The sequence below is a fragment of the Heliomicrobium gestii genome (genome assembly GCF_009877435.1).
GTDB lineage: Bacteria > Bacillota > Desulfitobacteriia > Heliobacteriales > Heliobacteriaceae > Heliomicrobium > Heliomicrobium gestii.
The window spans coordinates 1-56,281 of record NZ_WXEX01000003.1; the positions used below are offsets into that span (position 1 = coordinate 1).

Sequence of the window (56,281 nt, forward strand, 5' to 3'; positions counted from 1 at the left end):
ATCTTGCAGCTTTACGTTATACACACTCTGTGTAGTTTTGAGGGAGACGCCCACTGCTTTTTTATTAAGGCAGTGGGCTTTTTGCTTTCCTCTTTTGTTCAATGTTAATCAGCATTAATCTGTGAATGAACGATGGGTGACGAGCTCGGATAATTTGAAAAATCTAACCGTGACACGGTCGTTGTGTAGAAGTTTGTGAATCGTGGTAAACTTGATATAGCCTAGATCGAATTGTATGGTTATCCATTGGTAGGAAATCTAAACAAACGGGGACACTTCAGCGAGACAACGCGAACTCAGCGAATCGTATCCCAAAGCATTGTAAATAAAGAGATAAGGGAGATGTAACGGTCATGAAAGCATATCAGATTAAAATCGAATTGAAAGATTCCAGTCCTTCAATCTGGAGAAGGGTGATCATCCCAGCTGATGTTACATTCAAACGCCTGCACGATACGATTCAATTTGCGATGGATTGGCAAGATTATCATCTCTATGAGTTTGATATTCCGCAAGAACAGTTACGGATTACGAATGACGAAGAAGCCTATGAGCAATTTAAATACTATTCGACAAAATTCAAGTCAAAAGAATTGCCGAAAGCTAAAGATAAAAGAGAGTTTATCTCCAGGGTGTTAGAAAGGACGATCAGAAAACCCCAGTCGGTAAAAATCGATAAGTACTTAGAAACATACAAAGAACTTGAATACGTGTACGATTTTGGGGATTATTGGCGACATAGAGTGACCTTTGAGAATGTCCTGGAGGATTATCCCTATGGCTACCCTCAGATTATTGATGGTGAAGGAGCCTGTCCTCCGGAAGATGTGGGAGGCATAGGCGGCTATGCAAATTTTTTGGAAGCCTGGAGTGATGCTCAGCATCCCGATCATGAAGCGATGAGAAGCTGGGGAGAAGTGCAGCGGTACAGAGAATTTAATATCCATGAGAAAAACGATCTATTTAAGTGTTGTTTAAAACTAAAGAAAACAACGCGAGGTCAGTGATTTGGCAAAACGGTTTTGATGTTACAGCGGCAGAAAATTGCAAAAGTGTGATAGCGATGAGTGCGGACCAACGATAATCGTAGTCGTAGTGGTCGAAGGAAATATTGCCCGAGTCTATGGAGGATTCGTAGGGCATAAAGCGCGTTGCCTGATTAGGATACATAAATGGCTGTAAATGCCTGAATAGGACATCACGTTTCGTGATGTTTTTAACAAATGAGGAAGGATTCTTTCAAAAAGTGTGGAATAATAAAGGTAAAGGCAGGAAAAAGCGGTGAAAAGAGGGGGAGGGGTTTCTGTATGTTTAAGAAGATACTCTTGGCTACGGACGGTTCTGAACATGCCCTGAAAGCGGCCCGCTATGCCTGTCACCTGATGAAGCTTGACCCGCAGATTGAAACGACGATCCTTTATGTCTTTGATCTTTCCCACCAGTTCTTCCTTGGATCCGATGGCGCTGTTTTCTTCGATCCTGACATCCTGAAAGACAAAATGAGTGAGTTGGCCGGTCAGATCTTGGCCACCACGAAGGCTCTCTTCGAAGCCGAGGGGCTGACCTGTCAGACTGAAGCCACCATGGGACACCCTGCCTTCGTTATTGTCGACACTGCCGAACACAACGGCGCAGACCTGATCATCATGGGTTCTCGCGGCATGGGCGAGTTCCGCAGCTTCCTGTCAGGCAGCGTCAGTGACCGCGTATTTCATTTGGCCAAGTGCCCGGTGATGGTCATCAAAGAACACAAAAGCTGACCGGATAGACGCAATCATACATCAGCGTATATCGAATGGAGAAAATAAAAAGAGACCGAAGAAAAGCAGCTATACCTCCAGGTTAAAACGGAGGTTGCGGGCAAGGCGGGCGATTTCACGTCCGCCTTCTCCTTTTCCATGACAACTGTCTTCCAGGCGGCGTAGAAAGTGCTGCAACGGCGCAGTCTGCAAGCCGCTGCGGGCGGCTTGGCGTCCCATGGCAGCCGTCTCCTCGATGACCACGCTCAATGCCCGCCAGAGTTGTTGTTCCGCCAAGACCAGGCCCACCGATTCGAGGCAGGCGCTCAGGTAGGTCCAGAGGCTTTCTGAAAAGGGAAAGGCGGGTGAGTGGCCGTACTCGAAGATGAGACTGGTCAATTCCATATATCGTCGGGTCTGTTCCTCCGTGTCAAAGGTGGTGTTTGGTTCGACCAAGTCGCGCAGGTATTTTTTGAACAGTTCGTTGATCCCGTAGCGGACCCGAAACCAGCGATGGCCGGCCATGGCGTCGAGAAGGCACTCCAATGCCGGTTCCAGGCAGCCAGAGCCAGGCGGATGACATTCTGACGATAGAAGGCTTGCAAGGTTGACTGGGCCACAAGACAGATCGACGTAACTTCTCGCCGTCTCTTTCCGCACGACTGGCTGCGTGTTTTGGGGCGCCCTTTGGCTATTCCCTTGTAGCGCATCTTGGCTCGCCGGGGAGACTTGTTCATGATCCTGGCGGCGCAGCAACTGACAAAAGTCATAAACCCAACGATCCAGATCTCCTGCTTGCGATGGAGTCGATTGTTCTCTCATAGCCTGTAGTATTTGCGTCGCTGTTCAGGATCATCGATACTCCTGTGACAAAAGCTTCATTGGTTTTAGCCTTTCTAACGACGTTGTATCATTTCGCCGGAAACCGGGATCAGCCGGCGCAGTGGAGATGAGTCAATCACCTCCAACAGCCCAGCCAGGGTTGCCCTGTGACAGGATTGCCTGGCTCAAATGATGTCTCTGTCACCGCTTCAGTCACCCCTTCGCCCCGTCACTGGTTGGCTCCCGGATAATAGCGAGACAGTTGGTGTTCCGCCGTGAAGAAGGGCCGGTAGCAGGAGAGGCCCACCGCCATGCTGGCCACCGCCGTAGCGCCTGTCAGGACGAGGTGGATCAAGATCTGGTATTTGACCGCCTCAACGGGGCTCGCCCCGGCGATGATCTGGCCGGTCATCATCCCCGGCAACTGGACGAGGCCCACCGTCTTCATGCTGTCAATGGTGGGGCTCATCCCGGCCTTCACGGCGGCCTTGATCGCTCGTCCCGCCGCCTGCCGGGAGGTGGCCCCCAGAGAAAGAGCGGCCAGAACCTGCGCCTTCTGGCTGGACAGTTCCGCCTGCAATCGGTTGATCGTCAGCCCAGAAGCGACCATGGCGTTGCCAACGATCATCCCGCTCAAGGGGATGATGAACTGCGGTTCCAACGGCACGATGCCCAGGCTGAGCAGCAGGCCCAAGGTGATCGCTTCCGCCAGGGCGAGAGCGCCCAGAAGGTAGAGCCGCGCCGTCGGGCGGGGCAGAGCCGATGCGCGTTTCGAGGCGTTTTGGACAGCCACGGCGATCATCACAGCCAGGATCGAGAGGATGCCCGGCAGGGAGCGCAGGTCAAAGATGAACTGGAGCACATAGCCGATGGCGAAGAGTTGAATGAAGGCGCGGATCGTACCGACAAGCATGTCCTTCTCCAGACCTAATTGTTCCCGGTAGGAGACGACGAGGGCGATGGCGACAAAACTCAAGCTGAGCATCAACGCAAGAGCGCTCATGGTTTTCCCCCTTGTCTGTCTGCGATTGCCAGAAAGTCGCGTACTGCTGTGTTGGCCTTCTCTGAGAAGAAATCGCCTTTTGGCAAGTCGGCGACGACACGTCCCGCAACGAGCAGGAGGATACGATGGCTCACTCGGCGGGCTTGTTCCGGGTCGTGGGTGACCCAGATCACACCTTTTTTACCACGGGCGGCTAAGTTGGTCACCATCTCCTCAATTTCCCGGGTGGTATGGATGTCCAGCGCTGATGTGGGTTCGTCCAAGAGCAGCGCATCGGGGTCAAGGGCGAGGGAACGGGCCAGGGCCAGGCGCTGCTGCTGGCCGCCTGAGAGGGTGTCGACGGGTTGGCGCAAGAGGTTCGCTTCGAGGCGAACATCCGCCATCAGGGAAGCCGGTTCGCAGGGGAGGTTCCAAAGGCGCGCGCCGTAGGTCAAATTTTCCTCGGCCGTTCCGGGAAAGAAAGCGGGTTGCTGGGCGATAAAGGCGACGCGACGCCGCAGTTCCGTGACAGGCCAGCTTTGCAGCGGCCGTCCCCGAAAGCGGATTTGACCGCCGTCAAAGGGGAACAGCCGGTTCAGGACGCGCAGGAGCGTGCTTTTCCCAGAACCGGAGGGTCCGAGCAGCGCCACAATCTCCCCGGCTTGTACTGCGCCGCTGACGCCGTCCAGAAGCCGGCGATCCCCTTGGCCCTCATCGCCGGCTGCCGCGGTGATGGAGGAAATGTGTAATGAAATGTCCGACCAGGACAAAAGCGGACCGGATTGTGTTGGATCGGCGATGGCAACCGCCTCCCGTCTCAGTGATGATCAAAGCAATAACGAAGGCGCCGGGAACACCGGCGCCTGAAAAAGTCTCATCATTCAGTTATGGATTAATAAGAGCGGCGTTGATTTTGGAAGCATTCGCGGCAGTAGACGGGGCGGGAACCGGAGGGACGGAAGGGAACGGTGGTGGTCACACCGCAGGAGGAACAGACAACCTCATGCATTTCCCGCTGTTGTTGCATCGGCGCTTGACCGGACTCGGCCAGACGGCGCTTGCGGGCAGCGCGGCAGTCAGGACAACGGCTGGGATCATTTTGGAAGCCCTTTTCCGCGTAAAACTCTTGTTCCCGCGCGGAGAACAGGAATTCCACGCCACATTCCTTGCAAGTCAGCGTACGATCTTCAAACACAAGAAATCCCGTCCTTTCTTCGGACAAATGATATTCCCTGGTCCGGGTCTTGGCCTAGATCCCCAAAAATCGATACAACCGTTCCCCGGACAGCGCCGAAACAAGGACGGGTTGATGTTTTGCGGCAGGCGGACACGACGAACCGATGGTTGGTTATATTATACGCAAGCCAGAAATAAAAGGCAATTTTTTTGTTTGGATTTCCAATCCTTTGGACATAGACGCCAAATGGCCCTATAATCGAAGTGGATGGCCTTCAATAAGGATGCTTGACATGGGAGCGGCAGAAGTCTGCGGCACTGGTTTTTCGCTATACGAATACATGATTTTCTACGATTACATTACAGTAAAAAGAGGGTTTATGACACAGATGAACTGGGCGCAAGAACTGCTGCAATGGTATGACCGGAACAAGCGCGATCTTCCCTGGCGGCGTACAAAGGACCCCTACGCGATCTGGGTTTCCGAGGTGATGCTGCAACAGACGCGGGTGGAGACGGCGATTCCATACTACCACGCTTTTTTGAAGCGCTTTCCCGATCCGGCGGCGTTGGCAACGGCGCCGGAAGAGGTGGTGCTGAAAGCCTGGGAAGGGCTTGGCTATTATTCGCGGGCGCGCCACCTGCAATTGGCCGTTCGCCTGTTGCTGGAACGTTTTGATGGACGTGTTCCAGCTGATCGGGAGCAGTTTCGTTCTCTTCCCGGCGTGGGACCTTATATCGGCGGCGCTGTCTTGTCCATCGCCTTTGCCCTCCCCATACCGGCGGTCGATGGAAACGTCTGCCGCGTTTTTGCTCGTTTTTTCGGCTGGAGTGATCCGGTGGGCAGCCCAGCCCTGCTCCGGCAGGCGCAACAGGCCTCTCAGGCGCAGTTGGACCGCTTGTCCCGTGAGCGGGTGGCCGACTGGACCCAGGCGCTGATGGAATTGGGCGCTCTCGTCTGCCTGCCCCGCTCGGCCCGCTGCGCCGGCTGTCCCCTGGCGGACTGCTGTGTCGCCTGGCAGGATGGAACCGTCGAGGCGCTGCCGGTGCGCAAAGGGCGCAAGGAAAACCCTGTGATCCGGTGGAAGGCGCTGTTGCTCACCGATGATCAGGGAAGACTGTTCTTGAACCAGCGCCCTCAGGAAGGGCTCCTGGCCGGGATGTGGGAGCTGCCGTCTCTGGAAGGAATGCAAACGTGGGAGGCAGGGTCGATCGAGATCGCTCACGGCGAACCGCGCCAGTTTCGCCATGTCTTCTCTCACCTGACGTGGGTGGTCGATGTGTACCCTGCCCGGTGGAGTGGCGTCGAAGGCTGGATGACGGCTGAAGTTGTGGCGGAACCTGTGATATCGCGAGAGGCCCTAGGTCCGCAGGAACCGGCCGAACATGGGGGAGGGCGTCCATGGATTTGGAGCACCGCTGAGGACCGATCCCGGTTGCCCATGAACAAGTTGACCCTCAAGATCCTGAAACACTATGGGATGATATGAACGGGTGATAACCTCTATTGGGGCTTGCCATCTCTCGGGGTTGCCATAAGCACTTGCAGCGCAATCACTTTCCCGTCCTATTGCGGTCCAAAAGGGAGGAAGACATGCCCAAACGGATGAAGCTGATCTATAACCCGGAAGCCGGCGTGGGTGCTTTCCGGCGGCACCTCGACCGGGCTATCGCTATTTTCCAGCAAGGCGGATGGCAGGTGCTGGCCCACCGGACGCGGGAGGCGCCCGGTGATACGGCTGACGCAGCCGAGGCGGCTCTGGCTGAGGGTTGCTCGGCCGTTGTAGCGGTTGGCGGCGATGGAACCCTTCACCAGGTGATCAACGGCTTGATGCGCCTCTCTGCTCAGGCTGTGACGCCGCCAAACCTCGGCATCATCCCAGCCGGCACGGCGAACGATCTGGCTTCTTTTTTGCGACTCCCTCGCGACGTGGAAGCCTGCTGCCGGATCATTGTCGAGGGCAAGACCCGTCCGATCGATGTGGGCCAGTTGGGGCCGCGCTTTTTCCTCAACGTCGCCAGCGGCGGGTTGATGACCGATGTCTCCCATAAAGTAGCCCAGCCGCTCAAGCACAACATCGGCAAGGTGGCTTATTATCTCAAGGCCTTGGAAAAACTGCCCGAGTTTCGTCCTTTCGCCTTGACCGTCGAGACGCCAGAGGGGGCTCTCGCCTATTCCGGTGAGACGCTGCTCTTTCTGATCATGAACGGCGCTGGCGCCGGCAGTTTTACCACCTTGGCCCCATCGGCGAAGCTCGACGACGGCCTTCTCGACCTGCTCGCCTTTCGCGCCTGTAGCATCAGCGAGTTTGTCGGGCTCTTCGTCCGGGTGCTTCAGGGTGAACACATCCGCTCTCCACTGGTGACCTATCATCAGGCGCCCGCCTTTCGCATCAGCGGTTCGCCCGATCTGGAAACAGACCTGGATGGGGAAGTGGGCCCGTCGCTGCCGTGGGAAATCGGTGTCTGTCACCGAGGCCTAACCGTTTTCTCTCCAAATCTCTAGCCGCAACCCCGTAAGCCTGATGCCGTAAGGAACAGGCTTTTTGTTTGCCCGTTCTCGTTCGGCCTTATTCTCTCAATTATTCTTCCACTTGATAACAAGCCCGCAACCCCAGGAAGAAAAAGGCCAGTCCGTAGACGGTGAGGGAGGCTAAGCTCTCCCAGGGCAGTTGGCCGGTCAATGTGAGAGACCGCAGCCCTTGGGTGGTGTGGGTGAGGGGCAGCAGGTGCAAGAAGGCCGACAGGAGCGGCGGGATGTTCTGCAGCGAGAAAAAGGTCCCGCAAAGGAAGGACATGGGGCTGATCACGAAGGCGTTGAACTTGTTGATGTCCGAGTGGGACTGGATCGTCAAGGCTGCCCAGAAGCCGAAGCCAGCGAAGACAAAACAGTTGAGAAAGAGCAGAAGCAGGAAGCGGCCGTCCAGATGTAGGCCGACGCCGAAGATGAGGGAGAGGGTCAACATGACCATCCCCGAGAAGAGCCCCCGGCATGCCCCTGCCAGGATGCGGCCGATGGCGATGGCTGCCATCGGGATCGGGGCGGTCAGGTATTCTTCGAAGGTTTTGTCATAGAGGCGGGAGATGTTGAGCGGCGTGGCGACGGCGTTGAAGGAGGAGGTCATCGTCGTCAAGGCCACGATGCCTGGGATGACGAACTCCAGATAAGAAGCGCCTTCAAAGCGAAGCCCCCGGCCCAAGCCGAAGCCGAAGGCAAAAAGGTAGAGCAGCGGCGTCACCATCGTCGAGGCTGTGTTGCGCCAGAAGCGCCGGGTGAAGACGCGGTACTCCTGCCAGAGGATGGTGCCGATGCCTGCCAGCAGGGGCGAGTGCTGCGAAAGCGCCTCTTTCGGCGGTGATTGCCTATGTAATTCCATGGGTGTCACCTTTCCTATTTACAGCATTCGAGATCTACGTCATTCGAGTAAGCCATTTTATGAAGTCGCTTTTTGTCGATTCCCATGAGTCGGGTTTTAAGTAAATCACTCAATCCTGAATCAACCGGTCCCCTGCTGTCAACTGGATAAAAACATCCTCCAGATTTGTCTGGCGCAGCGATACCGAATCAACCTTGTCTTGAACCTCACCGGTAAAGGCGGCAGCAGCCTCTCGGGTCGGAAAAAAGCGGCTCTGTCGTTTGCCGTTATCATCGACTTCGACGACAAAGGCGCCGATGCGGGCCTTCAGTTCTGCCGGCGTGCCCAGTTCGACCAGGTTGCCTTGATGCAAGAGCCCCACGCGGTTGCAGAGGGCATCGGCTTCTTCCAGGTAGTGGGTGGTCAGGACGATCGTCTGGCCGCCTGTGTTTAGTTTTCGCACCAAATCCCACATGCGGCGGCGACTGATCGGATCAAGGCCGATGGTCGGTTCGTCGAGCAGCAGGATAGAAGGGCGGTGCATCAGAGCGCGGGCGATGAGGATGCGCCGCTTCATGCCGCCCGAGAGCCGTCGCACCGGCTCGTCGGCTCGGTCGGCCATCTCGACGAAAGCGAGCAGTTCGTCCATGCGCGCCTGGCGTTCGTTGGCCCTCAATCCGAAAAGACGGCCATGCATCTCCAGGTTCTCCCTCGCCGTCAATTCACCATCCAGGTTCATGTGCTGGGGGACCAGGCCGATCATGGACTTCATCGCCATGGAGTCACGGGTCATGTCGCGGCCATCGATGATGATCCGGCCTGACGTCGGCTTTGCCAGCGTCATCAGCATGCGGATCGTAGTCGTTTTTCCGGCGCCGTTCGGTCCCAGGAGGCCGAAAAATTCGCCGCCTTCGATGGTGAGGGATAGGTTGTCCACGACAGCCCGGTTTTCAAAGGTTTTGGTCAGTGATTCGAGAACAATCATCGTGAAACTCCCTTAATCGAATATTTCGCCAGTAAGATTGCAGGGCAAGCTTATTCATAATAATTATCCATATCATTAAAAACTCCTGCGTTTCAGCGGTTCTGTTGCCACTCTTTTTCAGTGGGGATTTTTTTGGTCGCAGTGGACAAATAGGGTATTGCAATGAGAATGAAATTCACTTAGAATAAATTCGCAGATAAAAAAGAGATTCATTCTCATTTGAAACTTGTGGGGATTTTCCCTTTTCGATGAGACATAAAGGAGTGAGACACCATGGCGACCTGCCACGGCGCACCGATCAAACTGGATATCGGCAAAGGGGAAAAGAAGCTGGTGTTGGCCGGCAACCCCAATGTAGGCAAGTCAGTCTTTTTCAATCACCTGACCGGGATGTATGTCGATGTATCCAACTACCCCGGCACCACCCTCGACATCTCTCACGGCCGGTACAAAGACTGGGTGGTCATGGACACCCCGGGCATTTATGGGCTCTCTTCCTTTAACGATGAGGAGCGCATCGCTCGCGATGTGATCCTGCAGGCTGACATGGTCCTGAACATCGTCAACGCCCTGCACCTGGAGCGGGATCTGTTTCTCTCTTTGCAGATCATCGACACTGGCGTGCCGGTCGTCATAGCCGTCAACATGGTCGACGAGGCGAAGCGGCGGGGGATTCACATCGATTTTGACGGCCTTTCCCGTGAGTTGGGCGTGCCTGTTGTGCCCTCTGTCGCTGTGAAAGGCCAAGGGCTCAAGGAAGTGGAGGCGACCCTTGCTAAGGCTCGGCCGGGCCGCGCCGGCGTATCACTGGCGCAGGATATGGACATAGTGGCCGCTGTGACCGCCAACCGTGGCGAGGCGTTGCTGGCTCTGGAAGGTGACGAGGGCATCCGGCAAACCTACCGGATCACGGCACCCTCTCGCCGGGAAGAGATCTACCTGGAGCGGCGCCGGCGCGTCAATGAGATTTGCCAGGCCGTCGTCACTGAGACGACCCAGGGGGCGAACTTCTCCGTCAAACTGGGTTATTGGATGGTTCGCCCGATCACGGGGATTCCCATCCTTGCGGTGGTTCTCTACTTTATGTATCAGCTGATCGGCGTCTGGGTCGCCGGCGATGTGGTCGGGCTGACCGAGGAAGGCATCTTCCAGGCCTACTATGAGCCTTTTGTGCGTGATCTGCTCTCGCCGTTGATCGCTTCCGAATCGCCGATCGGAATGATCCTCTTTGGCGAGTTCGGTCTCCTGACGATGACGGTCACCTATGTCTTCGGGCTGCTGCTGCCGCTGGTCATTGCCTTTTATCTCTCCTTGTCGACCCTGGAAGATTCGGGGTATCTGCCCCGGGTGGCCGCCCTCTCTGACCGTGTGCTCAATTACCTGGGATTGAACGGACGAGCCATCATCCCGCTGATCCTCGGTTTCGGTTGTGTCACCCTCGCCACCATCACGACCCGGTTGCTCGCCTCGGAGCGGGAAAAACGCATCGCCATCTTCCTGCTCGGACTGGCCATTCCCTGTTCGGCCCAGTTGGGCGTCATCACCGGCATCCTGGCCGCTATTGACCCGGCCTTCGTCTTCATGTACGTGTTGATCATCCTTTCCATTCTCATTGGCGTGGGGATGATCATGGACCGGGTGATCCCCGGTCGCTCCTCTGACCTGTTGATTGAACTGCCGCCCATCCGACTGCCCCGTATGATCAATGTGTTGAAAAAGACGGGCATCAAATCCTATGCCTTCGTCAAAGAGGCCTTCCCGCTCTTTGCCCTGGGCTCGCTGATCATCAGCGTTCTGCAGGTGACTGGCGCGCTGGTAGTGCTCCAAGACGCGCTGGCGCCGCTCACCGTCGGCTGGCTGGGCCTGCCGAAAGAGACGGCTAACGTCTTCATCATGGGCCTTGTTCGCCGCGACTTTGGCGCCGCCGGCTTGGCTGACATGGTCCTTGAGCCCCATCAGTCCGTGGTGGCCCTCGTTGTGATCACACTCTTCGTCCCCTGCATCGCCACAGTGCTGATCCTTTTCAAAGAGCGTTCCAAGAAAGAAGCCCTGGTCATGTGGCTCTCCACCTGGGTCATCGCCTTTTTGGTCGGCGGGATTGTGGCCCAACTTTACGCTCAACTGGAGCAGGTGTATATGACGGTTGCCGCTTTCGCCGGAATTATGGCGTTATTGGTGGGAGGAGTCCTCTTGTTTGCGCCAAAAAAGCAGTCCGTTGATCCCGAAGGGAACGCCTGCTGCCAGGCGGAGTAACCCAGGGATCCTGGAGGTCAATCGGATTCTTGGTGGACGCGCATACCGATTTGCCGATTGGCGAGTCACAAAGGGAGGTCGCTTGCTGTGGGATGGTTTTCCTCGAAAAAAAAGACGGACAGCGCTTGCGCCGCCGGACCTTACATCTCTGCCTGCCCTGGCTGCGGCCTTGATGTGCGGGTCTGGCAACAAGGACAGGGAGAGGGGAAGGAACCGCGAGAGCGTTGTCCCCGTTGCAATACCTTGCTGCGGCCGGCCATGGGTTGTGGCGGCTGCGGCGGTTGTGGAAGCTGTTCGAAATAAGGGAGGAGGTATTGCCATGACCCTTGATTGCGGTTTGAAAGGGCAGACGGTCTGCATCACCGGTATCCGCCACCCGCTCGTACGGGCCCAGGCGATCCGCTTCGGCATCTCAGAAGGCGAGACAGTGACGGTGCAGGAGGTCATCCCCTCCGGTCCGGTGATCGTTCGCAAACGCCACCAGGAATTGGCCATTGGCCGCCGGATGGCGGAGGATATCGATATCAGCGTCGTAACTTGATGATCTGTTAGACATGATATAGCGGAATAGCTCAAAGGGCCGTATCCAGCCCAAGGAAGAAGCCTCCCGAGAACAGAACTCGGGAGGCTTTTCCTCCTTTACGGCCCTTTGACACACTTGTTGATCATCGGGCGAATTTTTTGTCTCAGCGCAATAGGACTGCTATAATTCAAAGGGAAACAATCTACATAGGCCTCTCAAGGAGGAGTTGTCGATGGATCGAAGCCCTATGCTCGCCCGTTGTGTCGAACGGTTGCGCGCTGCCCGGAAGATCGCTGTTTTGACTGGCGCTGGCATCTCCACCGAATCGGGGATCCCCGACTTTCGCAGTCCCAACGGACTTTGGCAGAGACGGGAAGTGCGCGAGTCGATCACACGGTCTTGCTTTTTTCATCAGCCGGAACGGTTTTACCGTTATTTTCAGGAACTCTTTTTGCCCTGGACCGATATTGAACCCAACGGGGCTCACCGGGCTTTGGCCCAGTTGGAACAAAAATACGGCAAGTGGGTGGCCGTCGCCACCCAGAACATCGACGGGTTGCACCAGGCGGCCGGTTCCAGCCAGGTGGCCGAACTGCATGGTCATCTTCGCACAGCCGCCTGTCCCGACTGTGGCGCTGTCTATGATATGGCGGAAGTCCGGCAAGCGTTGGACCAAAAAAGAACCCCCGCCTGCGAATGCGGCGGGGTGATCAAACCGGATGTAGTGCTTTTTGGCGACAGCCTCGATCCGGATACATGGGTGAAGGCCCAGGTATGGATGCAGCAGGCCGATCTCATCTTTTGTATCGGAACCTCCTTGACGGTGACGCCGGCGAATACGCTCATCGACCGTCGCCGCCGCGACAGCGCGCTGATCATCATCAATCTAGAACCGACCGCCTGGGATGACGACGCGGACTTCGTCTTTCACGAGAAAGCCGGAGAGTTACTGCCCCGGCTTGTCGGACAATTGGACGGCCAGTTTTTTTAAGCGCCAGAGGGTGTCAAGGGTGATGCGAAAGGCGCCGCTGGCTCCCGACAGGGCTTTCGAAAGGTAGATGGCAATGTCCTCGATGTCGAAGCGAAGGTATTTCGTCCCGGCGCCACGCGGAACACCGATATCGATCAGGGGCAGCGGCCCCTGGCAGGGGTTGATGTTGGCGCTTGCCATCGTGATGTGGATGACGCCGCCGCGTTCAAGGATAAACTGTCGCGCTGCTGGCTCGATGCGAAAACGTTCGCTGGATTCTTCCTCGGTGCGCATCGTTAAAGACCTCCTGGCAATAGGAGTAAGTATATAAAGATTGTACCAGGGTGAGAAAATGTCTTCAAGCATAAAAACATCAATCCGGGTATATTGTATATATTTATGGAAGATTGGTATGGCAGATTGACGCCTCCGTCGTTGAAGGAGGAAGCGGTGCCCCAGTAATTGCCTCGATTTGCATCGACAAGCGCCATCCCGGTTTGTATAATAGGATTACTAATGAAAAGGGCGAAGCTTTTTACAGACTTCGAGAAAGGACGGTACAAAGGATGGAATCGGTCTGGTTGATTCTTCTGGTCATCAGCGCAATTGTTGGTTATTATATTTACAGAGCGAGACTCTCAGAACGGTTGCTTGACTCTCCCGGGCCGGGAGGAAGCTATACGCCCCCCTCTGTTCCCCCGGGACATATCCACGCGGGGCCGCAGGGGCTTGTTTCCGGACCTGGCGCTATGGCCATTCCGGTCGCCGCGAGCGCCCAGGGAGGCGATGCCCTGGCTGGCGTCATGTTGAACAATCTGTTGCACAACGGGTTGATCAATCAATCCCAGTTTGATCAGTGGCGAGAATTGCCTGTCGACGAGCTGAAGGATCAACTGGTTGGCAGCAATATTATGAATCCCGAACAGGTGTCCCAGTTCACCAACCGGCAGCAGGAGATCCTGCGCAACAACACATTCCCCGGTGGTGGACAGGCGTAAGAGATACAGAAAGGTCCGTTTCTTTGATGATCGCTGGTCGGCGGTGACGCCGGAGGCGCCAAAACCGGGGAGACCCGGTTTTTTTTATTCAGCCATGATGGGGGCCCGTGAAGACGATGTTGGCGGAAAGCAAAAAAGTGTACCTCAAATTGATGATTTCCACCGGACGTTTTGGGGCGGCAGCCAAAGCCTTCGCTCCCGATGAGGGGCCTGAGGAGGGCAAACTCGCCCTGGCCCTGGCCATCGTCAACGGCGATTATGTCGCCTTTTATGAGGCGGCCGATCTGTGGGATGGGGCTTTCGGTCTGACATCGGGCGAAGGTCGTGAACAGAAGGGACGTGCGGGACAGCAGGGAAGCCGATCGCCCCAAAACCGCCGAGGAGTGCAGGAAGCAGGACGGGAAAACGCGAACGACGGCGGAGCGGCTATCCCTGTTGATGAAACATGGCTGCTCCTGCGTTGTCACGGCGAGTTGGGTTACCGGGGATTGCATCCGCGCTCTCTGCCCATCTTTTTGACTGCCGCCCGCCAGATCCCCGAGAATCCATTCGCCCTCTGGGCGGCTGCTGTGGGGTGCGCCGATCGCAACCAGGCTGATGCGGAAGCTGTCGCTTTCTATGAAAGAGCTCTGACCGTCTCCGGTGAGACGCTCGCCCAGTATGATCCTGTCACCCTCTTGAGCGGCAATCCCCTCTTTACCGTTTATCCCCGTTTGGTGGCGGAACTGCGCCGGGTGTTGGGGCCCGCCCTGTGGGAGGCCGGGCGCTTTCCCCCCGAGTGGGAGCTGCAGCGGCTGTGGGAAGACCGGCTGGTGACGGCGCGATTGCGCAAGGACGAACCGGATGAGGGGGATGTGGCCTGGCTGCGGCGCTACCTTCGCTATCGCGGCGATGAAAAGGGCGATCTGAAGGTTCGCATCCAGCGATTTTTGGGCCGTTGGATTTTAGGGATCAAGAGCCCTGACGAGGCGCAACTGGCCCTCTTGGAGGAGGCGGTTCGCTACTTCAGCCTGCGCGAAAAGCTGGAGGCGGAACAACGGCTCGGCCAGATATACCTCGCCTTGGGCCGGTGGGGCAAGGCGGTCTTCTGGCTCCAGCGATCGGCCCTGCGAGACAAAAACGACCTGATCCGTCAGGTCCAGTTGGCGCGCGCCTTAACGGCATGGCAGCATGAACAGCCAACCTCATCGGGATACCGCAAGACGCGCTTGGATGCGAGAAAAGCCTGGCGACGTGTCTTGGAACTGGAACCCATGAACGGTAACGCACTGGTGGCGCTGGGGGAGATGGCCGAGGAGGAAGGCGCTTTTTCGGAAGCGGGGGAGTATTACGCCCGCGCCCTGTCCGTCATCGACCTTGCGGCCGCTAAGCTGGGCGTCTTGCGCTTTCGCGGCGGTCAATGGGGCGAAGCGGAGCGACTGCTGACTCAAGCGGCTTCCCGGATCGTTCCCGACAGCGACGAGAATCGCGCCCATTTGGCGCGCGCGCTCTACTACCTCGGCGAGGTGAGACGGCGCCAGGAAGACCTCTTCCAGGCCGAATCCTACCAGCGACAGGCCTTGACATGGGATCCCCATGCCGGCGAGCACCTGCGCGGCGATTGGGAACGCCTGCTCAAGCTGGGTGAGGGGGGCTTTGCCGAGGTCTGGAAAGTTCGCCACCGGATGACAGGCCAGATGGGCGCGATGAAGATGCTGAAGGCCAACCTGCTGGGCAAGGAGAAGGCCCGCAAGCGCTTCAAAAACGAGGCCATCCTGACAATGAACCTGGGCGGCGTCCATAATGTGATTCAGGGATACCCGGACAGTGTCGACTTCACCCGTTTCAGCTTCGTTGTGGAACTGCTTGACGGTTCCCTGAAAAAACGCATCTACAGCTATGATGAGGACGGCAGAATCGTGGAGCGCCGTCCCCTCTCCGAGACAGAGATGGTTCGCCTGATTGAGGCTGTCGGCGCGGCGCTCATCTACATCCACGATCTCGGCCCTGAATACATTCATCGCGATATCAAACCTGATAATATCCTCATCACCGAGGATTTTGGGAAGATCCGGCTGGCCGATCTGGGCACACTGCGCATCTCCCGGGATTTATATCAGGTCGAGGATGCGTCGCGGGAAACCAAGTCCCCCAAAACGCGATCCGTAAAAAGGGAGCAGGCAAGACCGGACTTTTCCGATAACCTGCCCCGCAATCCTGGTTTTACGCCCATCGAGACCTTGGGAAACCTGGGGACGCCGCCCTATACGGCGCCGGAGGTGATCCGGTGTCAGACCGGTTGGGGCGACGGGGGGCATGATCAACGGGCTGATCTGTTCGCTTTTGGCGCCACCCTCTTTGAGGCCGCTACCGGCTTTCCCCCCTTTACGACCGGCGATGACAGCGAGGAGAACATCCAGGCGCTCATGGACAGGGTGATCACCGCCACCTTTCAGCGTCCGGAGGAACTGGGACTCTCACTGGAAGCGGCAGGCGATCTGTCCCGGTTGCGGGACTTGCACCGGAGCGGGCGAGCCGCCGTTACGCCGCGGGGGTTGAATCCGTTGCTTTCAGAAAAGCTGGAGACGGTTATTTTACGTTGCTTGGAGAAGGACCCCGACCGGAGATATGCGACGATCCGGATCCTATTGGAGGATCTCGGGATTACTGGAGGAGGGACTCCGTTCCATGCCTCATGAATGGCAGGTGACGACGGCCATTGTCATCTTTTTGCTTTCTTATGGCCTGATCATCTCCGAAAAAATCCACCGCATGACCGTAGCCCTGCTCGGCGCTGTTATCATGCTGCTGCTTGGCATCCTTTCTCAGGAAGAGGCTGTGCGATCAATCGATTTCAACACCTTGGGCCTGTTGATCGGCATGATGATCATCGTCGGCATCCTGCGGCGGACAGGGGTCTTCGAGTATTTTGCCGTCAAGGCGGCGAAGGCGGCCAAAGGCAGTCCTGTCGGCATCCTGGTCCTGCTGTCTCTTGTTACAGCCGTAGCCTCCGCCTTCCTGGACAATGTGACGACGGTGTTGTTGATCGTTCCGGTCACCCTGTCGATCACTGACACCCTTGAGGTGGACCCCGTTCCTTTTCTCATCTCCGAGGTTATGGCCGCGAATATCGGCGGGACAGCCACGCTGATCGGCGACCCGCCCAATATCATGATCGGCGGCGCTGTGGGGCTTAGCTTCAATGACTTTGTCGTCAATCTAACGCCCGTGATCATCCCCATTCTGGCGGTCAACCTTTTTCTCATTACGCGGATCTATCGCAGGGAACTGCAGTCAGATGACGCCGGCAAGGCCAGGATCATGGCCCTGGATGAATCGGAGGTGATCAAGGACCGGGCGTTGCTGCGCAAGGCGGCCCTGGTGCTCGGTCTGACGATCCTCGGCTTCATTCTGCACGGATTGCTCAACCTGGAATCGGCCACCATCGCCTTGGCCGGCGCCGCCTTTTTGCTGCTGTTTACCGGGGAAGAACCGGAGGACATCCTTCTGTCTGTCGAGTGGCCCACCCTCTTTTTCTTCATCGGATTGTTCATTATTGTCGGCGCCCTCGAACATGTGGGCGTCATTCGCTGGGTCGCTGAGGCGGGATTGCGGCTGACAGGCGGCGCCGTGGGACCGACGACCCTTTTGATTCTGTGGCTCTCCGCCATTGCCTCTGCCTTTGTCGACAACATTCCCTTTGTGGCCACCATGATCCCCTTGATCAAGGCGATGGGGGAGATGGGCGGCATGGATACGACGCCTCTCTGGTGGAGCCTGGCCCTTGGCGCCTGCTTGGGTGGCAACGGCACCATCATCGGCGCCTCCGCCAACGTCATCGTCGCCGGAATGGCCGAGAAAAACGGGATCGCCATCTCCTTTATCCGCTTTATGAAAGTGGCCTTTCCCCTGATGCTCGTCAGCATTGCCATGTCCCATCTTTATCTGTGGTTGCGCTATCTGACCTAAAAAAGGGGACCCAGGTCCCGCTGTGAACGGGTCCTGGGTCCGATGTAGGGTTGTATCGATTCGATTACGATAAAGGTGCCTTCTTTCAATACCCATCTGCGTGGCCCGACTTCTGTCGGGTTTTTTTTGTCCAAATTGCGCTATTGCGCCTTGTTTTTTAAGGCGGTTCATTGGGAAGCGGCGGCGGTTGGGATCGTAAAGAAAAAAGAGGCGCCGCCACCCTCCCGATTTTCTACGCCGACCTGGCCGCCGTGACTTTCCACGATTGCTTTGACGATCGCCAGACCGAGACCGGCGCCCGGTGTTTTCCGGCTTCTTGACTTCTCTCCCCGGTAAAAGCGTTCCCATACTCGGCCCAGATCCGCTTCGGCCAGTCCTGGACCGGTGTCATTGACGGTAAAGCGGACCGATTCGGCCTGCGCCGCCAGTCCCAGTTGCACCGCTCCCCCGGCCGGCGTATGGCGCAGGGCGTTATCGACGAGGTTGATCAACGCCTGAGTCAACCGGTCGGGATCCGCATAAATCTCAGGCAGAGCCCGGTCACTTGGGTAGGGGGGACAAGTCAGCCGGATTTGCTGCTCTTCCGCTGTTCCAGCGAGGTTGCGGGCCACGCGGCAGAGCAGGGTCTCAGGAGTGACCGGTTCTCTCTTCAATTCAAAATACCCCGATTCCAATTGGGCCAACTGCAACATGTCCTGGACGAGCCGCTGCATGCGATCCGTTTCTTCCAGGATGATCTCGGCCATCTGGCGGCGATCCTCGGGCGTTTTCGCCATGTCGTCCCGCAACGCTTCTGCATAGCCCTGGATCAGAAACAGGGGGGTGCGCAGATCATGGGAGACGTTGGCCGCCAGGTCGCGCATGCTCTGCATCCCTTGGGCCAACTGATCGTTTCTCGCTTCCAACTGCCGCAGGCTGAGCGAGAGTTCACTGGACAGAGAATTCAGCGTCTCTCCCAGACGGCCGATCTCGTCGTCGCCTGCCACCGGCGCCAAGCGGTTGAATTCGCCCCGGCGCATCTGTTCCGCTACCGCATGGAGCGCCGTCAATGGTTGGGCGACTTTTTTGGAGATCAGATAGGCGACCAGTGTCGAAAGCAGCAAGGTCAAGGCGCCGGCGCCAAAGACCCAGGCGCGGACGTTGTCAATCGTATCGTTGATCGGTTGCAGCGCCCGGAAGGCGAAGATGACCTTGTCCACCTTGTCTTCCTTCCGGTGCGGAATGGCCACGGAAAGGGTAGCGATGCCGCCGGCGCTGTCCTTCGTCCTTTCCGCAGCGATGCCGGAGGTGTCGAGAAAGGTCTGCCGGATGACGATTTCGCCTCGCTGCAACCGTTCCTTATCCTGTGTCGTCAGTTCCACTTGACGCAGGAGAGGGTAGAGGGCGCCTGTTCGGGCGCCTTGACCGGATCCGGCGTCACTGCTCGTCGAAGGCGTCGCGTCGGATCCGTCGAGGGGGGGACAAAGATCCCTATCATCGTTGTTCCAAAACCGAGCGCCCCAACGAAAGCGAGGTCCCCCTTGGAGCCTTTGAGGGGGAGGCGATTCGGACGACGACAGGGACAACCAGGGGGGACCGCCATAGCCACTCAGCACATCGGTGACCTTTCCTTCTTTATTGCACACAAGGATGAGAGCCCCCGAATCGGCGGCGATAGCCATGGCGAGGCGTCTCGCTGCCGCCGGATCCTCTTCGGTAGCCACCAGATTGGTCTGAGTGACCAGTTCGTTTGTCTCCCACCGGACATAGTAGTCGGCGAAAAAAACGGAGAAGAGCCCGGCCACGACCAGCAACAGCGCCAGCGAAAAACCGGCCAGGGTGAGCCAAAACTTGCCGGCGATGCTTCGGGTGATTCTCATGGGCTGATCTCAAACTTATAGCCGCTGCCGCGAACGGTAATCACGTAGCCGGCAGCGGTCGGGGAGAGGCGCGACAGTTTTTCCCGCAGTCGGCGGACATGGGTGTCTACCGTTCGACTGTCACCGCCATATTCATACCCCCAGACCCGGTCGAGGAGCAAATCGCGGCTCATGACCCTGCCGGCGTGCTGGGCGAGGTAAAGCAACAGGTCATACTCCAGCGGCGACAGGGAGAGCGTTTCTCCCTGGATGACTGCTTTGCGCCCTTCGGGATAAAGGCTGAGTTCAGGGAAATGAAGTCCCTTTTCGAAGGCCTCTCCCTGGTTCATCCCGGAATTCGCCGTCGCGAGCGGCGCCCGGCGGCGCAGCAGAGCTTTTACGCGCAGCACGATCTCGCGGGGGCTGAAGGGCTTGACAACGTAGTCATCGGCGCCTAACTCAAAACCTAAAACCCGGTCGGCTTCCTCGCCCCGGGCGGTCAGAATCAGGATGGGTAATTCCGATATCTCTCGGATCTTGCGACAGGTGGTCCATCCGTCCAAACCGGGCATCATCAGATCCAGGATGACCAAATCGACCATCCGTTGCCGCAGAATGTCCAAAGCCGAAAGCCCTTCTTCCGCTTCAAGCACGTCAAAGGCTTCTTGTTCAAGGAAGAGGCGCAACATGCGGCGAATCTTTTCTTCATCCTCAACGATCAGAATCGTTGCCTCTGCAGGCATCGACGACACCTCCTCGGACTCATTTTACAAATATTCTCGCGGTAATGGGATGTTCTTGAACCGTTTCTTTTTCAGTATTATAATTTTTGACGAAAAAAAGAAAAAGGAGGGTTCAAATTGAGAAGAAGAAGTCTATTCAGCATCGTTCTTTCTTTCCTCTTTGCAGCGCTCCTGTGCGCTTCTTTTCCGCCCGGTGGACCCGCTTTGACAAGCGCCTGGGCAGCCGATTCGCCCTATGCCGGTGTCTTTAACTGGCCGGTCCCCCGCATCGCCAAAGCGGCCGGCCCGGCCATCGTTTCCATCAGCAACATGGGCGAGACCATCACAGAAAGGCTGGTAGAGCAATCAGCAGGATCCGGTGTGATCATCGACGCAGAAAACGGCTATATTGTCACCAACAACCATGTCGTCGAAGGGGCACAGGCCCTTCAGGTGGGGTTGGCTGACGGGCGTGTCATCAAGGGACGCCTCGTCGGGCGAGACGTGCGTTCCGACCTGGCTGTCGTCAAAATCGACGCCGATAACCTAACCGCCGTGCCGATGGGTGATTCGGATACCTTAGAGGTTGGAGAACTGGTGGTGGCCATCGGCAATCCCCTCGGCAAAGAGTTTGCTCGGACCGTTACCCACGGGATCGTGAGCGCCCTCGATCGAACGCTAGACGCCGATGATATCGGCTTGAAGGTGATCCAGACGGACGCGGCCATCAACCCTGGCAACTCCGGCGGCGGCCTCTTCAATGCCCGAGGCGAATTGATCGGGATCAACAGCGCCAAAATCGCCTTGGAGGGTGTCGAAGGGATGGGCTTTGCCATCCCGGTGAACGTAGCGAAGCCAATCGTGCAGCAGTTGATCACTCAGGGATATGTGGCCCGTCCCTGGCTCGGCGTCGAGGGTGTCTATATCTCGGAAGCCATCTCCGCCTATTATGATTTGCCGCAGGGCTTCTACATCCGGAAAGTAAGCCCCAATAGTCCCGCTGCCGCCGCTGGCCTCCGGCGTGGCGATGTCATTCAGTCTCTCGACGGCAACAGTTTTACCGGCGTAAGCGCCTTTTCCAACCTGATCGCCGCTCATGGCGTCGGCGACACGATTCAACTGAATGTTTCCCGTCAAGGGGAATCGATCACCGTGGCGGTTGTTCTGGCTCAACTGCCCAGATAGGATAGGGTCTGACTGTTACACCCGGGATAATGACGAGCGATCAATACATAGTAGACATAGAAGCTGCGACAAAAAGCGGAAGGGCATCCTTCCGCTTTTTCTTTGGAATCCCTTGAAAACATCCGTTGGTTCTGTGTTCCTCATTCCAACGGCGGCGAAGGGTGATGCTGCCTTGAGCGGGGCCGTTACGGTGAGCCTTTGATCCTAAGTATACCCCTGGAAAGTGACGGATCCATAACGTTCTTGTGACAATTCGGTTACAGTCCCGGCGCTTATACGAGTCGGGCGGTGCTCATCGTAAAGCATCGCCAGCAAGCCGTCCGGTGTGCCATTTGTGGAGGTAATGTTCATGGTTAGTCCAAATTGAAATAATTATCACAAACACATAAAATAATGGTAAGCCCCATTTTGAAGCGAGGTGGAGACAGATGATTGGCAAGCTTGTGGTGACACTGCTTTCTGGGGCGGCGGCCTACTCCTATGCGGAGAAAAAGTACAATGAAGTGACAGAACGCAAGATCATCGAAGGATTGCAGATGCTCCGGCCTGTCGTAACTGCCTTCCACGACAACGAGCGCAAACGCATGGGCGTTCAGTATTCTTCAACACGTTAGCCATTAACCGCACCGATACAGGGACCGGTGTCTTCGGACAGCCGGTCTTTTCTTTTTTGATCCGCTTTTCTACTTGCTTCGGCATTTTTCTTGCGGCGGTTCCGCGAGACGGGGCGATCATGGTATACTGAATGAAAAAGGAAGGTTTTGGAGGAGGGAGCCGCCATGCGCCTCGCCGAAGTTGATTTGAAAGCCCGCATCCCCGAGCGGGAGTATGAGGAACGGTTGCGCAAGCTGCAACTGGACCTCTTGAAGTACCAGTTTCGCATGATCGAGGAAAAAGTGCCCGTCCTCCTCGTCTTCGAGGGCTGGGACGCCGCCGGCAAGGGAGGCGTCATCCGCCGCATTACCGAACAGATGGATCCGCGAGCCTACCATGTCCACCCCGTTGGCGCTCCAAGCCCCGAGGAGATGCGCCATCACTACCTGCGCCGCTTCTGGCTCCGCCTGCCCAAAGCTGGCGAAATGGGAATTTTTGATCGCAGCTGGTATGGGCGGGTCATGGTCGAACGGGTGGAGAAACTCTGCCCGAAAGAGGCCTGGAAGCGCGCCTACACAGAGATCAACGAGTTTGAAAAGATGCTGGTCAGCGATGGGACGCTGCTGATCAAGTTTTTCCTGCACATATCGCCGGAGGAGCAACTACGCCGTTTTCGCGACCGCGAGACCAACCCCTACAAGCGCTGGAAGATCACCAAGGAGGACTGGCGCAACCGGGACAAGTGGAAGGAATATGAAGAAGCCATTCATGAGATGCTGGAAAAGACCCATACGGCGCTCGCGCCATGGCATCTGATCGCAGGGGAACAGAAGAAGTGGGCCCGCATCCGGACCATGGAGATTATCCTGGAACATTACAAGCGGGTCTTCCACCAGGGCAAGGAGTGTATCACGACAGGATGTCAAGCATCGTCATGACACAAGCGACGAGAAAAGAAGTGACCATCTACACCGATGGCGCCTGCCTCGGCAACCCGGGACCGGGCGGGTACGGCGTCGTGCTGATGTACGGGGAGCATCGGCGAGAACTGTCTGAGGGGTTTCGCGACACCACCAACAACCGCATGGAAATGCTAGCGGCCATCAAAGCCTTGGAAGTCCTGAAAGAGCCCTGCCAGGTCACCCTGTACAGCGATTCGCGCTATCTCGTCGACGCCGTCACCAAGAACTGGGCCCGTCGCTGGAAGGCGAATGGCTGGATGCGCAACAAAAAGGATCCTGCCTTGAATGTTGATCTCTGGGAACGCCTGCTCCACCTTCTGGAGCGCCACCAGGTGGAGTTCCGCTGGGTAAAAGGCCATGCCGGAAACCCCGAGAACGAGCGCTGTGACAAGTTGGCGACAGAAGCGGCTGCTCGCCCCGACCTGCCCCCCGATGTGCGCGCCCGATAATGAGGGGACCTTCCTGGGCAAACTGGTAGAAAAGCGAGTCCAGGAGCGTGAGCCTGATGCGACGTAAACTGTTATGGGTCGCCGGAGGCATCGGTTATCTGATGCTCCTCTACGGGGCGGTGAATTTTCTTCTCTGGTGGATGCTCGCCGACGTATAGAGAGCCGACTATAGAACAAGGCCCCACGGATCGAAAAAATCACCCGAATCGGGTGATTTTTTGTTTAACGATTTCTCAAGTGATAAGGCACCGATGCGACGATCGTATTCTTTTTCAGCAGCAATACCGTTCGTAGCAGGAAACCTGTTTGGTTATGCAACAGATAGTGCCACCAGGTATGGGCGACAAACTCAGGGATGATGACGGTAACAACCTCTCCCGGATTGAGGTTTTTTTCTAGATTGTCGATGTAGTTGACGAGGGGATCGATGAGCTCCCGGTAGGGCGATTCGATAACAACAAGTTCGAAATTGATTTGTTTCTCTTGAAGTTTTTTCTGCAACTTCTCTGCCGTTTCCGGACTGGAAGAGACGTGGACAATGGTGATGTCTGTATCTTCGTTTGACATTGATTTTGCGAATTCCAATGCATTGAGCGCCGGTTTGGAGAGGGATGATATGGGAATCAGAATGTGGTTCTTCACGACATAGTAAGGGGACTGATTCTGAGAAGACAACTCCTGGGCCATGTCGGTGTAATGCCTTTTGATTTTCTTGAATAGCAATACCAGCATCGGAATCGCCAGTAAGACCAGCCAAGCGCCGGCCATGAACTTGGTCGATGCGATGACGATGGTGACGACGCCTGTCACTGTGGCGCCGATGCCGTTGACAAGGGCATTCATCTTGTAGCCTTTTGGCTTCAACCGGTTCCACCGGACAACCATGCCTGTTTGGGCGATGGTGAAGGCGAGAAATACGCCGACTGCATACAAGGGGATCAGCGAGTGAACAGAGCCATGAAAAATCACGACCAGAGTGATCGCGCCTGCGCAAAGCAGTAAAATGCCGTTGTGGAAGACGAGACGATCTCCCCGCAGCGCGAAGACTCGAGGAATATACCCTTCTGACGCCAGTTTGGCCGCCATGATGGGGGCGCCGGCGAAGGCCGTATTGGCCGCTAAGATGAGAATGACAGCGGTGGCGGCTTGCAAGAAATAATACATGAAGGTCCTGCCGCCGAAGACCGTTTCGGCGATTTGTGACACCAGTGTCTCCCCATGTTGGGGCAATACATGAATCCAACCGGCCAGAACGCTGATCCCCCCGAAGAGGATCACCGAGAGACCGCCCAGGGATAACAACACCTTTATGGCATTGCTCTCTTTCGGTTCTTTGAAGGAAGGGACGCCGTCGGCAACCGCTTCCACGCCGGTGAGCGCCGTACACCCGCCGGCAAAGGCTTTTAGCAGGATCCATACAAAAACGAGGTTACCCAGGTCGGAAGCATGGCCTTGATAGGGGGTGGCCTGGGGCGCAAGGTCTCCCGAGAAATAGCGGTAAAAACCGGTAGCGATCAGCGCCAGCATGGAGAAGATAAAGAAATAGGGAGGATAGGCAAGCAAATTTGCTGATTCACTGATGCCCCGCAAGTTGATGATTGTCAATAAAACAATAAAAAAAACAGCTATCGCCACAGTATGAGGAAATAAGGAGGGGAAGGCTGACGTGATGGCCGCCGTTCCGGAAGATATGCTGACCGCGATCGTCAATACATAATCGATGACAAGAGAAGCCCCGATGATGCAACCGTAGGTAGGGCCGAGAAACTCTTTGGCTACGGAATAGGCGCCTCCGCCCTCTGGATATGTTCGGATCACATGGGTATAGGAGAGAATCACGGTAAATAAAAGTAAAACGATGCAAAAGGCGATGGGAGGTAAATAGTGGAAGGCTATCTGGCCGATGACAGCCAAAACGAGCAGGATTTCCTCCGTCGCGTAGGCGACCGAACTCAGCGCGTCCGACGCGAAAATCGCGAGGGCTTTGGGCTTGGTGATCGTCTCGTGAGTCAGTTGCCTGTTATGAAGCTTACTCCCTATCAGCAATCTACGAAGCAATTCGGTACCTCCCAGTTCAATTTTACGATATTATCCCCGAAGAAGCGGAAAAAAACCACGCATGACCACGAATAAAACCAGGGTGTTTGTCCCTGGCTTTATATTTAATCAGTATTATATTATACGTCAACATAAAATGAATACAAGTCGACAAAAAGTTGTGGAAATCTGTAATCGAATCACTGTGCGGATCTTCCTGTCATCGGGGCGGATTGGGGATAATGCCCGCTAAGACGAGGACGTAGAGGACAATCGTCAAGTAAAAGGCGCCTGCGGCGCCCATCTTCCAGGGCGTTTGGGAGCGGAAGCCGGGAATCAAGGTCAGTATGCTGCTTTTTTCCGGTTCATTTTGGGGACGGTTTTTTTTTCTGTTGGCCATGGGTGATCTCCTTCCTGCGGACGCCCGAAAAATGGAGCTGTCCGAATCGGTCTTTACCAAGAGAATATCATACCTCTGCCCCAATGGGATAGGGTGGACATTGCCTTGCCTTGAATAGAATAGAAATGAAAAACCTTTGCCGGGAAAAAGAGCCGCGAGGCGGCGGGGGAGTGGGGCGCTTGGAAAGGATGAGGAAGATCAAATCGGGAAACTTGCTGCCAGATCGGATGGACGATATCACCCTGCCGCTGGAGAATGCCCGCCGCCTGAAGCTGAATTGTCTCAATGTTCCCCTTCGGGTCGATGTGCCAGACCCGCAGTCAGCGGGAATGACCCTCCACCCGCAGGCCTTTGCTCAGGCCGCCGCCGCCATGCCGGAGATTCGCCGAGCCGGGCTGGCGGCCTTTCTGGAACCCTTCCCTTGGGTTCAGGCTGGCGGCTTGGCCGAAACTGCCTGGGATCCCGGCGATGTGAACGCCTGGTTTGAGGAATGGAGCCGGATCTGCCTCCAGGCCGCCTACTTTGCCCACCAGGAAGGGATCGACACGCTGGTCATCTCGGACGGAATCATTCATCTTGAACCGCACAGTCGCGAGTGGATCGCCTTGATAGAAGACATCCGCAAACTGTACCGGGGTCGCATCACCTATCGAACCCAGTGGTGGTACACCTCCTGGGCGAACCCGGTCTCCCTCTATGAGTACCGGCGCAAGCTGCAAAACCCGCTCTTCGACAAGGTGGACTTCATCTCCATTTCGGCCTACTTTGAGTTGACGAACCGGGAGCAGCCGCCTGAAAAGGAACTGGTCGATGCCTGGCGTCGCTCCACCCGTTACCTGCGACGGCAGCCCATTTTCGATCAGGTCAGAGACTTGCATGAACGGTGGCGAAAGCCGATCTTTTTTGGAGAGGTGGGTTATGTCGACCGGTCTGGCACGAACCGCATGCCCTGGAGCGCAGCGCCTTCGGAGCGAGAGAATCTGCAGGAGCAACGAGACTGCTTTGCCGCTTTTTTCCGGGTCTTTTGGCATCAACCCTGGTTCCTTGGCGCCTCTGTCTTTCAGATCCACATGCCAGAGTCGCGCTACTACCCCATGGATAGGCCTGCAGAGTCGATCATCGCCACTGCGCCGACAGAGGTTGCCAGCAACGCGCTATCGGCAGGTTTGCGCGATCTGTTGAACCGATTTTAAAAGGACCGGGGGTGAGGTGGGACGAAGGGATGGGATGCAACATAGGGTAGGTAATAACATGAACGAAGGGCCAAAGCAAGGCGAAACCCGGACGATTGCGATGTAGGGGAATCAGGGAGAGGAAGCGAGGGGATGGCCGATGCGATACAGGGCATTGGTCTTGTTTGTCGTGCTGATGGCGCTCCCCCTCGCGGCGACAGCCCTTGGTTTTGACCTGGGCGCCGCCGTTGATTGGATGCGCGCTCAAGGGCTATGGGCCTTTTGCTTTACCGTTCCGGCCCACATCCTCCTCAGCATATCGCCGCTGAGTTCCGATCCGGTGGCTTTGGTCAATGGTTTCATCTATGGAACGGCTCTCGGCGCAGTCGCCAACGGATTGGGCTCCATGGGAGGCGCTGTGGCCGGCTATTGGCTGATCCGCCGGAGCGCCGAAGAGATCTCCCTGCCGGAGCAATTCGCCAAGTTGCCCCGGTGGTTGCGCGAGTTTCCCGTCGCTTCACCGGTCTTTCTCATCGGTGTTCGACTGATCCCCCTGATCGGCGGGGATATTGTCAAATACGCTGCGGCCTTATACCGCGTGCCCTTTCGCCGTTTCCTCTGGACCCAAGCGGTAGGCATCACTCCCTGGGCGATCTTTTTGGCCGCCGTCGGCGCCGGTTTCTCCTTTTTGATCGGACAATAGCGATAAAGGTTTGCGCAAGGGACCGCAGGGATGATACCATAATAAGGACTTTGTCTATCATACATCATCCGGGAGTGGGAACCGTGAAAATTGCTATCGCCCAGTGCAATCCCGTCGTAGGAGACATTGAAGCCAACGTAGCCAAAGCCGTTGACGCCTGGTCCCGGGCCGCGCAAGCAGGGGCGTCCCTGATCGTCTTTTCGGAGCTCTACCTGACCGGCTACCCGCCGAAAGATCTGTTGGAAAAAAACTGGTTTATTGATCGGATTGAGGCGGCTCTGGACGATTTGGTCCGTCGTTCCCTCGATTATCCGGCGACAGCCATTCTCATCGGCGCGCCTTTACGGTGGGACAACCCTGCCGGCAAGGGCATGGCGAACGCCGCCCTGCTCATCGGCGGAGGAAAGGTGCTGCACCGGCAGGCCAAATCGCTCCTGCCGACCTATGACGTCTTTGATGAGGCCCGCTATTTCGATCCAGCGGCGGATGCCGCACCGGTTTCTTTTGGTGGCGAGATGCTCGGCATCTCCATCTGTGAAGACGCCTGGAACGACCCTGAGTTCTGGCCTCAACGCCGCCTCTATGACCGTGATCCGATCGAGGAATTGGCGCGAGGCGGCGCTACGGTGTTGATCAACATCTCGGCGTCTCCTTTTGAGATGGGCAAGGTGGAGACCCGGTACCGGTTGATTCGCAACCATGCCGTCCGATTCGGCCTTCCGTTCGTCTATGTCAATCAGGTGGGCGCTAATGATGAGTTGATCTTTGACGGCGGCAGCATGGCCCTGGACGGAAAAGGGGCATTGCTGTCCCAGTGTCCCGCCTTCCGAGAAGATTTCGCCATCGTCGATGTGAAACAGGCGCCCAACGAGGCAGGAACGCCGGCGGCCTTCGTTTCCCAAAACCGGGCGGCGTCGGTCCATGACGCCCTCGTTCTCGGCATTCGCGACTACCTGGGCAAGTGCGGTTTTTCCAAGGCCGTTGTCGGTCTTTCCGGTGGCATCGATTCGGCCGTCACCTGCTGTCTCGCCGCCGAGGCGCTGGGCGCCGAAAACGTCCTTGGGATCTCCATGCCGTCGCCGTACTCCTCTGTCGGCAGCGTGGAAGACTCGCGCCTGTTGGCGGCCAACCTGTGCGTTCCCTTCAAGGTCATCCCCATCGCCGACATCTACCACGCCTACCTCTTCAGTCTGGAGATGCATTTCGATGGCCGGAAGACCGATGTGACCGAAGAAAACCTGCAGGCCCGCATCCGCGGCAACACCCTCATGGCCTTCTCGAACAAGTTTGGGCACCTGCTCCTTTCGACAGGCAATAAGAGCGAGATGGCTACGGGCTACTGCACCCTTTACGGCGACATGAGCGGCGGTTTGAGTGTCCTTTCCGATGTGCCCAAGACGCTTGTTTACGAGCTGGCCGAATACATCAACCGGGAGGGAGAGGTCATACCCCGGGCGATCATTGAAAAAGCGCCTTCAGCGGAACTGCGTCCCGACCAGAAGGATCAGGACACATTGCCGCCCTATCCGGTGCTGGATGCGATTTTGCAGCTCTACATTGAGGAAGGGCAATCGGCGGAAGCGATCGTGGCGCGCGGCTTTGAGGCTGAGACGGTCCGCTGGGTGATCAAAACCGTCAACCGCAGTGAGCACAAGCGCCGTCAGGCAGCGCCCGGCTTGAAGGTGACCACAAAAGCCTTCGGTGTCGGTCGTCGCATGCCCGTAGCGGCTAGGTATTAAATGATAAAACCCGTCAGTTTCTCAGAAAACGGCGGGTTTTTTTATAGAATTTAACACTCTCTTGCAGGATATAGATTGCCAATACAGAAATAATCAGCATCAAAAAGCAAAGCTCATCCTTGGTTTATCGTTGAAGGGATTTTTTTAAAAAAAGGAGGTAGAGGCGTGAGGGAAAAAAGGCGATTGTTGTCAGTTGTGATACTGGTAGGTCTCTTGATATGCCTTGGCTTTTCCGGAACGGCATCAGCGATGACGGATGATCCTGAATTGCATGAATTGGACACGAGCGTAACAACGTTCAAAGTCGGCTTCGCCACCGAAAATAATTTTTTAAGCATCGTCCTTATTGAACCGCCGGTATCGAGCAGCCCTGTGCTCAACCCCGGTGAGAGCAAAGAATTCACTGTGTCCATTCCCGATGGGATCCTTTTCCCTCAGAATAACGGGGGTACGGTCCAAGTAAGTAATCGGCTTTTGTATTCACCTACCCCCTCTCAACACATACCGGAAATTTACAATGCGTCGCTAACGACCATAACCGATTCGGTCTATGAAAATCGTTGTTACGCTTCTCTTGATTTACAAACTGTCACAAGCGATGTCTACGGGTACATCGAGCGCACTGACCCTGTCAGTCTGGATGATAGGAGACTCAAGGCCTTTAAGGTGGAGATTCGCAACGATAAAAACGTGCCAGCACAGGTAAATCGGATCGAGCTCACATTTTCGAATATGGTAGCGCTAACCAACAACAGCGATATTTTTGCCAGCATAAATGCTGTCAACGATTGGTTTACCGGTGGGAAAGTCCTATTGGTAGACCGGCGCTCCTTCGTTCAGTCAACCAGCGTGACGGATGCGATTGACAACGATGACGTCATCAAATTTCCCGCAACCATGACGTACTCTCGAGTGGGATCGGCGGAACCGGTTCGGGCTGTCGCCAATCTGATCGGCGTCACATCCAACGGTGAAAAGATCCCCTTGTCCACCAGCGTGAAGGAGGTCACCGACTTTGGCGCTGATCAGGGCGGATGCGCAACCTTTGATGATTTGACTATCCCGACGGACCAGTTGTCCTGTTTTGACTACTTTTTCGTGCGAACTTTTCTTTGGGATCATGAAGACACCATGCATTCCAAGGCGAGGAAGGCGGTAAAAAAATACAATCCTGTGATGACGTCACCACCGCCTCCGCCACTACCGCCACACGACCCCTGAATGCCCTAGCCAAGGCGCCTGGGTGTGATGTCGCATAATGGAAAAAACACGAAGGAGGACCCAAATGAATCCATTTCATCGTTGGTCACTAAAACGTTGGTTGATTGCCCCCGTAACGCTGGCGATCACCTTATCGACGACATTGAACCCCTTGACGGCCTTAGCGGCCGACGGGGGGAAATCTTTCACGCCCCAGCCCACTACGCCGCCAGCCTTATTCAGCGATGTCTCGGGCGGTGATCCCGGGTATGTCTTCATCAATTACTCGGTCAAACGGGGAATGCTTGCCGGTTACCCCGATGGTTCCTTCCATCCCGATGAGGGATTGACGCGGGCGCAAGCAGCCTTCCTGATGGCCAAGCGAATGAACCTGCCCCTTGACGGCGCGGGACAATCTCCCTTTCCTGATGTGCCTTCCGACCACTGGGCCCAGTCTGCCATCGCCGCATCCAGCAAGGCCGGCGTGCTGCGGGGGTTTGAGGACGGGACCTTCCGTCCTGACGAACCTTTGACACGGATTCAATCGGTCGTCCTGCTTCTCCGGCTGGAGAAGTCTGCCTTGCCCGCGGTGAAGCGGAGCTTTACCGATATTCCGGAAGACTACTGGGCGAAAGATCAGGCGGCTGTTGCGGCGGAAGCCGGCCTTGTGGACCTGCCGAAGGAGAGCAATGCCTTCTCGCCGGACCGCACCTTTAACCGGCGGGAATTGGCGCGCGCCTTATCGATGCTCTACACCCTAGCGCCCTCGCTGCGTTCGACAGATCTCCCGATCAAACTGGTTGCCAAGGACGGAACGACGACCGTGACCACCGGTTCAGCGTCTACACAAGTCAAAGGGGAGCGGGCGGTTACGCCTGGAGACAGCATCTACGTAGAATCGGGAACGGCGGAATTGCTCTTTGACGATGGCACCGGTATGTTGCTAAAAAAAGGCACCCGCATGACTGTGAAGGAGGCCAAGGGTCGCGCCTACATAAAAAACCAGGGTTTGCCTGGTGTCTCCGTTGATTGGCTGCATGTCAATATGTCCGATGGGGAAGCGGTTGGCGTATTGGCGACGAATCGCATTTTGCGTAAAACCACCTCCGCCGGGATCAACACTATGTTTGGCCAGACCAGCCCCCTGCTGGCTGCCGCTTCTGATGCCGTTTTGAGCGAAGCCCTGTCTAAGCTGCGTCTCGCCGAAGAAGATCAAGGCGCCAAGGACGATGAATGGTGGAAGGTCGCTGCGGAAGAAAAAACGCACATCCAGATGGATATGGCCTGGGGGGTTGCCGCCGTTCAGGGAACTCGCTTTGCCGCCCGCGGCAACAGCGGAGGGACGGGCTCCTTCAGCGTGATCGACGGCCGGGGGAGCATCGCTGCCGCAGGACAGTCCTTTGCTGTCCCCCCCGGTCTGGAAACAACAGTCGCCGCGCCCGGTCAGCCGCCGGCGCCCCCGGCGCCCTTATCGCCGGCTGCCATTGCGAGCTTTGTGGCGGCTCAATCCTTCTTGACGCAACAAGCGGCCGCCGCCGTGCAGAATCAACCGGCGCCGGTCGCCGTGCCGCCGGCGCTGCAAGCCCAGCTTGCCCCGACGATTGCGCCGACACCGGTTCCGCCGGCAGTTCCACCGGCGATCCAGTCGCTCTACCGGTCCATCAACCAGGTTGAGGTAAGTGCCGCAGCCAGTGTTTCCAGCAACACGCCGGCAACGAACGCGCCGGCGGCTCCGGCGGCGACAACGACGACAACGCCGTCACATTCGTCCGGTGGCGGTTCAAGCAACCGGTACATCACCGATTTGACGGCTGTGGGGGAAGATGGGAAGGTTCGCTTGACCTTCACCGCCCCGGCCGGCGCTACGACAGTTTTGGTCCAGCAGTCGACGGACGGCGGGGCGACCTGGTCTCCGGCCGCTGTTACGGAAACCCTGTCAGCGTCTTCCACGAGCGCTTCGGTGATCGGGGTGACAAACGGCCAGTCATACAAGTTCCAACTCATCGTAACCGGAGGGACCTACGCGGGGACATCGAACATGGCAATGGCTACGCCCCAGGTAACGCAGGGAGTCACCTATAACATAACGACTTCTGCTGCGCAAAACCCCGTCACGATTCAAGGCCTGTTGAAAAACAGCGGCGATGTCCAACCGAATGTCGATGTCACCCTTCGTGTGACCAAAATCGCTGACGGAGCAGTGCAGAACGTGCTCTTCGATCAGACGGTCACCGACAACCAAGGTAGCTTTGCCTTCATAGAGTACCTGCCGATCGGCAAAAGCCCGATTGAATACACCATCTATGTGGGCGGATTGGGCACACCGCAGTCGGTGAAGATCACGATGCCCACCGGTGATTGACACAAGACGCTTACGACCTTGATAAGCCTGTCGAAAAAAGAGCCTGGATCGCCGATGATCCAGGCTCTTTTGCGCAGTACAAGGGCTCTTTTGAAGCTATGCTTTCCTCCGCGCGCCGGAAAGGTCCCTTTGGGTTGCATCGAAAGGGAAGATCGGTCAGAATAAAAGCAAGACGCCAGTACATAACAAACCGGTTAAGGGGGCCTCTATGGACCATACCTGGATTCGTCATGCCCGAGAGGAAAAGGGGTTGTCCCTACAAGAAGTCTCTCGGCTCTCCGGTGTTTCCGTGTCTTATCTGAGTGAGATCGAACGAGGGGCCAAACAGCCGGCGAACCGGATCATCGAAAAAATCTCTGCCGCCTTAGGGCTCAAACGGGAAGAGGGGAACCCTGAAGGGGGAGAGATCGGTCTTGGCCAAAAGCTGCGGTTGCTCCGGGAGGAGCGGGGACTTTCACGGCAGGCGCTTGCTCAGTCAGCAGGCATCTCCGAGGAAACGTTGCAGGAGATCGAAGAGGAGGGGAGCCGCCCCGGCGTTGACACCCTGCGCACGCTGGCCGATCTGCTGAACATATCAATCCCCCAGTTGATGGGATCGCTGACCGCCATCGCCAGTCGCTTGCGCAGCCTTCGAGAACAACTGGGCTTGACCCAGGCGGAGGTGGCCGAACGGGCTGGCGTATCGCCCGGTCTGATCGGCCAAATCGAGCAGGGGAAGGTGCAGCCGTCGCTGCGCACGATCGAACGGGTCGCGGAAGCCGTTGGCGTGACCCCCTGTTACTTTTTGGTGCCCCAGCCCTCTTTAGAGAACCTGTTGCCGGTGTTAGGCGATGACCTGATCCGGCTGTTGGCAGAACCCCCTATCCAACAGACACTGCGCATGATCTACGATTTGAATGAAGCGGAGCTTCGCTTTCTCTTTGGCGTTGTCCGGTTGATCAAGCAAACAGGATTGGTCGGCAGCCGGCGTTTGCTCAACGAGGAAGCCTACCTCCAATCCATGGAAGAGGGGATCGAACCATGAAAACAAGCGCTCTGGGTCGGCTTGGCTGGCCCGTATCTTTCATCGGACTCGGCGGCATCGCCATCCAGAGGTTGGACGACGAGGCTGCCGCCGCCGTCGTCGTCGCCGCCTTGGCGACAGGTGTCAACTTCATCGACTCCGCTCGCGGCTATACGGACAGTGAGGCGAAGATCGGCAAGGGGATCCGAGGCATCGAGAGGGAACGCTTTTTCCTTGCCACAAAAAGCATGGAGCGAACGGCCGAAGGGTTGCTGGCCGATATCGCCAAGAGCCGAGCCAACCTGGGTGTGGACATGATTGACCTTTACCAATTGCACAATGTCAAGGACGACGCCTCCCTGGATCAGGTCCTGGCGCTGGGCGGCGCGCTGGAAGGCGCCGAGGAGGCTCGCCGGCGCGGTTGGATCCGGGCGGTCGGTATCACCGGCCATGTGACGTCCGTTCTGGAAAAAGCCATCGCCACCGGCCATTTCGCTACCTGTCAGTTTCCCTACAATGTGATTGAAACCCGGGTGGAGGAACGACTGTTGCCTGCTTGTGTCGAACAGGATCTGGGCATCATCGTCATGAAGCCCCTAGCCGGCGGCGCATTGGGGCCCGATTGGGCGGAACAGTCGCTGCGCTTCTTCCTTGACAAGCCTGTATCGGTTGTCATCCCCGGCATGGACTCCCTTGAACAGGTGGTCGCCAATTGTCGCGTCGGACAAGCAGGTCATCCGCTGACGGCGGAAGAGACGGCACAGGTGCAGGAGGCGTTGCGCTCCCTGGGCGAACGCTTCTGCCGGCGCTGCGAGTACTGCATGCCCTGTCCCCATGGCGTCAACATCCCCGTCACCTTTCTCCTTCACGGCTATTGGACCCGCTATAACCTGCAGGACTGGGCGCAGGAACGGTACGGCGCCATGGCCGTCAAAGCCGACGCTTGCCGGGAGTGCCGTGTCTGCGAAGCGCGCTGCCCCTATGACCTGCCCATCCGGGAGATGCTCAAAGAGGCCCACGCCAATTTGGACGATCCTGGCTTAAAGAAGGAAAATTAGGGTAGACTGGCGAATGGATTGCACTAGAGATGACGAGATCTGTTGCGGTGACATCACCGTGACAACATCGCCGTCGAGGAAGGATCAAGAGAAAGGTGGTATCCTCTGATGTTCAAGTGTGGCGTCTGCGGCTATATCCATGAAGGAGAGGCGGCGCCGGACCAGTGCCCAAAATGCGGGGCGGCGAAAGAAAAGTTTACGGCCCTGTCAGAAGAGGCAGCCAACCTGATCGAGCGCTCCCGGATCACCAATGACATCCATGTCCAACTGTTGAGTTTGCTGGAAAACATCCAGTTTCTGGCCGAGGAAGGCCGTGAGGAAGACCTCGATCCCGGATGCAATAAGCTCTTTGATCGGCTCCGCCAATCTGCTGTGGAGTACCGCCAGTCGATCAAGGCCGAACTGCAGGGCCACATGAACAAGGGCAAGTGGGGTTAAAAAGCGAAAAAACCAAAAGCGAGAAAGTCGAACGATTCCCCAAGGGACGATGCTGAGTCTTTGACTGAACGCATTTCGCCCCTTATGGAGAACCTTCCTGACGCCGATTCCAGAAAACGGATTGGCGTGCGGGAAGGTTTTCTTTTTATACATAACCTGATTCCTTCGAGGGAAGCTAGAAGATGAGGTGAGGCATTTCGATGAGCAACAAAAAACAGAATGACGACCTGCGCACCCATCGCCAGATCGATCGTTTGAGATGGGAGACGGCCAAGGAGATGGGCGCCAATGAGCCCCTTGACAACAATGTGGAGATCGGCATGGCCCGAGACGGCCTCGAAACCTATGTGCGCCAGCAGATGGTGGAAACAGCCGAGCGCGCCCTGGCAGAGGAAGGAGAGCGCAAAGGGGCGCTCAATGAAAAGGACAAAAAGGAGTAGGCCCTTACCAGCATAGGCCGGGTGGGTGCAGGGAAATGCTACTGCTAGCATCATTGAGGAGGGAATGGCTGATGGTGGATATCGAAGGTTTCCGCGAACGCTTGGCCCAGCGCATTGAAGAGGGAAAACAGCACGGGATCTCCGATGAGGTCATGCGTGAGGGCATTGTCAATCTGGGCGACATTGCCGTTCATTTTTTCAAAGCCGACAAGCCGGAAGAGAAGCTGATGAAGGCGCTATGGGAAGTGAGCACAGAAGACGAAAAAAAAGTGCTGGCCAACATCCTGCTCCGGTACGGGAAACAGGCCCTGCACTGATCCCCGGAGGTTTTCTGCCTGGCGATATTCTGCCTGATTAAGGTCGAGCACCAGGCGGTTTAGCGAAAAAGCTCCGGTAATAAGACAAAGCCATGAGCCCAAAAGATAAGCCGTCGTAGGGGGAATCCCTTCTGACGGCTTATCTGTCATGATTCGCTCATTTTACAAAGGCATGCACGCCGACACCTCTTAGTGAAGGTGAGGTGTTTTTTTTGTGCCGCAGGCGGGACAACTGCACCCTTTTCCCATGTCGGCAGCAGATGAACCAGCGCTGTTATTAGAGCCATCCTTGTGTCCGACTTCCGCCTGTGCCGCCGGATCGGCGTCGACAATCTCCACCCGATCGAGGGTGTCCTTGACACGCGCCTTGATCGCCTCTACATATTCGCGGCGCACACGAACCTGCTCCGCCTTTTCTTCCTCCGTAAGCCCCTCCGCCGTCCGGCTCTTGCGCGACAGATAGTTGATTCGATCGATGAGATCCTTGGTGATAGACACTGGACATCCTCCTTCATTGAAACAACCGTAGCATGGGAGAGAGCGCTAGAATTTGCCTCTCTATCTTAGCATGTCCGTAAAAAAGATGCATTTTTTTATGTTTCAATTGCAAGCGGCGTCCCATAGGGTGATGGTAGGAAATACCATCGACAGGGAGGGGCCGTTATGGGCACGATCCCAGCCTTTTACGAATCTGACGCTGCTGTTTCTCCCTGGCACATCGAGGCAGCGGGGGTGGCGGAGCATTGGAAACAATCCCGCGGCGCCGGGATTGTCGTCGCCGTGATCGACACCGGTATTGATCCCCGGCACCCCGATTTCTCTGGTCGCATTGTCGAAATGCGGACCTTTGAGGGCGGATCCGTCAATGATGAAAACGGTCACGGCACCCATGTCGCCGGCATCGTCGCGGGCGCGCGGACCGGCTTGGCGCCGGAAGCTCGCCTGGTGTCGTTAAAAGTGGGCGACAGCAAAGGCCGCGTCGACACGGAAGCGGCCAAAGAGGCGCTGCGCTATGTAAGGGAGTTTAACGGCCAACGAGATCCGGCAGACCGGATTCGCTATGTCAATTGCTCCTTTGGTTCACCTGCCATCGATCTGGAACTGTGGGTGGTGATCAAAGAGCTCGTCAAATCGGGTGTCTCCATCTTTGTTTCGGCGGGAAACAGCGGCGACGGCAGCGCCGATACATGGGAACCGAATTTTCCCGGCTTTTTCCCGGAGGTGATCTGCCTGGGCGCCTGCCAGCAGGATTTTCAACCGGCCAAGTTTTCCTCCAGCTATGATGGTGTCGATTTTATGGCCTTCGGCGTCGATGTCTACTCCTGTTGGCCCGGAGGCGGCTACAAGGCCTTGTCTGGCACTTCCATGGCGTCCCCGATGGCGCTCGGCATGTGCCTGCTCCTTGAAGCGGCCTTTGGACGCCCGATGACCGATGATGAACGCTACGCGGCGCTAATGCGCTATGCGCGGCCGACAAGCGGCAATCCGCTGATGGTTGGCCACGGCGTTCTCGATTATCGACAATCGCCCCGTTTTGCCACCGAGATCACCATGACAGTGGGTTCAAGCGAGTTTCTTGTCAACGGTCAGCAACAGCAGATGGAGGGCGTTCCTCAGATCATCGCCGATCGGTTGTACGTTCCTGTCCGTTATGTGGCGGAAGCCTTCGGCGCCACCGTCCGTTGGGATGGCGAAAAAGGGCAGGCCCGTTTCTACCGGTAAAGGCGTCTAAAGTCGTCATGTTCCCTCAGAGAGATTCCGGCGGCCCTGCTGCATGGACGACACCAAATGCTTGTGGCCATTGGGAAAGCGACGGCTTGGCCGCTGCTTTCCCAATGGATGGGATTTAATGGGGCGGGTTGATGCCCCGGGACTGATAGCTCCAGTTCTTGCCGCTGTTGTTGTCCCAGTTGTTGGCCGAATCTTTGAAGCAGAAGAGCAAATCATCCTGCTCCATGTTGATCGTGCACTGCCAACCGGAACCTGTGGCCTCCATCCGGTGATCATAGACGTTTCGCCAGTTTTTCCCATATCCGGCGTGGAGGTAGACCTGCTGCGCGCCCGATTTGCTCAGGATCCCGTCGTAGACGATCGTCACATCGCGGCCATCTCCCAGCAAAGGTCGAATTTTAACCGTTGGATTGACCATGCCTGACGCCATCGTTTTGGCTTGATAGCCTTGACCATAGGCCTGTTGCTGATGCATTCTGTTCATGACCTCCTTTTTATGGACATGATCGATAGGGTCCAGAAGAGGGTCCATGGCTAGTATGGTTCCAAATAGCGCTCCTTCACAGCCGTAAAGATCTGGTGTCTGTGGAAAAGGCGGCAATTCCCAGGGGTTCTCCCGCTTTTTCAAAAGCGACGGATGTGGTAAACTAAGTATCTGAAAATTACCTTTTTCCGGACGATTCAACCGGAGGTGGATCAGACTGGACAGGCATTCACAGATCCTCGCCACACTCGCCGACATGTATCCAGACGCCCGTTGCGCTTTACACTTCCGCAATCCCTTCGAACTGCTGATCGCCACCATGCTGGCCGCTCAGGCAACGGACAAGTCTGTCAACCTGGTCACCCCGGCGCTTTTCGCCAAAGCCCCCACGCCTGAGGCGATGCTCCTGCTGAGCCAGGAGGAGTTGGAGGACCTGATTAAAAGCATCGGTCTTTATCGTAACAAAGCCCGCAACATCCGAGCGGCCTGCCGGTTGCTGGTGGAAAAACACGGCGGGCAGACGCCCAACTGCCGGGAACTGCTGGAGGAACTGCCTGGCGTCGGAAGAAAAACAGCCTCTGTGGTGTTGGCCGAAGCTTTTCAGGAACCGGCCATCGCTGTGGACACCCATGTCTTTCGGGTGTCGAACCGCCTTGGATTGGCCCAGGCGGCCGATGTCGTCAAAACGGAGCAGGAACTGATGAGCAATATCCCCCGGGAGCTCTGGGCAAAGGCCCATCACTGGCTGATTTTTCATGGACGCCAGGTTTGCCATGCCCGCAAGCCGGCCTGCAGGGACTGCCGGTTGGCTGAACAATGCCGGGAATATACAGGGGTAAACGTCGAGACAGGGGAGGAAACGGAATGAAGATCCTCACAACGATGCCTTTTCCCGAATGGCACCGCGAACGTCTGGAAAGAACATACCCTGGCGTCCTTTGGCGGATTTGCCGATCCACCAGCGAGGCCCTTGAATTTCTGCCCAGCGCAGACGCCCTTGTCACCTATGGCGACGGCTTGACGGCGGAGGTGCTGCGGCGGGCGCCGAAACTGCGGTGGATTCAATCCTTTGCCGGCGGTTTAGAGCACATCCCCTTTGATGTGCTGAAAGAGCGGGAGATCACGCTGACCAACGCTAAGGGTGTTCATGCCGTTCAGGCGGCGGAACACACCCTCGGCGTCATGCTGGCCTTTGCCCGGCAGTTGCCCTTCTTCGTCCGCATGCAGGAGCAAGCTCGTTGGGAAGACCATGTGAAGCTCGATGAGATCCATCAGAAGACGGTCTGCATCGTCGGTCTCGGCGCGATGGGCTTGGAAATCGCTGCTCGCGCGCTTGCATTTGGGATGCGTGTCACCGGGGTGAACAGCGACGGGCGGACCGTCGAGGGGGTCCATAAGGCCTACCCTCGCGATCAGATCGAACTGGCCATCGCCGAGGCTGATTTCATCGTTTTGGCGATGCCCCTCACCGCCGCATCGGAACGGCGCTTCGGCGCCTACGAGTTCTCCTTGATGAAGCGCTCGGCCATCTTGATCAACATCGCTCGGGGCAAGGTGATCGATGAGCCGGCCCTAGTCCATGCGCTGGGAGAGGGCCAAATCGCCGGCGCCGCCTTGGATGTTTTTGTGGATGAACCTCTTCCCGAGGAGAGTCCCTTATGGAAGATGAACAACGTGCTCATCACGCCGCATGTGGCCGGACGGTCCCCGCGCTACCTTGACCGAGCGTTGGAAATCTTTGAAACCAACCTGGAGGCCTTTATGGCAGAGAAACCGCTGCCCTTGAATGTCGTTGATCTGGAAAAAGGGTATTGATTGGAAAAGGCGCTGCCAGCCCACGAGCTGTTGCAGCGCTCTTTTTATGAGTTTTTTCAAAGGCAACGGTTTTGGATGGGCGAAAAGAAATAGGACTTTCGTCCCATATGTGTTTGTGGTTATAATTGGCTAAAGGAAACAGCCGGATTTTTGGGGGAGAGGAGGCGGCGCCATGAAGCAGCAGTTCAAGGCGGATCTCTTTACACTGATGACCAAACAGGGCATCCAAGTATCGCCCCAAATGATGAACGATATTGAGAAGATGGTTGATTCATTTACAGCGGTAACCCTTAGCACCTACGGGAAGACAGTGGGGAAGGTGCACCGGGCCAACCCGGAACTTTCGATTGATGAACTCATCGAGCGAGCGAAGGTCGTTCACGAACTCGTCAATAAATAACAAAACGAGGGGCTGCTCCAGCAAAGGCATGGGGGCAGCCCCTCGACGGTTACCCTTGTTCTTTCGCCTGATCTGGGCGAAGGCTGAGCAAACGGGCGGCGTTAATGATGACGACGAGCGCCGCGCCGGTGTCGCTTAACACAGCGAGCCACAGGTTCAGCCAGTTGGGGAGGATCAACAGCAGCGCCACGGTCTTGACGATGAGGGCGAAGATGATGTTTTGCCGGATGATCGTCAGGGCAGAGCGCCCGAGACGGATGGCAAAGGGGAGTTGCTCCAGTGTTCCGCTGACCAGGATCACATCGGCCGTTTCCACAGCCATGTCGGCGCCATAGCCCCCCATGGCGATGCCAAGGTGGGCAGCCGCCAGCGCCGGCGCGTCATTGATCCCGTCGCCCACCATGGCGACGCGGCGATCGGGGGATTTCAGCGAGTGCACGATCTCGGCTTTTTCGGCTGGCAACAGATCGGCGCGCACATCGTCGACAGCCAGTTCAGCGGCGATCCGGCGGGCCGTTTGACCGTTATCGCCGGTAAGCATGGCGATGCGGCGGACACCGGCCTCTCTCAGGCGGGTCAAGATGGGGCGGCTTTCCGGCCGGCTGCCGTCGGAGAGGGCGAATAGGCCCAACGGTCGCTCTTCGTCGGTGAGCAGGCAGACCGTATAGCCTTCGCGCTGCCAAGCGTCGATCTGCGTAAGAATAGTTTCGGGAAGGGCTGACGCCAGGGGGCTGCGACCGGGCGCTGTGAGCGCGTAGCGGACACCGTTGATGACGCCGCTTACGCCGGCGCCCGGCAGGGCGACATAGGCCTCCAGGGCGGATGCGGCCGAGGGGGCCAGGCCCTGTTCTTCGGCGAATCGAACGATGGCCGCCGCCAGCGGGTGAGAGGAACGCCGTTCCAGTCCCCAGGCGATGGCGAGCAGTTCCTTGTCACTGCCCTGAGCGGACGTTGCGAGATTGAGAAAGCGCGCCACTTCGGGGCGGCCGAGGGTCAGCGTGCCCGTCTTGTCAAAGGCGATCGTGTCGATCCGGCCCAGTTCTTCCAGGTATGCGCCGCCTTTGATCAGGACGCCCCGCTTGGCGCCGTTGCCGATGGCGGCGACGATGGCCACCGGTGTGGAGATCACCAAAGCGCAGGGACAGGATACGACGAGCAGTTCCAGGGCGCGATAAAACCACGCTTGCCAGGACGCCCCGAAGAGGGGCGGCACAATCGCCACAAGGGCGGCGAGGGCGATCACAACAGGGGTGTAGATCGCGGCAAAGCGGTCCACAAACTGCTGGGAGGGAGCGCGGCGCGACTGGGCCTCCTCGACGAGGCGGATGATGCGGGCGACGGCGCTGTCTGAGGCCGGACGGGTGACCTTGATTTCCAGCAGGCCGTTCTCATTGACCGTCCCGGCGAAGACACCGTCGCCCGGTTCTTTTTCCACCGGTGTCGATTCGCCGGTCACCGGCGCTTGGTTGACCGATGAGGCGCCGCGCAGCACCTGCCCGTCAAGGGGGATCCGGTCGCCGGGGCGGACGATGATCACGTCGCCGGGGACGACCTCTTCCACCGGCAGGATCGATTCGATGCCATCGCGGGTGACGGTGGCGACAGCCGGTGTGAGGGAGAGGAGCGAACGGATGGATCGGCGCGTTTTGTCCAGCGTCGACGCCTGCAGAGCCGCCCCCAAACTGAAGAGGAAGACCACCGCTGTCGCTTCCGACCATTCGTGGATGGCGATGGCGCCGGCGACAGCCAAGGTCATCAGCACGTTCATATCGAGGGTGAGATTTTTGATGGCTGTCCAAGCGGCGCGGGCGATGGGCCAACCCCCGGCGATGATGGCCAAGGTGTAGACGAGGGGTGAGAGCGCCGAGAGCGCCAACTGGTCGAAGAGGAGTCCTGTCGCCAGACCCAGTCCAGAGAGGTAGGGCCCGGCGGCGCGCAGATTCAGGCGGCGCCAGGTTGATTGTCCCCCCGCGTCCGCTCCTGTCGCCGGTCCCGCTCCTTGTCCGGCCGAAAGGCTGCTTCCCTCGGGTAGGCGCAGGCGGTAGCCGAGGCTGGTGACGATCGACTGGATGGCAGACAGGGAGAAAGCCGGTTCAACGGGAGAGAGCGTTAACGCGCCGGCCCCAAAATCGACATGGACCCAGCGCACGCCTGCCTGTCGGGCGAGGATTTTTTCCGCTTTGGCGGCGCAGTCGGCGCAATCGAGTCCGTCGATGTAGTAACGGAGAACCTGTTCCTGGGCCGGCAACGTCTCATCAGCCGGCGTAATGGCCGTCGTCGTAAGGTTTGCCGACGCAACTGCCGTTGCCGCTTCGGCGTGAGCGATGTGTTCAGCCGTCCGTTCCCTCTGCGCGTTCTTTTCCGAGAGGGCGCCATCACTACCACAGGAACAAGAGCACCCTCCATTGCAATGAGTTGCCATGATGAGCCCTTCTTTCGCATGACATATGAATATCTACTCATATGTTACAGCGAAGAAAGACGGATGGTCAATGGTTTTTTTTGGTGGAGAGTCCCAAATCGGCCAGCGCCCCTTCGCAGATGCGGAAGGGCTGCCGGGGGAGTTTTGCTTCAGAAAAGTGAGGAATCAACTCCTGCAGGTGAACCGGTTCAGGCAGCGGCAGCAGGCCGGACGTCGCGGCCAGGAAGCCGACGACCTTCTGCGGCGAAATCCCCTGTTCCCGGAGGGCTGCAATGGCGGTATCGCCGTGCCGTTTCGACAGGCGCGCGCCGTCGGGACCGAGGACGAGGGGAACATGACAGTAGGCCGGGACTGGTAGGCCCAAGGCCTGATAGAGCAGGATCTGGCGGGGTGTCGAGGTGAGCAGATCGTCCCCGCGCAGCACATGGGTGACGCCCATGAGAGCGTCATCGACGACGACGGCCAACTGGTAGGCGGTGACGCCGTCGGCGCGACGGACGACAAAATCGCCCACCGTCTCACCCACGTTCTGGGAGACAGGGCCGGCCACCGCGTCGGTGAAGGACAGGATGCCTGCAGGGACGTGGAAGCGGTAGGCGCATTGGCCTTTCTTGCGCAGCTTGGCCTCCCAGGCTTCCGGGCTCAGCTTGCGACAGATTCCCGGGTAGGGAGGGCCTTCTTCGTGCAGGCCATGGGGAGCCCGGGCCAGTTCGGCCAGGTCCTTGCGGCTGCAGGCGCAGGGAAAGATCCGCCCTTCCCCTTGAAAGCGCGCAACGACGGCGTCGTAAAACCCTTGCCGGCGGCTTTGTTCATAGGGACCGCAGGGGCCGCCCACGTCAGGGCCCTCGTCCCAATCCAGGCCCAGCCAGCGCAGATCGTCGATAATCTGGCGGGCATAGGCCGGGATGGAGCGAGAGGGATCCAGGTCCTCCATGCGCAAGATAAAAAGACCGCCGAGCCGGCGGATCTGCAGCCAGGCCAGAAGGGCCGTCCTGGCGTTGCCCAGATGCAGTTGGCCCGTCGGGCTGGGCGCGTAGCGACCGACCGGCGTCGCAGAAACAGGACGAGCAGAAGAAAAGGGGCGATGAAGGGACAGATGCATGGAAAAAGCCTCCGAAAAAGAAGTACAATACCCGTATAAACGTTTGGACAGCGCAAGGCTGTTAATGGCAGAAGACACAAGAGAAATAGCCCGTGGAGATTCGTTTTCGAGGCGGATGCGAATAAGTCAGCCCTTGCGAGGAGGTGAACAAAGTTGCGACAGGTCGATTCCGGTGGCGTCACTGTGCGTTACTCCACCGATCCGGCGGAATTGCCGCCGGAGGCGCAGGTTTTTGTGCGTCCTCATTTCCGGGGCAATCGCCTGCTTTCCCACGACAAGGGAATGCTGGCAGTGACCCTATCCTGTTTTCAAAAAGGCAGCGCCGAAACATCGCCTCTCTTGATCGCCTGGGACAGCGCCCGGATCATCCTCTATTCGAAGGTTCATCTTCCCGTTATCGACCGGTGCCTGAATGCAGCCGATAAAGGAGAATTTTGCCCCTCTCACCGCATCGTCTTCTTTTTGCTGTCCGAATTGTTTGATGGGAACCTCCGGATTTTCGGAACGATCGAAGGGGAGTTAGACCGGTTGGAGGAGAGCATCGCTCTTCGGGAACGGCCGATCCCCATCGATCATCTCTTTGCCTTGCGTAAACGCCTGTTGGCCCTGCACCAGGACACCTTTGCGAAGCGACGGTTGATCAACAAGCTGATTGAGCATCTGCACCTGCAAGGTTCGAGCAACTCCGAAATGCTCCAGGAGTTACGGGACCTCTTAGAAGATATTAGCGAACTGTCCTACGAGATTCAAGGTCTGCGCGAGTCCTTGCAAGGCCTGCTGGAACTGCGACTATCCCTCCAGGGTCAGCGGGCCAACCAGATCATGCAAAAGTTGACGGTCGTGACCTCCATCTTTTTGCCGCTCACCTTTATCGTCGGCGTCTATGGCATGAACTTCGAGGTCATGCCAGAACTGAGATGGCCCTACGGTTACTACGCCGTATTGGCGATCATGGCCGTGATCGCCGGTTGGTTGATGGTCTACTTCCGTCGCAAACGCTGGTTTTAAGACAAAAAATCCTTATAGAAAACAAAAGGTGGTCGATGCGTCATGATTCTCGTCAGTTCCTGCCTGCTTGGCATCCGAGCCAAGTATGACGGTTCCCAAAATACGGTGGAAGCGCTCCTCGACTTATGTCGTCAGGGCCTTGTCGTTCCTGTCTGTCCGGAGCAGTTGGGCGGTTTTTCCACCCCTCGTCCCCCTGTTGAACTTCGTGGCGAGGGGGGCGGAGAGGCCGTGTTGAACGGACAGGCGATCGCTGTGAACGAAAATGGCGTCGACATCACCGAAGGATTTATCGAAGGGGCTCGACAGACGCTCCGCGTGGCCCGCCTCTTTGGGGCGACGGCCGCCATTCTCAAGGAACGGAGCCCCTCCTGCGGTGTGCACCTCATCTATGACGGCGCTTTCGCCGGAAACCGGATCGAAGGGCAGGGCGTTGCGGCGGCGCTTTTGCGCCGGGAGGGGATTCCCATTTATTCGGAGGAGGACCTTACGGAAGAACTGCTGGAAAAGTTGGCGAAGGAGGCTTCGGCGCCTTTCGCGAGGCGCTCGCTTCCGACGGACCATGCATCAACGGTGTAAGCGAATCACACCGCCGATCGGCGCCACCTGGAGGCGGTCGGCGACACCAGCCTCCTTGGCGGCTGCCATCAGTCGCTGCAGCGGCTCGTCGATCGGTTCTTCGGAGAGAATGAAGGTCTCGTAGTGCATGGGGATGATTGTGCGGGCGCCCATGGCGAGGGCCATCTGCAACATCTCCTCCGGTGTGGCGTGATCGCTGTGGAAGGTCTCCGGAACGTAGCAGCCGATGGGGATAAAGGCTGCGTTCACCCCGCCAGGGCAGGCTGTTCGCACCGCCTCGGCCAGGGCGGGGGCAAAGGCCGTATCGCCGAAAAAAGCAATGCTGCAGTTGTTTTTCTGCAATAAGTACAGGAGGGTCTCCCGTGAAGTGGGTTGCGATTGGCGGTGTCCCCCATGGTTGGAGGCAAAGGCGGTGACCTGCACATCTTTTAAACGATAGGCGCCATAACCGCTCATCGGCACCAGCGGGAGCGGGACGCCGGAGACGGGACGTTCGTCGCCTTCCGGCAGTAACAACGGTGTTCCTTTGGGAAGCCTGCGCAGGCTTCTGGGATCGAGGTGATCGACATGGGCGTGAGTGACCAAGACACCGTCGAGATCAACGATCCCCTTGGGATCGATCGCTGGGGCGACTCGCCTCCGCAGGAGGGCGACGCGATCGGTAAAGATCGGATCGGTGAGCAGCCGGACGCCTTGAAACTCGATGATCCACGTTGAATGGCCGACCCAGCCAAAAAGGATGTCATCGGCGCTCCCCAGGGGGAGCGTGAGTTGCTGAGACGCGTCAAGCATCGGATGGGACAATTCGTACCGCAAGTTGCGGACGAGAACCCGCAGAGTCGGCGGATAATCGGGCGCGAACAACAGCAAGAGGGCCGCCAAAACCGTCGCCAGCCCAAATCCCCAAGACAGGCGTTTCATCGACCGATTCCTTTCTGCGCGAAATGATGTCCCGCTAGTTTTTCCCCATTGCCGTCGCCTATCCCCAGGGGAGGCCCTCTCGGCGCTCTGGAGCGCCTGATCCCCGGCGCGCAAGCGATTGATGTCCTTTCAATGGCAAATCGATTTTTCCCATTCCTCTCTGCGGACGGTTGACGCTCACCTATTGCGAGCGTATACTACCGGTAGGGGGTATGTGTAATGATAACGATCGATTATAACATCTGTGACCGGATGAAAGGCTGTCCGCCGGCGCGGCGTTGCCCTGTTCAGGCGATTACACCTGTTGGCGGGGAAGGATTTTTCAATCGCAAGGTGGACCGGTGGGAGATCAACGAGAGCAAATGCACCGGCTGCGGACTCTGTATCCGCATTTGCCCGCAGAACGCGATCAGCAAAAAAGCGAAATAGCGGATTTGATTTTTTTCTACCCAGCAATCCCAACCATAGAAAAAGCGGCGCCGCGCAAGCGACACCGCTTTTTTATTTCGGCTTTATTCCGCCCTTTCATCAAGCGATCTGTCCGTCCTCCCGGCTGTGGGCCTCGTCGTCATCGCCATCGTCGGCTGGTTCTGCGGCGAGCGCCTCGGCGTAGACCGTCTTCAGGGTCACATAGTCCGTCTTGCCGCTGCCCAGCAGGGGAAGGCAGTCGAGGGGGCAGATCCGGGCGGGCACGAGCAGGGGCGACTGGCCCGAGGCGACGATATAGTCGCGCAGCGCCTGTCGTGAAGCGGTCTTGACGGTCGTAAAGAGCACCACCTGCTCGCCCTTTTTGCCGCCGGCGATGTTGACGGCGGCCACTTCCGGCGAGTGAAAACAGCGGACAGCCAGTTCTTCGATCAGGTTCAGCGAGACCATTTCGCCGCCGAGCTTGGCGAAACGCTTGAGCCGCGAGAGGATGGTGATGCATCCCTGCCCATCCTCCTCGACCAGGTCGCCGCAGTCATACCATTCATCGACGGGGACGAAGCCCTTGCCATGGATCAGGTAGCCCTCCATGACGTTGGGGCCCTTGACAAACAGGTTGCCGCCGCGCTCGATCCCTTCCACCGGTTCGATGCGGTGTTCCACACCGGGGAAGATGCGCCCGACGCTGCCCGCCTTGTAGCAGAGGGGGGAGTTGATGGCCAGGAAGGGCGACGCCTCTGTGCAGCCGTAGCCCTCCATCGGTCGCAGTCCGAATTTATCGAGCCACAGGCGGCGCGTTTCCTCTTTCAGCCGTTCGCCGCCGGTGATCACATAGCGGATGGAGTAAAAGTCGAAGGGATGGGCGTGCTTGCCGTAGCCTTGCAGGAAGGTGCCCGTTCCGAAGAGGATGGTGGCGTTGCGGTCATAGGCGATCTCGGGGATGATCTTGTAGTGCAGGGGCGTGGGATAGAGAAAGACCTCTAGGCCGCAGAGAAGGGGGATGAAGGCGCCTTGCAGGCCGAAGCTGTGAAACATGGGCAAGGCGTTGAGCAGTTTGTCCTTCGCCGTCAGGGCGATGACGGTGCAGGCTTGCATCACATTGGCCTGGATGTTGTCGTGGCGGAGGATGACGCCTTTCGGTTTGCTTTCGCTGCCTGAGGTAAAGAGGATGAGCCGCTCCCGGCCCGGTCTTGTCCGGACCTTGGCCATCAGTTGGCAGAGAGCTTGCAGTTTGCCTAGGCCGGTGACCTCGTCCCGCAGATCCTCCAGGTACAGGATGCGCGCCTTCTCGGCCGCCTTCTCCACATGGGCCTGCAAGCCCGCCTTTTCGATGAATTGGCGGGAGGTGACCACCGTCTTCAGTTCCGCTGTCTCGCAACTGTCGAGCACGCCTTGTGGGCCGCTCGTGAAGTTCAGAATCGCCGGGGTGATGTTGACGCGGAACAGGGCAAAGAGGGTGACCACGTGGGCGACGGCGTTCGGCAGCATGACGCCGACTCGCTCCTCGCCGGACAGTTTTTGCGCCAGCGGCGCGCTCAAGGCGTAGACCCCGAGCAGCAGTTTGCGATAGGTCAGCTTCTGGCTGATATCTTCCAAGATCTCTCGATTCATTCCGTACAACCGCGCCGCGTCGATCAGTTCGTTAAAGAGATTGATCCCTTCGTGGCGCCGGCTGTGAAAGAGCGCCCGTTCGAGGGCCTTGAGGATGCGCTCGCTGCCGGCGCTCTTCTGCTCTTTTTGCTGCTGTCCCCTGGTCGAGCGAAGGGTGAAGGGTTCATCGACATAGATGGTGATCGGCGGAAACCAGCGGCGGGGCATCTTGCCCTCAAGGCGGGAAAAGCGCGAGTTCTGGGGGCCGTCGATGCCGATGGGGTATACGGGGACGCCTGTCTTCTGGGCGACGAAGGCGATGCCGTCATAAATCTTCATGATGCCGTTGATGGTGGTGATCCGTCCCTCCGGGAAGAGGACGACACTCATGCCGCCTTTGACGGCGGCGACGATGTCTCGGACGGAATAGGGATTTAAGGGATCGATGGTGATGTGCTTACGAAAGCGAAGGGCAAAAGGAATTTTGGCGGCCATGGCGCTGTTGACGACGAAGACGATATCTTCTGGTAAAAACAACCCTAGGATCAGGGGGTCGAGAAAAGAGACGTGGTTGGGCATGATGATGAGCGGCCCTTCACTCTGGAGGCGGTCGAAGTGCACCAGTCGCAGGCGGAACAATCGCAAAAATAAAAAGCGCAAGATCAAAATCAGCAGTTTCAGTCGTCTCACCCCTTTTTTCACTATCAATTCAGTATAACAAGAGATAATACTGTCGGACTAGGGTGCTTATTGGCAAAAAAAACCGCCGCCTTATCGATGCTGGCGGCGGAGGCGGCGATGGTGTTGGGATCAGACCTGAAACTGTTCTACCGCTTCACGCAGATCCTCGGCCATTCGCAATAGGCTATGGCTGGACGCGGAGATCTGTTCCATCGATGCGCTCTGTTCTTCTGTAGCGGCTGAAACCGACTGGGATTGTCCGGCAATGTCCCGGCTGATCTGGTCGGCCTTTTTCATCATAGCCTCCACCTGTTGACCGCCGGCGGCCAGTTGCTCGATGGCGACCGTTATTTCCCGGACCTGAGCGGCAACCTGAGTCACCCGCTCAGAAATAGTCATGAAGGCCTCCCCTGCCCGGTGAACGACTTGAGCGCCCTCGGTGACCTCCTGCGAACCGGTGTTCATCGAATTGACGGCAGCATCGATCTCACGGCGAATCTCTTCAATTAATTCGGCAATCTGGCTGGCCGAGCCCTGCGACTGTTCGGCCAGTTTGCGCACCTCCTCGGCCACGACGGCGAAACCGCGGCCCTGTTCGCCCGCTCGGGCCGCTTCGATTGCGGCGTTTAAGGCCAACAGGTTCGTCTGTCCGGCAATGCCGGCGATCAAATCAACGATCTGACCGATGGCCTGGGAGCGTTCATCCAGGTTGGCAATGACGCGCGCCAGGCCGGTGACTGTCGCTTCGATGCGGCTCATCTGATCGGTCGCGGCGCTGATCGCCGTTCGGCCTTCGGCGGCGGCTTGCGATGTCTCCTCGGTCAAGGCGGACACCTCATGGCTGATCACGACCGCTCGATCGGTGCGGGCGCCGATCTGCTCCATGACAGAGCCCGTCTCCATCATCGCCTGCTGTTGAGCATCGTTTCCTTCGGCCACCGTGGTGATCGATTCGGCCACCTGGGCCGAGGCTTGGGCCGATTGTTCCGCCGCGTCGGAAAACTGCTGGGACGATTCAGCCAGGTTTGCGGAAGATGTCTTGATCTTCCCGATCAATGCTTTCAAGTTGCCCTGCATCCGATTCAAGGCCGAAGCCAACTGGCCGAACTCATCCGATGAATGGATATCGATGGCGGCGCGCAGATCGCCGGCGGCAAACTTGTCTGCGTCGGCCACCATCTGCTCAATGGGGCGGCGGATCATGCGGGGGAAGAGGTAGAGGGAGGCAGAGCCCGCGATGACAGTGATCACGATCAGGGTGAAGGAGATGGTTTCATTGAGGTTTGCGCCGGAGTGGGTTGCTGTGATGCTGTCGTTAAAGCGCTCCTGGTTGAATTGGACAAAGTCGTCCAGGGTGGCCATGATCTGATTTGTCTTAGGGACGAGGCTCTTGGCAATCGTCTGACTCTGATCATGATGGGAGCGATAAGTGATGATGTCATTGCCGGAGAGGGCGGCATGTTCCTCCTTGGCGGAGGGCATCAGTTCGTTGAGGACACCCTCGCGCCAGTTGGCTGTGGCCGTCTTCAATTGGAGCGTTTTCTCTTTGCGATCTGTCACTGCTTTTTCGTAGAGCCTATCTTCCATGGCAAGGACATTGTCAATCTTCTGCTGATACTGGGTCCGGTACTTTTCATCGCCATAGGTCATGTAACCGCGCAGATCGGCGACAGCGCTTTGGTACTCCGCCTTGATGTTCAGGACGAGGATCAACCGATCATTCGAAAGAGTCAGTTCGTCGAGATGGGTGGAAGAGGTTTGCAGCGAGTAATAGGAGTTTCCGCCCAAGAGCAGCACAAGGGACAGCATGAGGACAAAGCCGAGACTGATCTTTTTGCTTACATTCAGTGTCATCACCAGGTCTTCCTTTCGTGTGCTATGATAGAAAGCTATGAAAAATTAAAAAAACAACCAATACAATGACTTTTCGATAAAAAACAAACATATCCTTTTGGGTAATATATCCTCACTTCTTATTGCCAAAGATGTAAAAAAGCAGCCCCGGTTTTGGAAAACTCCAAACCAAAAGGGCTGCGTGATAGCGGAGGCGGATAGGAGGACGCCCGCAGTATTGCTAGGGTGTCTTTTTCGCATAGGAGGCAGGATTTTTTTCCAGCAGCGCCGCCGTCGGGCAGACGTTCAGACAGATGCCGCAGTGGTTGCAGGAACTATCGCCTCTTGTATCGGCCAGCGACATCCGTCCGAACGAAGGGCAGAGCCGTTCACAGGAACCGCAGCCGGTGCATTTTTGCTCATCCCGTTGGAAAAAGGGGTTGTCATCGTTGAGGGGGAGGGTCGGGACCTTCACGGCAGGAAAGAGCGGAAGAGAGGGATGCTCCGGCAGCAACGCCAATTCTCCGGCGAATTCGACCTTGTAATCCTGCGCATAGCGGCGCAGCGCGCAGATTTTCTCTTTGGCGCATTCAGCGCATTCGATCCGGTGTCTTTGGAGCATGCGCAGCAGGTTGGCCCGCCGTTCATCGTCGACGGCGGGGCTCTTCAGGCGCACCGCCAGTCCTTCTCGGAGCGGCAGGGCGCAGGCTTTGACCAGCCGGCCAGTCGACTCTTCTTCCACGATACAGAGTCCGCACCCGCCTGCTTGATGGAGGCTGTCTTCATGGCAGAGATGGGGGATGGAAATGCCCATTTCACGGGCGAGTTCAAAGAGGGTCATCCCCGGCTTGCCTTGCAGGCGTTGTCCATCAATGGTGACGCGCAAAAAGGAGTTCTCTGTCATCAGCGGCCTCCCGGAAGCTCATGCCGTTTTTTCTCTAGCATGATCCTGAGAGGACAAAAAATACCCCGACAAGGATGATGACGACCGACAGGGCTCGCGAGAGGCTTTGCCGTGTCATCAAGCGCAGTTTGCGCGACAGGAAGTAGAGAAAGAGGATCAGGAAAGCGAACCATAGAGCGGTGCCCAGCAGCGCGCCCAGGTAGGCGGCGATTTTTTGATCCACTTCCGGCAGGGAAGACATAAACAAAAGGATGGGAAAGTAACCCAGGGGATTAAGCAAAGAGCCGATGACGCCGAGCCAGCAACCGCCTGTATGGAAACCGAAGGGCCTTGCTTTCACAGTAGAAGCCAACCCCATGACGATCAAAAACAGGCCGGAAAACTGCTTGAAGATCGCGCCGGGGTTCCATTCCAGGTTGAAACCGAAGGAGAGCGCGCTCAGGCAGAGGAAGATCAGATTGTCTGTCACCAGCGTCGCCAGGGCCATCTTGACCGCTTCCTTGCGGGAATAGCTGAGACCCGATTCAAGGATGTACAGGTTGGGCAGATCGGGAGAAGCAGAGATGGCGACGCCCAGGAAAAAACCCATGACCAACGCATTCATGGCGACCACCTCACCTGCTAGAACATATGGAGCGACCGGTCTACCCATGCCACTCTCGGGCTACTGGCGATTTTTCTCCGTCAGGCGTTGGTCGAAAGGCGTCGATGGAGTAAAATGGGGGGGGAATCACGCAAGGAAGGTGAACAGAAAATGACAGTGAATCCCCAAGCATCTGCGCTCCAACCGGTCCCGCCCGCACTGCCGGCGCCCAGCCTGCAGGAAGCGGTGCAGGCCTGGGAGGCCTTCGGTTTTTTTCGCCCCCTGCTGGAAGATGAGACCGTCCGGTTGGCCCGCCGGCTGTGTCAGGCCTTTTACGGCCTTTCCAGTCCCGAGAGGGACGATGCCTCGCCCCTGAGTCTTTACTGGAATTTGTTTGAACGGCTTGTCGGCTATGGCGAACTGAGCCGCACACCGGTCATCGGCGATGCCTGGCAGAACTACTTCCTGGACAGCTTGCTTTCCGTGGAAACCGCTTTTTCCCGCAAGGCCCAGTATGGCGACGAAGGCCTCGGGGCAGCCATGCGGGAGGGCGTGGCTCAGGAACTGGCAAACTTGCAGACCCTCTTCCGGTTGTCTGCCGACTGGTGGCAGGATCAGGCGCAACGGGCTTGCGGAGGAAGCGCGCCGGCATGGAAAGACGTCCGGCCCCTCGCTGAAGAGACAGGCTCGTTGCCGCAAAAGGCGCGATGGGCGATGAAAACGGCGCTGGCCGGCTGCCCGGATTGGCGTGAGGCGGCGCCGGCTCTGGCCCACTATCACAGTGAATTTGGGTCCGGCGTCTTTTCCGATTACCTGGCCTTTCGTTGGGAGGGGCAGTTGACCGGTCTCACCCGGCCCGATCCGATACGCCTGGAGGAGTTGGTCGGCTACGGGCGCCAGCGCGCCGAGGTGATCGAGAATACGGAGCGCCTGCTGGCCGGTTTCCGCGCCAACAACGTCCTGCTCTACGGTGATCGCGGCACCGGCAAGTCGTCGACAGTCAAGGCGCTGATCCATCGCTTCGGTGACCGCGGCTTGCGCCTTGTCGAGGTCCCCAAAAGCCGCTTGGCTGATTTTCCTCTCATCGTCAACGAACTCAAGGAACGGCCGCAGAAGTTCATCCTCTTTATTGATGACCTGTCCTTCGAAGAGGGCGAGGACGCCTATAAGGAGATGAAGGCGGTCCTTGAGGGAGGCATCGCCGCGCGGCCCGATAATGTGGCCATTTACGCCACCTCCAACCGTCGCCACCTGATCCGGGAGGTGGTCGCCGATCGCCAGCCCACGTTCAATGATGAGGGCGAGCTGCGACCCGGCGACACCTATGAAGAGAAGATGTCCTTGGCCGACCGCTTCGGGATCACCGTCACCTTCCTGGCCCCTGGGCAGGAGGCCTATCTGGAGATCGTCGAAACCCTCGCCCGGCAGCAAGGCGTCGAGATGGAAGCGGAAGAACTGCGCCGGCTGGCCTTGCGCTGGGAGATGCGCCACAACGGCCGTTCCGGCCGGACGGCGCGCCAGTTCATCGATTCATTGGCCCAGGAGAAAAGGTAACCTGTCGCCGGGCAGTCGGCGCCCTGGGACAAAAGACCTCCGCTGGCCCCGAAGATTATGAAGAGCGATCGGAAATTCAGTTTGCATGGGGGGATTGCCATGCGGCGTTACATAAAAGGGGAGCGGGAAAAGGCTGGTGTACGGGGACTCTTGCGGCGTGGATCTTTCGCCGCGATTCGATGGGTGATGGTCCTGATGCTGGCCGTTGCGGCGGCGGCTGCGGCGGCTGCTGCCGGAAATAGTCCTTCGGCGGCGAGCGCCGAAGCTGCCGCCGCCCCACCGGACAAGGTCCTTTCAGTGGTCCAAAGCCGTCCCGACATTGCCGTCGAAGTCAACGGGCGCAAACTGGCCCTCTCACCGCCGCCCCTGCTGGCTGATAATCGCCTGTTGATCCCGCTCCGCGCCGTCGGGGAGGCCATGGGCGGCCGGTTCACCTGGAATGCCGAGATGCGCACTGTCGAGATTGAACAGGCCGGGAGCGCGATCCGCCTTTGGCCCGATGTCGCCTATATCTCCGTCGACAACAGGATGCGGCCCATCGACACACCGCCGATCTTGCGGGATGACCGCCTCTTCGTGCCGCTGCGCCTGCTCTGCGAAACCTTCGGTGACGACGTCATCTGGGACGGGCCGGCACAGACGGCGCGGATCACCCTGAAAGGAACGGTCGCCGATGCGGGAATGGCCTATTCTCAGTCCCAGGACCTGGCGGTGTTCGGTCTGCGCCTCGGCGACGGCCTGGAGCGTGCCCGCTTCCTTCTGGGCGAGCCTCGCCGGATCGATCCGGGGGAATACGGTTTTAACTGGTGGGTCTATAACAGCGATCCGGCCAGATTGGTCATGGTCGGCATCGGGGAAGGCCGTGTCCGGGCGCTGTTTACCGCCGCCCAGGCGGTGACGGTGGGCGGTGTGGCCATGGATGCGCCGCGGACAGCCATTGAGGCCCGCTATCCCTTGAAAGCGACAGTGAAAGCCCAAATCCCCGAAGGGGAGGTCGAGTTCCGGCTCTCCGATCAGGACCTGAAAGAACGTCCCCTATGGACCGACGGGGAAAAAGCCGTCATTTTTTATCTCGACAGCGCGAGGGAAGGCCGGTTGGCCGGTATCCTCCTGATCGAGTCGGACTTGTTGAAGGCGGAAACCCAGTACTCCTACCAAGCGAAGGTAAAGCCGGGCATGACGCCGCTCCGGGCGAAGACGCCCGGTGGCGAGGAACTGCAAAAACTGACCCGAGGCTATGAGCGCCAGGTCCTTGACCTGACCAACGCCATCCGGTTGTCACGAAAAAGCGGCACCCTCCTTTGGGATGAAGATATGGTCGAGATGGCCCGCAGCCATTGCCGCGATATGGCCGACAACCGGTTTTTCAGTCACGATTCGCCGACAAAAGGATCCTATGATCAACGGGTCACCCGGTCCGGCGTTCCCTATCGCATCGCCGGCGAGAACCTGGCCAGGGGCCATGTGGACGCCATCCAGGCCGCCTATTCCTGGTTAAACAGTCCGGAACACCGTGAAAATCTGTTGAGCAATGAGTTTCGCGCCCTGGGCGCCGGCGTTGAATTTGGGCGCGATGAATCGGGAAGAACAGCCCGTTATTACGCCCAAGAGTTCGTGACGCGCAAGTAAAGGGCGAAGCCAATCATGGCGCCTCCCTCAGGATAAGCCCCCTGTCTTTTCGGCAGACTAGCCGGAAGGAGGGGGTTTTTTCATGGCTGAAAAGACGATTCTTGCCTTTTTCAGTTCACCCGAGGCGGCCGAAGCGGCCAAGCGACAACTGGTCGATCAGGGCTATGGGACGGTCCAGGTGGACCGGGTCAGCCACATGCCAAACGCCGGTTCAGCAGAGCGGGTCTTCAGCCCCTTGACCGGCGACGAGC

55 protein-coding genes (1 of these 55 cut by a window edge) are annotated in these 56,281 nt (G+C 57.6%); 35 read left to right on the top strand and 20 right to left on the bottom strand.

Annotated features, from left to right (window positions below; all coding sequences use genetic code 11):
• Positions 1-353 precede the first annotated feature (353 nt).
• Together GTO89_RS03845 and GTO89_RS03850 are read left to right on the top strand one after the other, a co-directional pair.
• Positions 354-1,007: a plasmid pRiA4b ORF-3 family protein gene (locus GTO89_RS03845; RefSeq protein WP_161260760.1), complete on the top strand. Its 654-nt coding sequence runs from the start codon at positions 354-356 to the stop codon at positions 1,005-1,007.
• Positions 1,008-1,307: 300 nt separating this feature from the next.
• Positions 1,308-1,760, top strand: a complete 453-nt coding sequence (locus GTO89_RS03850) for a universal stress protein (protein ID WP_161260761.1) — start codon at positions 1,308-1,310, stop codon at positions 1,758-1,760.
• A gap of 69 nt (positions 1,761-1,829) precedes the next feature.
• Here the strand turns inward: GTO89_RS03850 and GTO89_RS03855 are convergent, their stop codons facing one another.
• The 4 genes from GTO89_RS03855 to GTO89_RS03870 all read right to left on the bottom strand — a co-directional run bounded on the left by GTO89_RS03855 (position 1,830) and on the right by GTO89_RS03870 (position 4,738).
• Positions 1,830-2,285: a hypothetical protein gene (locus tag GTO89_RS03855; protein WP_161260762.1), complete on the bottom strand. Its 456-nt coding sequence runs from the start codon at positions 2,283-2,285 to the stop codon at positions 1,830-1,832.
• A 505-nt stretch (positions 2,286-2,790) separates the two neighbouring features.
• The gene (locus tag GTO89_RS03860) at positions 2,791-3,564 is read right to left on the bottom strand and encodes an ABC transporter permease (protein ID WP_161260763.1); all 774 of its coding nucleotides are present in this window, start codon (positions 3,562-3,564) and stop codon (positions 2,791-2,793) included.
• Complete coding sequence (locus GTO89_RS03865) at positions 3,561-4,313, bottom strand: ABC transporter ATP-binding protein (protein ID WP_161260764.1); 753 nt, start codon at positions 4,311-4,313, stop codon at positions 3,561-3,563. Before GTO89_RS03865 ends, GTO89_RS03860 begins: the two co-directional genes overlap by 4 nt.
• 122 nt (positions 4,314-4,435) lie before the next feature.
• On the bottom strand, positions 4,436-4,738 hold the full coding sequence (locus GTO89_RS03870) for a zinc-ribbon domain containing protein (RefSeq protein ID WP_161260765.1): 303 nt from the start codon (positions 4,736-4,738) through the stop codon (positions 4,436-4,438).
• Between the two features lie 370 nt (positions 4,739-5,108).
• Between GTO89_RS03870 and mutY the strand changes: the two genes are divergently transcribed.
• Entirely contained in the window at positions 5,109-6,209 is a 1,101-nt protein-coding gene (gene mutY / locus GTO89_RS03875; protein ID WP_204758206.1) for an A/G-specific adenine glycosylase, read from the top strand.
• Between the two features lie 104 nt (positions 6,210-6,313).
• Complete coding sequence (locus tag GTO89_RS03880; protein WP_161260766.1) at positions 6,314-7,225, top strand: diacylglycerol/lipid kinase family protein; 912 nt, start codon at positions 6,314-6,316, stop codon at positions 7,223-7,225.
• 76 nt (positions 7,226-7,301) lie between these two features.
• Here GTO89_RS03880 and GTO89_RS03885 read toward each other — a convergent pair whose 3' ends face one another.
• Together GTO89_RS03885 and GTO89_RS03890 are read right to left on the bottom strand one after the other, a co-directional pair.
• A complete protein-coding gene (locus GTO89_RS03885; protein WP_161260767.1) occupies positions 7,302-8,096 on the bottom strand; it encodes an ABC transporter permease in 795 nt (264 codons plus the stop codon).
• Between the two features lie 109 nt (positions 8,097-8,205).
• Complete coding sequence (locus GTO89_RS03890) at positions 8,206-9,060, bottom strand: ABC transporter ATP-binding protein (protein WP_161260768.1); 855 nt, start codon at positions 9,058-9,060, stop codon at positions 8,206-8,208.
• Positions 9,061-9,333: 273 nt separating this feature from the next.
• Here GTO89_RS03890 and feoB point away from each other — a divergent pair, with 273 nt between their 5' ends.
• The 4 genes from feoB to GTO89_RS03910 all read left to right on the top strand — a co-directional run bounded on the left by feoB (position 9,334) and on the right by GTO89_RS03910 (position 12,827).
• Positions 9,334-11,313 carry a ferrous iron transport protein B gene (gene feoB / locus GTO89_RS03895; protein WP_161260769.1) on the top strand — a complete coding sequence of 660 codons (1,980 nt, stop codon included), beginning with the start codon at positions 9,334-9,336 and terminating at the stop codon, positions 11,311-11,313.
• 87 nt (positions 11,314-11,400) lie between these two features.
• Entirely contained in the window at positions 11,401-11,616 is a 216-nt protein-coding gene (locus GTO89_RS03900; RefSeq protein ID WP_161260770.1) for a hypothetical protein, read from the top strand.
• 16 nt (positions 11,617-11,632) lie between these two features.
• Positions 11,633-11,854, top strand: a complete 222-nt coding sequence (locus tag GTO89_RS03905; RefSeq protein WP_161260771.1) for a FeoA family protein — start codon at positions 11,633-11,635, stop codon at positions 11,852-11,854.
• Between the two features lie 214 nt (positions 11,855-12,068).
• The gene (locus GTO89_RS03910) at positions 12,069-12,827 is read left to right on the top strand and encodes an SIR2 family NAD-dependent protein deacylase (RefSeq protein ID WP_235920225.1); all 759 of its coding nucleotides are present in this window, start codon (positions 12,069-12,071) and stop codon (positions 12,825-12,827) included.
• On the opposite strand, the gene GTO89_RS03915 is transcribed toward GTO89_RS03910, so the two are convergent.
• Positions 12,783-13,100 (bottom strand): CC/Se motif family (seleno)protein, encoded by a 318-nt coding sequence (locus GTO89_RS03915; RefSeq protein WP_161260772.1) that lies wholly within the window; start codon positions 13,098-13,100, stop codon positions 12,783-12,785. The two genes, GTO89_RS03910 and GTO89_RS03915, sit on opposite strands and share 45 nt — an antisense overlap.
• A 455-nt stretch (positions 13,101-13,555) precedes the next feature.
• Between GTO89_RS03915 and GTO89_RS03920 the strand changes: the two genes are divergently transcribed.
• The 3 genes from GTO89_RS03920 (at position 13,556) to GTO89_RS03930 (ending at position 17,752) form a co-directional block, all read left to right on the top strand.
• The gene (locus GTO89_RS03920; protein WP_161260773.1) at positions 13,556-13,804 is read left to right on the top strand and encodes a hypothetical protein; all 249 of its coding nucleotides are present in this window, start codon (positions 13,556-13,558) and stop codon (positions 13,802-13,804) included.
• 116 nt (positions 13,805-13,920) lie between these two features.
• A complete protein-coding gene (locus GTO89_RS03925) occupies positions 13,921-16,482 on the top strand; it encodes a serine/threonine-protein kinase (RefSeq protein ID WP_235920237.1) in 2,562 nt (853 codons plus the stop codon).
• The gene (locus tag GTO89_RS03930) at positions 16,472-17,752 is read left to right on the top strand and encodes an ArsB/NhaD family transporter (protein ID WP_161260775.1); all 1,281 of its coding nucleotides are present in this window, start codon (positions 16,472-16,474) and stop codon (positions 17,750-17,752) included. The genes GTO89_RS03925 and GTO89_RS03930 overlap by 11 nt, the downstream gene beginning before the upstream one ends.
• Positions 17,753-17,919: 167 nt before the next feature.
• Here GTO89_RS03930 and GTO89_RS03935 read toward each other — a convergent pair whose 3' ends face one another.
• Both GTO89_RS03935 and GTO89_RS03940 read right to left on the bottom strand, forming a co-directional pair.
• A complete protein-coding gene (locus tag GTO89_RS03935) occupies positions 17,920-19,611 on the bottom strand; it encodes a sensor histidine kinase (RefSeq protein ID WP_161260776.1) in 1,692 nt (563 codons plus the stop codon).
• Positions 19,608-20,333 carry a response regulator transcription factor gene (locus tag GTO89_RS03940; RefSeq protein WP_161260777.1) on the bottom strand — a complete coding sequence of 242 codons (726 nt, stop codon included), beginning with the start codon at positions 20,331-20,333 and terminating at the stop codon, positions 19,608-19,610. Before GTO89_RS03940 ends, GTO89_RS03935 begins: the two co-directional genes overlap by 4 nt.
• Positions 20,334-20,450: 117 nt before the next feature.
• On the opposite strand from GTO89_RS03940, the gene GTO89_RS03945 reads away from it, so the two are divergent.
• From GTO89_RS03945 to rnhA, 4 genes are all read left to right on the top strand, one after another.
• Positions 20,451-21,497: a S1C family serine protease gene (locus GTO89_RS03945; protein WP_161260778.1), complete on the top strand. Its 1,047-nt coding sequence runs from the start codon at positions 20,451-20,453 to the stop codon at positions 21,495-21,497.
• A 428-nt stretch (positions 21,498-21,925) separates the two neighbouring features.
• Positions 21,926-22,111, top strand: a complete 186-nt coding sequence (locus tag GTO89_RS03950) for a hypothetical protein (RefSeq protein ID WP_161260779.1) — start codon at positions 21,926-21,928, stop codon at positions 22,109-22,111.
• A 165-nt stretch (positions 22,112-22,276) separates the two neighbouring features.
• The gene (locus GTO89_RS03955) at positions 22,277-23,029 is read left to right on the top strand and encodes a polyphosphate kinase 2 family protein (RefSeq protein ID WP_235920226.1); all 753 of its coding nucleotides are present in this window, start codon (positions 22,277-22,279) and stop codon (positions 23,027-23,029) included.
• Positions 23,011-23,502, top strand: a complete 492-nt coding sequence (gene rnhA, locus GTO89_RS03960) for a ribonuclease HI (RefSeq protein WP_235920227.1) — start codon at positions 23,011-23,013, stop codon at positions 23,500-23,502. The genes GTO89_RS03955 and rnhA overlap by 19 nt, the downstream gene beginning before the upstream one ends.
• A 222-nt stretch (positions 23,503-23,724) precedes the next feature.
• Here rnhA and GTO89_RS03965 read toward each other — a convergent pair whose 3' ends face one another.
• Both GTO89_RS03965 and GTO89_RS03970 read right to left on the bottom strand, forming a co-directional pair.
• On the bottom strand, positions 23,725-25,560 hold the full coding sequence (locus GTO89_RS03965; protein ID WP_161260781.1) for an APC family permease: 1,836 nt from the start codon (positions 25,558-25,560) through the stop codon (positions 23,725-23,727).
• Positions 25,561-25,759: 199 nt separating this feature from the next.
• Positions 25,760-25,939, bottom strand: a complete 180-nt coding sequence (locus GTO89_RS03970) for a hypothetical protein (RefSeq protein ID WP_161260782.1) — start codon at positions 25,937-25,939, stop codon at positions 25,760-25,762.
• Between the two features lie 188 nt (positions 25,940-26,127).
• Here GTO89_RS03970 and GTO89_RS03975 point away from each other — a divergent pair, with 188 nt between their 5' ends.
• The 10 genes from GTO89_RS03975 (at position 26,128) to GTO89_RS04020 (ending at position 36,371) form a co-directional block, all read left to right on the top strand.
• Positions 26,128-27,132, top strand: a complete 1,005-nt coding sequence (locus GTO89_RS03975) for a glycoside hydrolase family 113 (RefSeq protein WP_407929485.1) — start codon at positions 26,128-26,130, stop codon at positions 27,130-27,132.
• A 139-nt stretch (positions 27,133-27,271) separates the two neighbouring features.
• Positions 27,272-27,814 carry a TVP38/TMEM64 family protein gene (locus tag GTO89_RS03980; protein WP_161260784.1) on the top strand — a complete coding sequence of 181 codons (543 nt, stop codon included), beginning with the start codon at positions 27,272-27,274 and terminating at the stop codon, positions 27,812-27,814.
• Between the two features lie 83 nt (positions 27,815-27,897).
• Positions 27,898-29,553 carry an NAD+ synthase gene (locus GTO89_RS03985; protein WP_161260785.1) on the top strand — a complete coding sequence of 552 codons (1,656 nt, stop codon included), beginning with the start codon at positions 27,898-27,900 and terminating at the stop codon, positions 29,551-29,553.
• A gap of 165 nt (positions 29,554-29,718) precedes the next feature.
• Positions 29,719-30,774, top strand: coding sequence for a hypothetical protein (locus GTO89_RS03990; protein ID WP_161260786.1), 1,056 nt, complete (start codon positions 29,719-29,721; stop codon positions 30,772-30,774).
• Between the two features lie 64 nt (positions 30,775-30,838).
• A complete protein-coding gene (locus GTO89_RS03995; RefSeq protein ID WP_161260787.1) occupies positions 30,839-33,115 on the top strand; it encodes an S-layer homology domain-containing protein in 2,277 nt (758 codons plus the stop codon).
• A gap of 208 nt (positions 33,116-33,323) precedes the next feature.
• Positions 33,324-34,139, top strand: a complete 816-nt coding sequence (locus GTO89_RS04000) for a helix-turn-helix transcriptional regulator (RefSeq protein ID WP_161260788.1) — start codon at positions 33,324-33,326, stop codon at positions 34,137-34,139.
• Positions 34,136-35,176, top strand: a complete 1,041-nt coding sequence (locus GTO89_RS04005; protein ID WP_161260789.1) for an aldo/keto reductase — start codon at positions 34,136-34,138, stop codon at positions 35,174-35,176. Before GTO89_RS04000 ends, GTO89_RS04005 begins: the two co-directional genes overlap by 4 nt.
• Positions 35,177-35,284: 108 nt before the next feature.
• Positions 35,285-35,614 (top strand): rubredoxin-like domain-containing protein, encoded by a 330-nt coding sequence (locus GTO89_RS04010; RefSeq protein WP_204758207.1) that lies wholly within the window; start codon positions 35,285-35,287, stop codon positions 35,612-35,614.
• A 200-nt stretch (positions 35,615-35,814) separates the two neighbouring features.
• Positions 35,815-36,054: a small acid-soluble spore protein gene (locus GTO89_RS04015; RefSeq protein ID WP_161260790.1), complete on the top strand. Its 240-nt coding sequence runs from the start codon at positions 35,815-35,817 to the stop codon at positions 36,052-36,054.
• A 71-nt stretch (positions 36,055-36,125) separates the two neighbouring features.
• Positions 36,126-36,371: a DUF3243 family protein gene (locus GTO89_RS04020; RefSeq protein WP_161260791.1), complete on the top strand. Its 246-nt coding sequence runs from the start codon at positions 36,126-36,128 to the stop codon at positions 36,369-36,371.
• Positions 36,372-36,560: 189 nt separating this feature from the next.
• Here GTO89_RS04020 and GTO89_RS04025 read toward each other — a convergent pair whose 3' ends face one another.
• Complete coding sequence (locus tag GTO89_RS04025) at positions 36,561-36,863, bottom strand: DUF896 domain-containing protein (protein ID WP_161261011.1); 303 nt, start codon at positions 36,861-36,863, stop codon at positions 36,561-36,563.
• 171 nt (positions 36,864-37,034) lie between these two features.
• Here GTO89_RS04025 and GTO89_RS04030 point away from each other — a divergent pair, with 171 nt between their 5' ends.
• Positions 37,035-38,093 (top strand): S8 family serine peptidase, encoded by a 1,059-nt coding sequence (locus GTO89_RS04030; protein WP_161260792.1) that lies wholly within the window; start codon positions 37,035-37,037, stop codon positions 38,091-38,093.
• 124 nt (positions 38,094-38,217) lie between these two features.
• Here GTO89_RS04030 and GTO89_RS04035 read toward each other — a convergent pair whose 3' ends face one another.
• Positions 38,218-38,586: a carbohydrate-binding protein gene (locus GTO89_RS04035; protein WP_328793856.1), complete on the bottom strand. Its 369-nt coding sequence runs from the start codon at positions 38,584-38,586 to the stop codon at positions 38,218-38,220.
• A 217-nt stretch (positions 38,587-38,803) separates the two neighbouring features.
• Here GTO89_RS04035 and nth point away from each other — a divergent pair, with 217 nt between their 5' ends.
• The 3 genes from nth to GTO89_RS04050 all read left to right on the top strand — a co-directional run bounded on the left by nth (position 38,804) and on the right by GTO89_RS04050 (position 40,801).
• The gene (gene nth / locus GTO89_RS04040; RefSeq protein WP_161261013.1) at positions 38,804-39,454 is read left to right on the top strand and encodes an endonuclease III; all 651 of its coding nucleotides are present in this window, start codon (positions 38,804-38,806) and stop codon (positions 39,452-39,454) included.
• Positions 39,451-40,401, top strand: a complete 951-nt coding sequence (locus tag GTO89_RS04045) for a D-2-hydroxyacid dehydrogenase (RefSeq protein WP_161260793.1) — start codon at positions 39,451-39,453, stop codon at positions 40,399-40,401. The genes nth and GTO89_RS04045 overlap by 4 nt, the downstream gene beginning before the upstream one ends.
• Positions 40,402-40,573: 172 nt before the next feature.
• Positions 40,574-40,801, top strand: coding sequence for a hypothetical protein (locus GTO89_RS04050; RefSeq protein WP_161260794.1), 228 nt, complete (start codon positions 40,574-40,576; stop codon positions 40,799-40,801).
• Between the two features lie 49 nt (positions 40,802-40,850).
• Here GTO89_RS04050 and GTO89_RS04055 read toward each other — a convergent pair whose 3' ends face one another.
• Together GTO89_RS04055 and gluQRS are read right to left on the bottom strand one after the other, a co-directional pair.
• Entirely contained in the window at positions 40,851-43,223 is a 2,373-nt protein-coding gene (locus GTO89_RS04055; protein ID WP_161260795.1) for a heavy metal translocating P-type ATPase, read from the bottom strand.
• Between the two features lie 67 nt (positions 43,224-43,290).
• On the bottom strand, positions 43,291-44,325 hold the full coding sequence (gene gluQRS, locus GTO89_RS04060; protein WP_161260796.1) for a tRNA glutamyl-Q(34) synthetase GluQRS: 1,035 nt from the start codon (positions 44,323-44,325) through the stop codon (positions 43,291-43,293).
• Between the two features lie 153 nt (positions 44,326-44,478).
• Between gluQRS and GTO89_RS04065 the strand changes: the two genes are divergently transcribed.
• Positions 44,479-45,333 carry a magnesium transporter CorA family protein gene (locus GTO89_RS04065; protein ID WP_161260797.1) on the top strand — a complete coding sequence of 285 codons (855 nt, stop codon included), beginning with the start codon at positions 44,479-44,481 and terminating at the stop codon, positions 45,331-45,333.
• A gap of 42 nt (positions 45,334-45,375) precedes the next feature.
• Positions 45,376-45,909 carry a DUF523 domain-containing protein gene (locus GTO89_RS04070; protein ID WP_161260798.1) on the top strand — a complete coding sequence of 178 codons (534 nt, stop codon included), beginning with the start codon at positions 45,376-45,378 and terminating at the stop codon, positions 45,907-45,909.
• Here the strand turns inward: GTO89_RS04070 and GTO89_RS04075 are convergent.
• Positions 45,898-46,830: an MBL fold metallo-hydrolase gene (locus tag GTO89_RS04075; RefSeq protein WP_161260799.1), complete on the bottom strand. Its 933-nt coding sequence runs from the start codon at positions 46,828-46,830 to the stop codon at positions 45,898-45,900. The genes GTO89_RS04070 and GTO89_RS04075 overlap by 12 nt on opposite strands.
• A 219-nt stretch (positions 46,831-47,049) precedes the next feature.
• Here GTO89_RS04075 and GTO89_RS04080 point away from each other — a divergent pair, with 219 nt between their 5' ends.
• On the top strand, positions 47,050-47,259 hold the full coding sequence (locus GTO89_RS04080; protein WP_161260800.1) for a 4Fe-4S binding protein: 210 nt from the start codon (positions 47,050-47,052) through the stop codon (positions 47,257-47,259).
• A gap of 99 nt (positions 47,260-47,358) precedes the next feature.
• Here GTO89_RS04080 and GTO89_RS04085 read toward each other — a convergent pair whose 3' ends face one another.
• The 4 genes from GTO89_RS04085 to GTO89_RS04100 form a co-directional block, all read right to left on the bottom strand.
• A complete protein-coding gene (locus GTO89_RS04085) occupies positions 47,359-49,536 on the bottom strand; it encodes an AMP-binding protein (protein ID WP_328793857.1) in 2,178 nt (725 codons plus the stop codon).
• 120 nt (positions 49,537-49,656) lie between these two features.
• Complete coding sequence (locus GTO89_RS04090; protein WP_161260801.1) at positions 49,657-51,381, bottom strand: methyl-accepting chemotaxis protein; 1,725 nt, start codon at positions 51,379-51,381, stop codon at positions 49,657-49,659.
• 220 nt (positions 51,382-51,601) lie between these two features.
• Entirely contained in the window at positions 51,602-52,264 is a 663-nt protein-coding gene (locus GTO89_RS04095; protein ID WP_161260802.1) for a 2Fe-2S iron-sulfur cluster-binding protein, read from the bottom strand.
• A gap of 34 nt (positions 52,265-52,298) precedes the next feature.
• Complete coding sequence (locus GTO89_RS04100) at positions 52,299-52,868, bottom strand: hypothetical protein (RefSeq protein WP_161260803.1); 570 nt, start codon at positions 52,866-52,868, stop codon at positions 52,299-52,301.
• A 150-nt stretch (positions 52,869-53,018) separates the two neighbouring features.
• Between GTO89_RS04100 and GTO89_RS04105 the strand changes: the two genes are divergently transcribed.
• From GTO89_RS04105 to GTO89_RS04115, 3 genes are all read left to right on the top strand, one after another.
• Positions 53,019-54,401 carry an ATP-binding protein gene (locus GTO89_RS04105; RefSeq protein ID WP_161260804.1) on the top strand — a complete coding sequence of 461 codons (1,383 nt, stop codon included), beginning with the start codon at positions 53,019-53,021 and terminating at the stop codon, positions 54,399-54,401.
• A 99-nt stretch (positions 54,402-54,500) separates the two neighbouring features.
• Positions 54,501-56,030, top strand: coding sequence for a CAP-associated domain-containing protein (locus GTO89_RS04110; RefSeq protein ID WP_161260805.1), 1,530 nt, complete (start codon positions 54,501-54,503; stop codon positions 56,028-56,030).
• An 82-nt stretch (positions 56,031-56,112) separates the two neighbouring features.
• A protein-coding gene (locus GTO89_RS04115; protein WP_161260806.1) for a hypothetical protein crosses the window boundary here: on the top strand, positions 56,113-56,281 show its start. The gene runs 209 nt beyond the window's last position; only the first 169 of its 378 coding nucleotides appear in the window; it begins with the start codon at positions 56,113-56,115; its stop codon lies off the right edge, out of view.

What these genes read in the sequence shown, in the direction of transcription:
- GTO89_RS03995 (WP_161260787.1), top strand. Translation starts at nt 30,839, where the DNA reads ATGAATCCATTTCATCGTTGGTCACTAAAACGTTGGTTGATTGCCCCC.
- GTO89_RS04100 (WP_161260803.1), bottom strand. Translation starts at nt 52,868, where the DNA reads ATGAATGCGTTGGTCATGGGTTTTTTCCTGGGCGTCGCCATCTCTGCT.
- GTO89_RS03920 (WP_161260773.1), top strand. Translation starts at nt 13,556, where the DNA reads ATGGCCATTCCGGTCGCCGCGAGCGCCCAGGGAGGCGATGCCCTGGCT.
- GTO89_RS04110 (WP_161260805.1), top strand. Translation starts at nt 54,501, where the DNA reads ATGCGGCGTTACATAAAAGGGGAGCGGGAAAAGGCTGGTGTACGGGGA.
- GTO89_RS04030 (WP_161260792.1), top strand. Translation starts at nt 37,035, where the DNA reads ATGGGCACGATCCCAGCCTTTTACGAATCTGACGCTGCTGTTTCTCCC.
- GTO89_RS03890 (WP_161260768.1), bottom strand. Translation starts at nt 9,060, where the DNA reads ATGATTGTTCTCGAATCACTGACCAAAACCTTTGAAAACCGGGCTGTC.
- GTO89_RS03940 (WP_161260777.1), bottom strand. Translation starts at nt 20,333, where the DNA reads ATGCCTGCAGAGGCAACGATTCTGATCGTTGAGGATGAAGAAAAGATT.
- GTO89_RS04005 (WP_161260789.1), top strand. Translation starts at nt 34,136, where the DNA reads ATGAAAACAAGCGCTCTGGGTCGGCTTGGCTGGCCCGTATCTTTCATC.
- GTO89_RS04080 (WP_161260800.1), top strand. Translation starts at nt 47,050, where the DNA reads ATGATAACGATCGATTATAACATCTGTGACCGGATGAAAGGCTGTCCG.
- GTO89_RS03845 (WP_161260760.1), top strand. Translation starts at nt 354, where the DNA reads ATGAAAGCATATCAGATTAAAATCGAATTGAAAGATTCCAGTCCTTCA.
- GTO89_RS03925 (WP_235920237.1), top strand. Translation starts at nt 13,921, where the DNA reads ATGTTGGCGGAAAGCAAAAAAGTGTACCTCAAATTGATGATTTCCACC.
- GTO89_RS04095 (WP_161260802.1), bottom strand. Translation starts at nt 52,264, where the DNA reads ATGACAGAGAACTCCTTTTTGCGCGTCACCATTGATGGACAACGCCTG.
- GTO89_RS03980 (WP_161260784.1), top strand. Translation starts at nt 27,272, where the DNA reads ATGCGATACAGGGCATTGGTCTTGTTTGTCGTGCTGATGGCGCTCCCC.
- GTO89_RS03860 (WP_161260763.1), bottom strand. Translation starts at nt 3,564, where the DNA reads ATGAGCGCTCTTGCGTTGATGCTCAGCTTGAGTTTTGTCGCCATCGCC.
- GTO89_RS03935 (WP_161260776.1), bottom strand. Translation starts at nt 19,611, where the DNA reads ATGAGAATCACCCGAAGCATCGCCGGCAAGTTTTGGCTCACCCTGGCC.
- GTO89_RS03950 (WP_161260779.1), top strand. Translation starts at nt 21,926, where the DNA reads ATGATTGGCAAGCTTGTGGTGACACTGCTTTCTGGGGCGGCGGCCTAC.
- GTO89_RS04020 (WP_161260791.1), top strand. Translation starts at nt 36,126, where the DNA reads ATGGTGGATATCGAAGGTTTCCGCGAACGCTTGGCCCAGCGCATTGAA.
- GTO89_RS04000 (WP_161260788.1), top strand. Translation starts at nt 33,324, where the DNA reads ATGGACCATACCTGGATTCGTCATGCCCGAGAGGAAAAGGGGTTGTCC.
- GTO89_RS03955 (WP_235920226.1), top strand. Translation starts at nt 22,277, where the DNA reads ATGCGCCTCGCCGAAGTTGATTTGAAAGCCCGCATCCCCGAGCGGGAG.
- GTO89_RS03850 (WP_161260761.1), top strand. Translation starts at nt 1,308, where the DNA reads ATGTTTAAGAAGATACTCTTGGCTACGGACGGTTCTGAACATGCCCTG.
- GTO89_RS03910 (WP_235920225.1), top strand. Translation starts at nt 12,069, where the DNA reads ATGGATCGAAGCCCTATGCTCGCCCGTTGTGTCGAACGGTTGCGCGCT.
- feoB (WP_161260769.1), top strand. Translation starts at nt 9,334, where the DNA reads ATGGCGACCTGCCACGGCGCACCGATCAAACTGGATATCGGCAAAGGG.
- GTO89_RS04015 (WP_161260790.1), top strand. Translation starts at nt 35,815, where the DNA reads ATGAGCAACAAAAAACAGAATGACGACCTGCGCACCCATCGCCAGATC.
- GTO89_RS03915 (WP_161260772.1), bottom strand. Translation starts at nt 13,100, where the DNA reads ATGCGCACCGAGGAAGAATCCAGCGAACGTTTTCGCATCGAGCCAGCA.
- GTO89_RS04075 (WP_161260799.1), bottom strand. Translation starts at nt 46,830, where the DNA reads ATGAAACGCCTGTCTTGGGGATTTGGGCTGGCGACGGTTTTGGCGGCC.
- GTO89_RS04070 (WP_161260798.1), top strand. Translation starts at nt 45,376, where the DNA reads ATGATTCTCGTCAGTTCCTGCCTGCTTGGCATCCGAGCCAAGTATGAC.
- GTO89_RS04050 (WP_161260794.1), top strand. Translation starts at nt 40,574, where the DNA reads ATGAAGCAGCAGTTCAAGGCGGATCTCTTTACACTGATGACCAAACAG.
- GTO89_RS03905 (WP_161260771.1), top strand. Translation starts at nt 11,633, where the DNA reads ATGACCCTTGATTGCGGTTTGAAAGGGCAGACGGTCTGCATCACCGGT.
- GTO89_RS03930 (WP_161260775.1), top strand. Translation starts at nt 16,472, where the DNA reads ATGCCTCATGAATGGCAGGTGACGACGGCCATTGTCATCTTTTTGCTT.
- rnhA (WP_235920227.1), top strand. Translation starts at nt 23,011, where the DNA reads ATGTCAAGCATCGTCATGACACAAGCGACGAGAAAAGAAGTGACCATC.
- GTO89_RS04035 (WP_328793856.1), bottom strand. Translation starts at nt 38,586, where the DNA reads ATGAACAGAATGCATCAGCAACAGGCCTATGGTCAAGGCTATCAAGCC.
- GTO89_RS03970 (WP_161260782.1), bottom strand. Translation starts at nt 25,939, where the DNA reads ATGGCCAACAGAAAAAAAAACCGTCCCCAAAATGAACCGGAAAAAAGC.
- mutY (WP_204758206.1), top strand. Translation starts at nt 5,109, where the DNA reads ATGAACTGGGCGCAAGAACTGCTGCAATGGTATGACCGGAACAAGCGC.
- gluQRS (WP_161260796.1), bottom strand. Translation starts at nt 44,325, where the DNA reads ATGCATCTGTCCCTTCATCGCCCCTTTTCTTCTGCTCGTCCTGTTTCT.
- GTO89_RS03880 (WP_161260766.1), top strand. Translation starts at nt 6,314, where the DNA reads ATGCCCAAACGGATGAAGCTGATCTATAACCCGGAAGCCGGCGTGGGT.
- GTO89_RS03975 (WP_407929485.1), top strand. Translation starts at nt 26,128, where the DNA reads ATGAGGAAGATCAAATCGGGAAACTTGCTGCCAGATCGGATGGACGAT.
- GTO89_RS03885 (WP_161260767.1), bottom strand. Translation starts at nt 8,096, where the DNA reads ATGGAATTACATAGGCAATCACCGCCGAAAGAGGCGCTTTCGCAGCAC.
- GTO89_RS04055 (WP_161260795.1), bottom strand. Translation starts at nt 43,223, where the DNA reads ATGGCAACTCATTGCAATGGAGGGTGCTCTTGTTCCTGTGGTAGTGAT.
- GTO89_RS04045 (WP_161260793.1), top strand. Translation starts at nt 39,451, where the DNA reads ATGAAGATCCTCACAACGATGCCTTTTCCCGAATGGCACCGCGAACGT.
- GTO89_RS04010 (WP_204758207.1), top strand. Translation starts at nt 35,285, where the DNA reads ATGTTCAAGTGTGGCGTCTGCGGCTATATCCATGAAGGAGAGGCGGCG.
- GTO89_RS04090 (WP_161260801.1), bottom strand. Translation starts at nt 51,381, where the DNA reads ATGACACTGAATGTAAGCAAAAAGATCAGTCTCGGCTTTGTCCTCATG.
- GTO89_RS04105 (WP_161260804.1), top strand. Translation starts at nt 53,019, where the DNA reads ATGACAGTGAATCCCCAAGCATCTGCGCTCCAACCGGTCCCGCCCGCA.